Genomic DNA, 49,885 nt, shown 5'->3' with positions numbered 1-49,885 from the left:
CCTTCGCCCGCAGCACCTCCCCCAACTCCTCCGCACCCACCTCACCCAACGGGGTCATCTGCGCCACCCCCGCCGCGTGCACCACCGCCCGCACCCGATCACCACACCCCGCCAGACCGTCCAGCAACCCGGCCACCGCCGCCCGGTCGGCCACGTCACACCCCACCACCGACACCCGCGCGCCCAGCCCTCGCAGTTCCTCCACCACACCGGCGACCCCCGGCGCACCGTCGCCCCGCCGGGACACCAGCACCACGTGCTCCGCACCGGCACCGACCGCCCACCGCGCCACCCGCAGCCCCAGCGCACCGGTGCCACCCGTCACCAGGACCGTCCCCGACAACCGCACCCCAGCACCGGCACCGGCACCGGCACGCGCCAGCCGCCGCACGAACACGCCCGACGGCCGCACCGCCACCTGGTCCTCACCGCCACCCGCCAACACCCCACACAGCCGGTCCCACACCCGTCCGTCCGCCGCACCCGGCACGTCCACCAGGCCACCCCAACGGCCCGGCTCCTCCAACGCCACCACCCGACCCAGGCCCCAGATGGCACTGGCCGTGGCGTCGAGGGCCGTCGCGTCGGAGCCGTCCACCGAGACCGCACCGCTGGTCAGCCACCACAGGCGACCGTCGACACCGGCATCGGTCAGCGCCTGGGCCACGGTCAGCGCCTCGGCCACCCCGGCACCGGCGAGGGACATCACGCAGAGCAGACCGGTGACGGGGTCGCCGGGCCGCACCGCGCCGGCGAGCTGCCGCGCGATCCCGTCCCGGTCCACACCGTCGATCACCACGGGTACGACCCGGGCGCCCCGGGCCACCAGCGCGGCGACGGCCGGGTGGTCCTCCTGGCCGGGCCGCATCGGCACCAGCCACGTGCCCGTGAGGGTGGTTCGATCGTCGACCGCGTGCGACCGCCACACGACGTGGTATCGCCACGAGTCGACCGTCGACCGGCGCTTCGCGTCCCGACGCCACCGGGCGAGCTTCGGCAGCACCGCGCCGAACGGCTCGTCCGCGCCCGCGCCCAGCTCGTCGCCGAGCAGAGCCGGGTCGCCCGATTCCACCGCCGCCCAGAACCGCCCGTCGAGAGCGTCGTCGCGGGTGGCGAGGTCGGTCGACGCCGACGGCTCGGCCCAGTACCAGGCGCGGTCGAAGGCGTAGCTGGGCAGGTCGACGGCCCTCGGCCGGGCCCCCGCCTGTGCGAGGTACGCGGCCCAGTCCACCGAAACCCCGGCCACGTACAACTGCCCCACCGCCGCCAACAGCGACTCCACCTCAGAACGGTCCCGACGCAACGCCGCCACCCGACGCACCCCGTCACCCCCGGCGACATCGGCCACCATCGCCGTCAACACCGCGTCCGGCCCCACCTCCAAGAACGTGTCCACCCCCGCGTCACGCAGTGCGGTGACCCCGTCGGCGAACCGCACCGGCTGCCGCACATGACGCACCCAGTACGCCGGATCAACCAACTCCAACGGATCCGCCACCACACCGGTCACGTTCGACACCACCGGCACAGCCGGAGCCCGCCACGACAACCCCGCCACCACGGAGCCGAACTCGTCGAGCATCGGCTCCATCAACGGACTGTGGAACCCATGACTCACCGCCAACCGACGGGTACGCACGCCCCGCTCCCGCCAGACCCGCTCCACCTCGTCCAACGCCCCGACCGCGCCCGACACGACGACGGCCGTGGGCCCGTTGACAGCGGCGATCCCCACCCGGTCGGCCAACCCCTCCAGGGCAGCCAACACCTCAGCCTCGGACGCGGCCACCGCCAGCATCCCCCCGCCGGCCGGCAGGGCCTGCATCAACCGACCCCGCGCCGCCACGAGAACGCACGCATCCTCCAGCGACAACATCCCCGCCGCGTACGCCGCCGTCACCTCACCGACCGAATGACCCGCGAAGAAGTCGACCCGCACCCCCCACGACCGCAACAACTCCCACAACGCCACCTCGACGGCGAACAACCCCGCCTGCGCGAACACCGTCCGGTCCAACACACCCGCCTCGGCGGAAGCCTCGAAAACCACCTCCCGCAACGGCGGGAACCCACCGTCGAACTCGCCGTCGATCAGCCCACACACCCGGTCGAAGGACACCGCGAACACCGGGAACCGGTCGTACAACTCCCGACCCATCCCCACCCGCTGCGCACCCTGACCCGTGAACAACACAGCCCGACGACCCGACGACACCACACCCGACGACACCACACCCGACACCGCATCCCCGGCCGCCACCGCGTCGAGGGCCGCCCCCAGCTCGTCCACGCCGGATCCCCACACCACCGCGCGGTGCTCCAACGCGGCCCGCGACGACACCAACGACCACGCCACATCCACCGCCGCCAGGTCGGACCGGTCCCGCGCGAAGGACGCCAACCGCGCCGCCTGACCCAGCAGGGCCCGCCCGGAGCGACCCGACACCACCCACGGCACCGGCACACCGACAACGGCCTCCAGCCCCGGGACAGACTCCGCCCCTGGGATGGACCCCGCCCCTGAATCAGGCTCCACCCCGAACTCCGGCTGTTCCAGGATCACGTGCGCGTTCGTCCCCGAGATGCCGAACGACGACACCCCCGCCCGACGCGGCCGGCCCACCTCGGGCCACCCCCGCGACTCGGTCGCCAGCTCGACGGTCCCCGCCGACCAGTCGATGTGCGAGGACGGCTCGTCCACGTGCAACGACGCCGGCACCACCCCGTACCGCATCGCCAAGACCATCTTGATGATCCCGGCGACGCCCGCCGCCGCCTGCGTATGACCGATGTTCGACTTCACCGACCCCAACAACAACGGCACATCCCGACCCTGCCCGTACGTCGCCAGCAACGCCTGCGCCTCGATCGGATCACCCAACGTCGTGCCCGTACCGTGCGCCTCCACCACGTCCACATCCACCGGCGACAACCCCGCACTGGCAAGGGCCTGCCGGATCACCCGCTGCTGCGACGGACCATTCGGCGCCGTCAACCCGTTCGACGCACCATCCTGATTCACCGCCGAACCCCGCACCACCGCCAGAACCCGACGACCCTCCCGCCGCGCATCCGACAACCGCTGCACGACGAGGACGCCGACGCCCTCGCCCCACGCGGTGCCGTCGGCGGCCTCGGCGAACGCCTTGCACCGCCCGTCGGCCGCCAGCCCGCCCTGCCGGGAGAACTCGATGAACGCGCCCGGGGTGGCCATGACGGTCACGCCCCCGGCCAGGGCCAGGTCACACTCGCCGGACCGCAGCGCCTGGGCCGCCAGATGCAGCGCGACCAGCGACGACGAACACGCCGTGTCCACCGTCACCGCCGGCCCCTCGAACCCGAACGAGTACGACACCCGACCCGACAGCACGCTGGCGGAGGCACCCGTGGCCCCGTACCCGGTCAGCGCCTCACCGGCCTGGCGCACCACGGTCCCGTAGTCCTGGCCGTTGGTGCCGGCGAACACCCCGACCCGGGCCCCGCGCAGGGCCAGCGGGTCGATCCGGGCGTCCTCGAACGCCTCCCACGACGTCTCCAGCAGCAGCCGCTGCTGCGGGTCCATGGCGAGGGCCTCGCGCGGCGAGATGCCGAAGAACTCCGCGTCGAACGCGCCCGCCTCGTGCAGGAACGCCCCCCGGCTGACGTACGACGACTCGGCGGAGTCACGCAGGGACGCCAGGTCCCAGTGCCGGTTGGTCGGGAACTGCGACATCGCGTCGACGCCGCCGACCAGCAGGTTCCACAGCTCGGCCGGGGACCCGGCGCCGGCCGGGAAGCGACAGCCCATGCCGACGATGACGATCGGGTCGTCGGCGACGACCGGGCCGCCGACCACGGTCGGTGCGGGCAGGGCCCGCCCGCCGAGCAGTTCGGCGTGGATGTGACCGGCGAGGGCGGTGGGGTTCGGGTAGTCGAACGCGAGGGTGCTGGACAGCGTGAGGCCGGTGGCCGCGTCCAGCCGGTTGCGCAGTTCCACGGCGGCCAGGGAGGTGAAGCCGAGGTCCTGGAACGCCCGGTCGGGTGCCACCCGGTCCAGGGAGTCGTGGCCGAGCACGGCGGCGACCTCGCCGCGTACCAGGTCACCCAGTGCGTGCGCCTGCTCCGCGCCGGACATCGCCGCGAGCCGGGCGAGCAGCGCGGACGTCGGCGCCGGGTCGGCGGCGGCGAGCGCGGCCGGCGCGGCCCCCGCCACCAGGTCCCGGGTGAGCGGGTCGGGGCGGGTGCCGGCAGCGGCCACCCGGGCCCAGTCGATGTCGGCCACCACGAGGTACGTCTCGTCACGCCCGAGCGCCGCGGGCAGGGCCTCGACGGCGGTCCGGGGTGCCATGGCCCCGAATCCGTCCCGGGCCAGGCGCTGTTCGAACTCACCGGCGCTCACCCCGCCGTCGGCCCAGAGGCCCCAGGCGAGCGAGGTCGCCGGGAGTCCCTCGGCGCGGCGCCGCTGGGCCAGCGCGTCGAGGAAGGCGTTGCCCGGCGCGTAGGTGGCCTGGCCGGCGCCGCCCATGATGCCGGCGAGGGAGGAGAAGAGCACGAAGGCCGACAGGTCCGTGCCCCGGGTCAGCTCGTCGAGGTTGGTGGCGGCGGTCACCTTGGCCCGGAGCGCGGCGGCCATCTGGTCGACGGTCACCGCGTCGATCACGTTGTCGTCGAGCGCGGCGGCGGTGTGTACGACGGCGGTCAGGGGAAGGCCGTCGGGGACCGACCGCAGCAGGTCGGCGAGGGCGGCGCGGTCGGCCACGTCGCAGGACGCCACGGTGACCCGGCTGCCGAGCGCGGTCAGCTCGTCGACGAGCGTCCCGACGCCCGACGCCTGCGGGCCCCGGCGGCTGACGAGCAGGAGGTGTTCGGCGCCGGCGGCGGCCAGTGCGCGGGCGACATGTCCGCCGAGGGCACCGGTGCCTCCGGTGATCAGCACGGTGCCGCGCGGCGTCCACGGGTCGCGGGGGCCGCCGTCGCCGTAGGTGGCCCGGACGAGCCGGCGGGCGTGGCAGCCGGCGGCGCGCAGGGCGACCTGGTCCTCCGCGCCGGGGCCGGCGAGCAGCGTACGAAGGGTCCGGACGGCACCCCGGTCGGGGCGTTCGGGCAGGTCCACCAGTCCGCCCCAGCGGTGCGGGTGCTCGGCGCGCAGCACGCCGCCGAAGCCCCACGTCATCGCCTGGGCGGGGTCGACGTGCCGGTCGCGGGAGCCGACGGAGACCGCGCCCCGGGTGGCGATCCAGAGCCGGGCGGCTACCCCGGCGTCGCCGAGGGCCTGGGCGAGCACGACCGTGCCGGCGAGGCCGGCGGGCACGGTCCCGGTCTCCCCGTACGGCCGGTCGTCGAGCGCGAGGAGGGACAGGACGGCGGTGCCGGCGCGGTCCCGGTCCGGCAGGGCGTCGGTCAGGTCCTGGGCGAGGCGCTTGCGGTCGCAGCCGGCCTCGACCTGAACGGTGCGGGTCCGGGCGGGGTCGAGCGCGGCCACCCAGTCGCCCACGGACGGGTCGGCGTCGGCGGGTACGACCAGCAGGAAGTCCGTGGCCTCGGGCCGGGTGGGGTCGTCCACGACCGGCTGCCAGGCCACCCGGTACCGCCAGGAGTCGAGGGTCGCCTCGGTCTCCCGGCGCCGCCGCCAGGTGGACAGCGCCGGGAGCACCTCGGCGAGCGGGGTGTCCGCGTCGACGGCCAGGCTCTCGGCGAGGGCCGCCACGTCCTCCGCCTCGATGGCGCGCCAGAAGGCGTCGTCCTCGGCGGTACGCCGGGTGCCGGCGGGGCGGTGGGATCGGGTGGCTGCGTTGAGCCAGTAACGCTGGTGGTCGAAGGCGTAGCTGGGCAGGTCCACGGCCTTCGGCCGGGCCCCCGCCTGTGCGAGGTACGCGGCCCAGTCCACCGACACCCCGGCCACGTACAACTGCCCCACCGCCGCCAACAGCGACTCCACCTCAGAACGGTCCCGACGCAACGCCGCCACCCGACGCACCCCGTCACCGGCGGCGACATCGGCCACCATCGCCGTCAACACCGCGTCCGGCCCCACCTCCAAGAACGTGTCCACCCCCGCGTCACGCAGTGCGGTGACCCCGTCGGCGAACCGCACCGGCTGCCGCACATGACGCACCCAGTACGCCGGATCAACCAACTCCAACGGGTCCGCCACCACACCGGTCACGTTCGACACCACCGGCACAGCCGGAGCCCGCCACGACAACCCCGCCACCACGGAGCCGAACTCGTCGAGCATCGGCTCCATCAACGGGCTGTGGAACCCATGACTCACCGCCAACCGACGGGTACGCACGCCCCGCTCCCGCCAGACCCGCTCCACCTCGTCCAGCGCCCCGACCGCGCCCGACACGACGACGGCCGTGGGCCCGTTGACAGCGGCGATCCCCACCCGGTCGGCCAACCCCTCCAGGGCAGCCAACACCTCAGCCTCGGACGCGGCCACCGCCAACATCCCACCGCCGGCCGGCAGGGCCTGCATCAACCGACCCCGCGCCGCCACGAGAACGCACGCATCCTCCAGCGACAACATCCCCGCCGCGTACGCCGCCGTCACCTCACCGACCGAGTGACCCGCGAAGAAGTCGACCCGCACCCCCCACGACCGCAGCAGGTCCCACAACGCCACCTCGACGGCGAACAACCCCGCCTGCGCGAACACCGTCCGGTCCAACACACCCGCCTCGGCGGAAGCCTCGAAAACCACCTCCCGCAACGGCGGGAACCCACCGTCGAACTCAGCATCGATCAGCCCACACACCCGGTCGAAGGACACCGCGAACACCGGAAACCGGTCGTACAACTCCCGACCCATCCCCACCCGCTGCGCACCCTGACCGGTGAACAGCACCGCCCGACGACCCGACGACACCACACCCGACGCCGCAGCACCACCAGCCGCCACCGCGTCCAGGCCCGCCACCAGCTCGTCCACGCCCGAGCCCCACACCACAGCACGGTGCTCCAACGCCGCCCGCGAGGACACCGACGACCACGCCACGTCGGCCACCGCCAGGTCGGACCGGCCGCGCGCGAACGACGCCAACCGCGCCGCCTGACCCAGCAGGGCCCGCCCGGAGCGACCCGACACCACCCACGGCACCGGCACACCGACAGGCGCGTCCCCGGCGGTCGCGGGGGCAGGGTCGTCGTCGCCCTGCTCCAGGACGACGTGCGCGTTGGTGCCGGAGATGCCGAACGACGACACCGCCGCCCGACGCGGCCGGCCCACCTCCGGCCACCCCCGCGGTTCGGTCACCAGGGTGACCGCGCCCGACTCCCAGTCCACGTGCGACGACGGCTCGTCCACGTGCAGGGTCGCCGGCACCACACCCGCGCGCATGGCAAGGACCATCTTGATGATCCCGGCGACACCCGCCGCCGCCTGCGTATGACCGATGTTCGACTTCACCGACCCCAACAACAACGGCACATCCCGACCCTGCCCGTACGTCGCCAGCAACGCCTGCGCCTCGATCGGATCACCCAACGTCGTACCCGTACCGTGCGCCTCCACCACATCCACATCCACCGACGACAACCCCGCACCGGCAAGGGCCTGCCGGATCACCCGCTGCTGCGACGGACCATTCGGCGCCGTCAACCCGTTCGACGCACCATCCTGATTCACCGCCGAACCCCGCACCACCGCCAGAACCCGCCGACCCTCCCGCCGCGCATCCGACAACCGCTGCACCAGGATGACGCCGACGCCCTCGGACCAACCCGTCCCGTCGGCCGCCTCGGCGAACGACTTGCACCGCCCGTCGGGGGCCATGCCGCGCTGGCGGGAGAAGTCGACGAAGGTGTCGGGGGTGGCCATCACGGTCACGCCGCCGGCCAGGGCCAGGTCACACTCGCCGGACCGCAGCGCCTGCACCGCCAGGTGCAACGCGACCAGCGACGACGAACACGCCGTGTCCACCGTCACCGCCGGCCCCTCGAACCCGAACGAGTACGACACCCGACCCGACAGCACGCTGCTGGCCGTACCGACGCCGAGGTGGCCGTCGAGGGCCTCGGGGACGTCGACCAGGCTTGCGGCATGGTGGTGGTACATCATGCCGGCGAACACCCCGACCGGGCGACCGCGCAGGGCGAGCGGGTCGATCCGGGCGTCCTCGATCGCCTCCCAGGACGTCTCCAGCAGCAGCCGCTGCTGCGGGTCCATGGCGAGGGCCTCGTGCGGGGAGATCTTGAACAGGCCGGCGTCGAAGTCACCGGCGTCGACCAGGAAGCCGCCCTCCCGGGCGTAGCTGCTGCCGCGGCGGACGCCGGACGGGTCGTAGAGGTCGCCGATGTCCCAACCACGGTCGGTCGGGAAGTCGGTGATGCCGTCCCCGCCGGTGCTGAGGAGGTCCCACAGCTGTTCCGGTGAGCGCACGCCGCCGGGGAACCGGCAGCTCAGGCCGATGATGGCGATCGGGTCGTCGGGCGCGGCGGCGGCGCGGAGCGCCGGCAGCGGGTCGGCGCCGCCCCCGGTCTCGGCGTCCAGGTGGTCGGCGAGCCGGAGCGGGGTGGGGTGGTCGAACACGAGGGTCGCGGGGAGCCGCAGACCGGTCTCCGCGCCGAGCCGGTTGCGCAGCTCGACGGCGGTCAGCGAGTCGAATCCCAGTTCGGTGAACGGGCGTCCGGCCTCGACGGCGGCGGCGTCGGCGTACCCGAGGACCGCCGCGACCTGGTCCAGGACGAGCCGCAGCAGGGCGGCGGCGCGCTCGGCGCGGTCCAGCCCGGCCAGCCGCCCGGCCAGGGTGGCGGGCCCGGCGGAGCCGGACCGGGCGGCCCGCCGCCGGGGCGGGCGGACCAGGCCGCGGAGCACCACGGGCAGGGTGCCGGCCTCGGCCTGGGAGCGCAGCGCCGGGCCGTTCAACGCCACCGGGACCGCGACCGGCAGGCCGGTGCGCAGGGCGGCGTCGAAGAGGGCGAGGCCGTCGGCCGGGGCGATGGGGCGGGCGCCGGAGCGGGCGAGCCGGTCGGTCTCGACGCGGCCGAGGGCGGCGGTCATGCCGCCACCCGACTCGGCCCACGGCCCCCAGGCCAGGGAGAGTGCGGGCAGGCCGGCGGCCCGCCGGCGGTGGGCGAGGGCGTCGAGGAAGGCGTTGGCGGCGGCGTAGTTGGCCTGCCCGGGGCTGCCGGTCACCCCGGCGGCCGAGGAGTACGTGACGAACAGGGCGAGGTCGCGGCCGGCGGTCAACTCGTGCAGGTGCCGGACGGCGTCCACCTTCGGCCGCAGCACCTGCGCCAGGGTGTCGGGGGTGAGCGAGGTGAGGGTGCGGTCGGCCAGCACTCCGGCGGTGTGCACGACCCCGGTCAGCGGGTGGGCGGGGTCGATCCCGTCCAGGAGCGCGGCCAGGGCGGGGCGGTCGGCCGCGTCGCACGCCTCGACCCGGGCCGTCGCGCCCAGGTCAGCCAGGTCGGCGAGCAGGTCCGCGACGCCGTCGGCGTCGGCACCACGCCGGCCGGTGAGCAGCAGGTGCCGGGCACCGTACCGGGTGACCAGGTGGCGGGCGAGCAGCGCGCCCAGCGCGCCGGTGCCACCGGTGACGAGGACGGTGCCGGCCGGGTCGAGGGCCGGCGCGGGCGCCGCCGGTTCCGGGTCGGCGGCCACGAGGCGGGGCACCCGGACCTCCCCGGCACGCACCGCCGCCTGCGGCTCGTCGCCGGAGAGCAGGCCGGCGAGGGCGGACGCGGACCGCTCGTCGTCGTCGACGTCGACGAGCAGGAACCGGCCGGGGTGTTCGGCCTGCGCGGAGCGCACCAGGCCCCACACGGCGGCGGCGGCCGGGTCGGTGATGTCCCCGTCGTGGTCCACGGCGACGGCCCCGCTGGTCAGGACCACCAGCCGGGAGCCGTCGGTGTGCCGGTCCCCGGCCAGCCAGCCCTGGAGGACGGCGAGGGTGTCGGCGAGCAGTTCGTGCGTCCCGGCCGCGTCGGCGTCGGCGGGGCCGGTCACCGGGAGCAGGACGACGTCCGGCACCCCGGCGTCGAGGAGCGCGCCCAGGTCGGGGTGGCGGGTGGCGGCGGTGCCGGCCGGCAGCGGCGCGGGGCGGTCGCCGAGCACCGCCCAGGCGAGGCCGTCGGCGGTACCGCCGGTCTGCGGGTGCCGGGGCCAGTCGAGGCGGAACAGGGAGTTGCGCCACGGCGACCCGGCGGGGGTCAGGTCGCCGGCCGGCAGGGGCCGCAGGGCCAGCGAGCCGACCCGCGCGACGGGTGCGCCGGCGGCGTCCGCGACCAGCATGGTGACGGTGTCCGGGGCGGTCGGGGTGAGCCGGACCCGCAGGGTGTCCGCGCCGTGGGCGTACACCGTGACGTCGGACCAGGCGAACGGCAGCCGGGCCTCCCCGGCCTCGACGATTCCCAGCCCGACGGCCTGCACGGCGGCGTCGAGCAGGGCGGGGTGCAGGCCGTACGCGTCGGCCTCGCCGGCGGCCGGCTCGGGGAGCGCCACCTCGGCGTACACGTCGGCGCCGGCCTGCCAGGCGGCGCGCAGCCCCTGGAACGCCGGGCCGTAGGCGAAGCCGGCCTCGGCGGCCCGCACGGCCGGCTCGGCCACGTCCAGGGGTGTCGCGCCGGCCGGCGGCCAGTCGGCCGGTCCCTGGCCGGTCCGCGCGCCGTCGACCGGGGTGCGCAGTCCGTCGGCGGCCCCCGTGCCGTCGCCCGGGGCGAGCTGGCCGGTGGCGTGCCGGACCCACAGGTCGTCGGTGCCGGACCGGCGGCCGTGCACGGTGACCTGCCACGCGTCGCCGGAGTCGCCGGAGCGTTCGACGGCGACCTGCACGTCGACGCCGCCGGTGTCGGGGAGCGTGAGCGGGGCCTGGAGGGTCAGCTCGGTGAGCACGTCGGCGCCGACCTCAGCACCGGCGCGCAGCGCCAGCTCGACGAGGCCGGTGCCGGGGAACAGCACGGTGCCGCGCACCGCGTGCTCGGCCAGCCAGGGGTTCGTCTCGACGGACAGCCGGCCGGTGAGGGTGACCTCGTCGCCGTCGGCCGAGCGGAACACCGCGCCGAGCAGCGGGTGACCGGTGGGGGTCAGCCCGGCGGCGGTCACGTCGGCGGGCTGCGGCAGCGGCAGCAGCCAGTAGCGGTCGCGCTGGAACGCGTACGTGGGCAGGTCCACCGGCGCGGCCGGGCCGGTGAACAGGGCGGTCCACCGCACCGGCACGCCACGGGTCCACAGGGTCGCGGCGGCGGCGAGGGCGGTGGCGGCCTCGTCCTGGTCGGCGCGCAGCACCGGCGCGTACGCGGCCTGGTCGTCGCCGGTGATCTCCTGGGCCAGCGCGGACAGCACGCCGCCGGGACCGACCTCCACGAACGCGCCGACGCCGTGTTCGCGCAGGGTGGCCACGGCGGCGTCGAACCGGACGGTGTCGCGGACGTTGCGCAGCCAGTACGCCGGGGAGCAGATCTCCTCCGGGGTGAGCACCGTGCCGGTGACGGTGGAGACCACCGGTATCCGGGGCGCGGCGAAGGTGAGCTGCCCGAGCACGGCGGCGAACGCGTCGCGCATCGGGTCCATCCGGGCGGAGTGGAACGCGTGGCTGACCCGCAGCCGCCGGGTGGACCGGCCCAGGGCGGCGAAGTGCCCGGCGACGGCGAGCACCGCGTCCTCGGCACCGGAGACGACGACGGAGTCGGGGCCGTTCACGGCGGCCAGTTCCGCCCCGGTCACGTCGGGCGCGGCGGCCAGGTGGGCGCGCACCTCCGCCTCGCCGGCCCGTACGGACACCATGGCGCCGCCGGAGGGCAGCGCCTGCATGAGGGCGCCCCGGGCGGCGACCAGCCGGGCGGCGTCGGGCAGGGACAGCACGCCGGCCAGGTGCGCGGCGGTGACCTCGCCGACGGAGTGTCCGGTGAGGAAGTCCGGGACGACGCCCCAGGACTCGACGAGCCGGTAGGCGGCCACCTCGACGGCGAAGAGGGCCGCCTGCGCGTACCCGGTGCGGTCGAGCAGTTCGGCGGGGCCGTCGAGGACGGCGTCGAGGGGCCGGTCAAGGTGCCGGTCCAGTTCGGTGCGCGCGGCGTCGAAGGCGGCGGCGAAGGCGGGGAACTCGGCGTACAGCCGGCGGCCCATGCCGACGCGCTGGGCGCCCTGGCCGGTGCAGAGCACGGCGAGGCGGGTGGGGCTGGCGACGCCGCGCCGCACGGTGGCGGCGGGAACGGTGTCGGCCAGCGCGGTGAGCCCGGCGAGGAGGTCGTCCGAATCGGCGCCGAGCAGCACGGCCCGGTGTTCGAGGGCGGACCGGCCGGTGGCGAGGGCCCGGCCCAGCGTGGCCGGCGGGACGTCGGGGTGCTCGGCGAGCCAGGACCGCAGCCGCCGCGCCTGGGCGGTCAGCGCGGCGGCGCTGCGGGCGGACAGGACCCAGGGCAGCGGGTCGGGGCCGGTGACTGCTCCGGCCGGCGGCGGCACCTCGTCGCCGGCCGACGGCTCCGCCACGGGCGCGGCTGCTGGCTCCGCCACGGGAGCGGCCGAGGGCTCCGCCACGGGGGCGGCCTCGACGATGACGTGGGCGTTGGTGCCGCTCACCCCGAAGGAGGAGACGCCGGCCCGCGCCGGGCGGGCGGCGGTCGGCCAGGGTTGGGCCGCACGGAGCAGGCTGACCGCGCCGGCCGTCCAGTCGACGTGCGGGGACGGCTCGTCGAGGTGCAGGCTGCGGGGCAGGACGCCGTGCCGCATCGCCATGACCATCTTGATCACGCCGGCGACCCCGGCGGCGGCCTGGGTGTGCCCGAGGTTGGACTTGATCGAGCCGAGCCACAGGGGCCGGTCGGCGGGCCGCTCGCGGCCGTACGTGGCGATGACCGCCTGCGCCTCGATCGGGTCGCCGAGCCGGGTGCCGGTGCCGTGCGCCTCGACGGCGTCCACGTCGGCGGGGGTGAGCCGGGCGTTCGCGAGGGCCTGGCGGATCACCCGCTGCTGGGAGGGGCCGTGCGGGGCGGTGAGTCCGTTGCTGGCCCCGTCCTGGTTGACGGCGGTGCCGCGGACGACGGCGAGCACGGGGTGGCCGTTACGCCGGGCCTCGGAGAGCCGTTCGAGCAGGAGCAGGCCGGCGCCCTCGCTCCAGCCGGTGCCGTCTGCGGTGGCGGAGAAGGACTTGCACCGGCCGTCCGGGGACAGGCCCCGCTGCCGGCTGAAGCCGACGAACGTGTCCGGGCTGGACATCACGGTGACGCCGCCGGCCAGAGCGAGGGTGCACTCGCCGGAGCGCAGCGCCTGCGCGGCGAGGTGCAGGGCGACCAGGGAGGACGAGCAGGCGGTGTCGACGGTGACGGCCGGGCCCTCGAAGCCGAAGGTGTAGGCGATCCGGCCGGACACGACGCTGCCGTGGTTGCCGGTGCCGACGAACGCCTCGACCTCGTCGGGCACGCCGTTGAGGCGGGAGACGTAGTCGTGGTACATGACGCCGGTGAAGACGCCGGTCCGGCTGCCCTTCAGGGACTCGGCGGCGATGCCGGCCCGCTCGACGGCCTCCCAGGCGACCTCCAGCAGCAGCCGCTGCTGCGGATCCATCGCCAGGGCCTCGCGGGGCGAGATGCCGAAGAAGCCGGCGTCGAACTCGCCCGCGTCGAGCAGGAAACCACCCTCGCGGGTGTACGACTTGCCGTGTGCCTCCGGGTCGGGGTCGTAGAGGTTCTCCACGTCCCAGCCCCGGTCGGCGGGGAACGGCGTCACCGCGTCCCCGCCGGCCTCGACCAGCCGCCACAGCGCCTCGGGGCTGTGCACCCCGCCCGGGTAGCGACAGGCCATCCCCACGATCGCGATGGGCTCGTGGTTCTGCTCGTCGGCGGCCCTCAGGCGCTCGCTGGTCTCGTGCAGGTCAGCGGTGACGCGCTTGAGGTACTCGCGGAGCTTGGCTTCGTTCGCCATCGGTAGATCACCTGTCGCTAATGGGCAAGCGGCGGATTCGTGGTCAGGAGCGCCCGAACTTCTGGTCGATGAGGTCGAACAGTTCGTCGTCCGAGGCGTCGTCGATGGCCTGGGTGACGTCGCCGGGTCCACCGGTGGCGTCGCTCCAGCGGGTGGCCAGGGCCTTGAGCCGGTTCGCGACGGCGGTGCGGGTCTCCTCGTCGGCGGCGAGCCGTTCCAGGTCGTCGGGTCCGGTGGCGGCGAACGCGGCCTCCAGCCGGTCCAGTTCGGCCAGCAGCGTCGACGCCGGGCCGGACGGCGCGACGTCGGCGAGCAGGAAGTCCGCCAGGGCCGCCGGGGTGGGGCAGTCGAAGATCAGGCTGGCGGGCAGCCGGACGCCGGTGGCGGCGGTGAGCCGGTTGCGCAGCTCGACGGCGGTGAGCGAGTCGAAGCCGAGGCCGGTGAACGTCTGCCCGGACGGGATGACGGTCGACGACGGGTAGCCGAGCACCTCGATGACCTGCCCCTTGACCAGGTCCTCGACGAGCCGCCCGCGGTCGGCGTCGGGCGTGCCGGCGAGCCGCTCGGTGAAGGACGGCCCGGTGCCGCCGGAGCCGATCGCGCCGGCCGCCCGGCGGGGGGCGCGGACCAGCCCCCGCAGCGGCGCGGGCAGGTTGCCGGTGTCGGACTGGCGGCGCAGCGCGGCGACGTCGAGCAGCGCGGGCACCAGGTGGGGTCGGCCGCCGCGCAGGCCGGCGTCGAACAGGGCGAGCGCCTGGCCGGTGCCGAGGGGGTTGAGGCCGTTGCGGCTGAGCCGCTGTCGCTGGGCGGCGTCGAGGTTCCCGGTCATCCCGCTGGCCTCGGCCCACAGCCCCCAGGCCAGGGAGGTCGCGGCGAGACCTGCGGCCCGGCGGTGGTGGGCGAGGCCGTCGAGGAACGCGTTCGCGGCGGCGTAGTTGCCCTGCCCCGGGCCGCCGAGGGTGCCGGCGACCGAGGAGAACAGCACGAACAGCGGCAGGTCCAGGTGCCGGGTCAGCTCGTGCAGGTGCCAGGCGGCGTCGGCCTTCGCGGACAGCACGGTCGCCATCCGGTCGGCGGTCAGCGCGGACACCACCGCGTCGTCGAGCACCCCGGCGGCGTGCACCACGCCGGTGAGCGGGTGCTCGGCGGGCACGGCGGCGAGCAGCGCGGCGAGGGTGTCCCGGTCGGCCACGTCGCCGGCCACCAGCCGGGCCTGCGCGCCCATCCCGGCCAGGTCGGCGAGCAGCTCCGCCGCGCCGGGCGCGGCGGGGCCCCGCCGGCCGACCAGCAGCAGGTGGCGCGCCTTGTGGGTGGCGACGAGGTGGCGGGCCAGCAGGCCGCCCAGGGCACCGGTCGCGCCGGTGACCAGGACCGTCCCGTCGGGGTGGAGTTCGGCGCCCAGCGCCGGGTCGAGCTCGGCGGGCGCGAGCCGGGGCACCAGCACCCGGTCGCCCCGCGCGGCGAGCTGGGGTTCGCCGGTGGCCACGGCGCGGGCCAGCGCGTCGACCGGGAGGTCGACGTCGACGTCGACGAGGACGAAGCGGTCGGGGTGTTCGGCCTGCGCCGAGCGGAGCAGGCCCCACACCGCCGAGCCGGCGAGGTCGGTCACCCGGCCGGGTTCGCCGGCGGGGACGGCGCCGCGGGTCAGCACGACCAGCCGCCGGTCGGCGAGGCGGTCGTCGGCGAGCCAGCCCTGCACGGTGGCCAGCACGTCGGCCAGCAGGGCCCGGGTGGCGGCCGGTACCGGGGCGGGCGCGTCGTCCCGGTACGCGGGCAGCAGCACCAGGTCCGGGTCGAGCCGGCCGTCGGCCACCGCCGCGGCCAGTTCGCCGAGGCCGTACCGGGGCAGGCCGGCGGGGCCGGTCGCGCCGACGCCGAGCAACACCGCCCGGTGCGGCGCGGCGTCGGCCGGCGGGACGTCCCGCCAGGCGAGGTCGAACAGCGCGTCGGTGGTCGGGCCGGCGGCGCGGACCTGGTCGGCGGTGACCGGGCGGGACACCAGCGAGGCGATGCGGGCGACCCGGGCGCCGGACGGGTCGGTCAGGGTCAGGGTCACCCCGCCGCCGCTGCGGCGGGCGCGGACCCGCAGGGCCGTCGCGCCGACCGCCGAGAGGGTGACGCCGGTCCAGGCGAACGGCAGCCGGACCCCGGTCGCGTCGGGGTCGTCGTCGAGCAGGCCGACGACGTGCAGCGCGGCGTCCAGCAACGCCGGGTGTACGCCGAATCCGGTGACCTCCGTGCCGTCGGGCAGCGCCACCTCGGCGTACACCTCGTCGGCGGCGCGCCGGATCGACCGGAGGCCCCGGAACAGCGGGCCGTACTCGACGCCGAGCCGGGACAGCTCGGCGTACACGGAGTCGACGGGGACGCCGGTGGCGTCGGCCGGCGGCCAGGGCGACGGGTCGTCGGACCGGTCCGGCGGCGCGGGGACGACGAAGCCGGTGGCGTGCCGGGTCCACTGCGCGTCGGGGTCCTCGGCGGCCCGGGAGTGGACGGTGACCGGCCGGCGACCCTCGTCGTCGGCGGGGCCGAGGTGCACCTGCACGGCCCGGGCGCCCTGCTCGGGCAGGACCAGCGGCGCTTCCAGGGTCAGCTCGTCCAGCGCGTCGCAGCCGGCCCGGGTGCCGGCGTGCATCGTCAGCTCGACCAGGGCGGCGCCGGGGACCACCACGGAGTCCCAGACGACGTGTTCGGTGAGCCACGGGTGGGTCCGGACGGACAGTTCCGTGCCGAAGATCCGGGCGTCGTCGGCGGCCACCGTGACGGCGGCGCCGAGCAGCGGGTGGTCCACGGCGCGTACGCCGAGGCCGGGTGCCCCGACGTCGGCGGGGTCGGTGGTGTTGAGCCAGTACCGCTGGTGGTCGAAGGCGTACGTGGGCAGCTCGGTCCGCCGGGGGCGGGCCCCCGTCCCGGTCAGGTACGCGGCCCAGTCGACGGACGCGCCCGCGACGTGCAGGTCGGCCAGCGCGGCGAGCACCGTGTCGGCCTCGGATCGCCCGACCCGCATCGTGGGGACGAACCGGACGTCGTCCGCCGCCTCGACGCAGTCCCGCGCCATCGTGGTGAGCACGGAGTCGGGGCCGATCTCCAGGAACAGCGTGACGTCCTGTTCCCGCAGGCAGCGGACCGCGTCGGCGAACCGCACCGGTTGCCGGACGTGACGCACCCAGTAGCCGGGGTCGGCGATCTCCGCCGGATCCGCCACGGCGCCAGTCAGGTTCGACACGATCGGCACGGCCGGTGGCCGCCAGGTCAGCCCGGCCAGCACGGACGCGAACTCGTCGAGCATCGGCTCCATCAGCCGGGAGTGGAACGCGTGCGACACGGCGAGGGGCTTGCTGCGCCACTCCCGGTCCCGGCAGGCCGCGGCCACCGTCTCGATCTCGTCGAGCGCGCCGGACACCACCACCGCCGCCGGGCCGTTCACCGCCGCCACGTCGACGGCCGCGCCCAGCTCGTCGATCAGCCCGCGCACCCGCTCCTCGGGCGCGCCCACCGCGAGCATGCCTCCGCCGGCCGGCAACGCCTGCATCAGCCGGCCCCGCGCCGCCACCAGGACAACCGCGTCCTCCAGCGACAGCATCCCCGCCGCGTACGCCGCCGTCACCTCACCGACCGAGTGACCGGCGAGGAAGTCGACCCGCACCCCCCACGACCGCAGCAGGTCCCACGACGCCACCTCGACCGCGAACAGCCCCGCCTGCGCGAACACCGTCCGGTCGAGCGCGGCCGACGGCCCGCCGGACCACACCACGTCCCGCAACGAGCCGGGCAGCTCGGCGTCGATCAGCCCGCACACCCGGTCGAAGGACTCCGCGAACGCCGGGAACCGGTCGTACAGCTCCCGACCCATCCCGACCCGCTGCGAGCCCTGACCGGTGAACAACACCGCCCGTCGACCCGACGACACCACACCCGACGCCACCGCATTCCCGGCCGCCACCGCTTCCAGGCCCGCCACCAACTCGTCCACGCCGGAGCCCCACACCACCGCGCGGTGCTCCAACGCCGCCCGCGACGACACCAACGACCACGCCACGTCCACCGCCGCCAGATCGGACCGGCCCCGCGCGAACGACGCCAGCCGCGCCGCCTGACCCACCAACGCACGCTCGGAGCGACCCGACACCACCCACGGCACCGGCAGCCCGGGAACCGCCCGCGCCTGCGGGACCGGCTCCTCCACGGGCTCGGGCTCGTCCTCGGGCTGTTCCAGGATCACGTGGGCATTCGTCCCCGAGATGCCGAACGACGAGACCCCCGCCCGGCGCGGCCGGTCCACCCCCGGCCACGGCCTCGCCCGCGTCGCCAGCTCCACCGCGCCCGACGACCAGTCCACGTGCGACGACGGCTCGTCCACGTGCAGGGTCGCCGGCACCACCCCGTGCCGCATGGCCATGACCATCTTGATGATGCCCGCGACGCCCGCCGCCGCCTGGGTGTGACCGATGTTCGACTTCACCGACCCCAACAACAGCGGCTCGTCCCGACCCTGCCCGTAGGTGGCCAGCAACGCCTGCGCCTCGATCGGGTCACCCAACGTGGTGCCCGTACCGTGCGCCTCCACCACGTCCACGTCCCCCGGCGACAGCCCTGCGCTGTCGAGGGCCTGCCGGATCACCCGCTGCTGCGACGGACCATTCGGCGCGGTGAGACCGTTCGACGCACCGTCCTGATTCACCGCCGTGCCCCGCACCACCGCCAGAACCCGCCGACCCTCCCGCCGCGCATCCGACAACCGCTGCACGAGCAGCACGCCGACGCCCTCGGCTAGCGCCGTGCCGTCGGCGGCCTCGGCGAAGGCCCGGCACCGGGCCACCGGGGAAAGGTTGCCCTGCCGGGAGAAGTCGACGAACACCGCCGGGGTCGGCATGACCGTCACGCCGCCGGCGAGCGCCAGGTCGCACTCCCCGGAACGCAGCGCCCGCACCGCGAGGTGCAGCGCGACGAGGGAGGACGAGCAGGCGGTGTCGAGCGTCACCGCCGGCCCTTCGAAGCCGAACGTGTACGCCACCCGGCCGGAGGCGATGCTGCCCACGTTTCCGAGGCCGAGGTAGTCCACCACTCCGGCGGGCGGCGCGTCGGGCGGCTGGGCGTACCCGCTGTGGGTCATGCCGGCGAAGACGCCGACCCGGCCGCCCTTGAGGCTGGTGGGGTCGATGCCCGCCGACTCGACGGCCTCCCAGGACGTCTCCAGCAGCAGGCGCTGCTGCGGATCCATCGCGAGGGCCTCGCGGGGTGACACCCCGAACAGCCGGGCGTCGAACTCGGCGGCGTCGGGGAGGAAGCCTCCCTCGCGGACGGAGGAGGTGCCCTGCCGGGAGCGCTCGGGGTCGTACAGCGTCCCGAGGTCCCAGCCCCGGTCGGCCGGGAACGAGGTGATCGCGTCGCCGCCCGCGGCGACGAGGTCCCAGAGCTGTTCGGCCGAGCGGACCCCGCCGGGAAACCGGCACCCGATGCCGACGATGGCGATCGGCTGCTGCGCCTCGGCCTCGACATCGCGTAGGCGTTGCCGGGTTCGCCGCAGATCGGCGGTGACTCTCTTCAGGTACTCCCGGAGCTTGTCTTCGGTGTCCATCAACCCAGCCCATCGCGATGCACGGCGGAGCCTCGACGTAGGCGACGGTACGAATGCGCAGTCGTTCTCAGGCGACACCTGTATCTGTCGTTCGGCTCGCTCGGCCGAGAGCCACGAGGATCCCCATCTGCGGGGAGAAGTTATTGGGTGCGCGTAAGGTGGGACAACCCCTAACCGTGCGTAGCGGCAGCTAGGGGTGTCCGGCCCCGGTCCGTCGCATTAGCGTCGCCTCGACCGGGTCCGCGCCGATCCCGTCAGCGATTTCACCGCCGGAAGGACCGCAGAGGATGACCTCGCCAGAAACCGACAACGGCCTGTGGGTGCGACGCTTCCACCCGGCGCCGAGCGGCACCAGGCGGCTGGTGTGCCTGCCCCACGCCGGCGGCTCGGCCAGTTTCTACTTCCCCGTGTCCCGCAGCCTCTCCCCCAGCCTGGAGGTGCTGGCGATCCAGTATCCGGGGCGGCAGGACCGGCGGCAGGAGAAGTGCATCGACGACATCCACGAGCTGGCCCGGGAGGTTCACTCCGTGCTGCGGCCGTGGCTCGACGAGCCGGTGGCCATCTTCGGGCACAGCATGGGTGCGAGCGTCGGCTTCGAGCTGGCCCGGCTGATCGAGCAGGACGGCGGGTCGGCCGCCCACCTGTTCGCCTCCGGCCGCCGCGCGCCGTCCTGCCCCCGGGACGAGACGGTGCACCTGCTCGGCGACGAGGGCCTGCTGGCGGACGTGCGCAAGCTGAGCGGCACCAACGCCGCCATCCTCGGCGACCAGGAGCTGCTGCGCGCCGCGCTGCCGGCCATCCGCAGCGACTACCGGGCCGCCGAGACGTACGCCTACCGGCCAGGGCCGCCGCTGAGCTGCCCGATCACCGCCTTCACCGGCGACAACGACCCGAAGACCACGGTCGACGAGGCCCGCGCCTGGTCGACCCACACCACCGGCCAGTTCGACCTGAAGGTCTACCCCGGCGGCCACTTCTTCCTGGCCGACCAGCAGGCCGCGGTGCTGCGGGCCATCTCGACGGCCCTGGCGGCCACTCCGGCCCACTGACCGAAGCCTCGGTGTCCGTGGATGGCCCCCGGCCAGCACACGACGTTCGGTCCAGCTGGCTACTGAGCTGCTCGACGGCGGGTACTTGCTGCGCCGCGAGCTGCCCAAGGCCGAACAGCTGAAGCGCTTCGGCCGGCTGCTCCTGGTGCAGGCTGACCCGCCCGAGGCGATACAGCGTGTTGACCAGCAGCGGCAGCGAGTCAGTCCGCCGGGCCAGGACGAGGCTCTGGGTGAGGTGCCGGCGCGCCATGTCGTGATCGTCGAGATCGTGCGCCACCCAGCCGACGAGGTCGGGTAGCTCGGCGAGAGCGCGGGTCGCGGCAGATCCGGACGGCTCAGCCTGTGGCTGCCATCGCGGCCTGTAGGTGCTTTCGGGCTTCTTCGTCGAATGCGACGAGTCGTACCCGTTGAACGTTCGTCGGTGCGGACCTGATCGTCGCTACGGCGATCCGGGCGGCCTGGTCGGGAGGGAACCCGTACACGCCGGTCGCGATCGCGGGGAAGGCCACGATCCGGGCGTCGAGTTCATCGGCGATCTGCAGGCTCCTGCGGTAGCAGGAGGCCAGAACCTCGGCTTCACCGTGGCCGCCGCCTTCCCAGACCGGCCCGACGGTGTGGATGACGTGCCGCACCGGTGGGTCGAGGTCGAACGCCGGGGTCGCCATCGCGTCACCCGGATCGCAAGGGCCGACCGCACCCCCAGCCTGGGCCAGACGAGGTCCGGCAGCGCGGTGGACCGCGCCGTCGACACCACCGCCGCCCAGAAGGGACTCATTCGCGGCGGTGACGATGACGTCGACGTTCTCCCGCGTGATGTCACCCATGACCACCTCGATCACTGCCACAGCGGAATCCTGACACATCAGACGAAGGCATGTCGGCCCACCGTCTGCAACCGGCCAGGCAACCCCGTCCGACCTGATCAACGAATGCCAACGCCCAATCGGCGGCAGATCCGGATCTTCGCGCTCGGTTGCCGCGGCCGGGCCATCCTGTTGGCCGCCGGGCCGGACCCCTGATGCTGTCTGGATGCTCGCCAGATCGTCACGCCGGTTCGACGGGCAGCCAGAGTTCACAGGTCGCGGTGCTGAAGTCGTTCGTAGGCTCAAGCACCGCGACGATTTCCGGACCTGGCCGCAAACGCCACGGGTTGGACGGGAACCACGCGGCTGCGGCCGTGGCCCAGGCCTTCTGCAGGGTCTGCGGATGCGGCCCCGTGGTCCGGATGACCACCCATCTGCCGGCCGGAACTTCGATGATGTCGAGGCCGCCGGGGACCGGCGTACCCGGGGACACGGCGACCCCGTGAAGGTAGGTCAGCTCGCTGCCCTCGGCGTAGTCGGGGTCAAGGTCGTCGCTGACCGCGAGCAGGCCGCTCGGCTCAGTGTTGCCGAGAGCCTTCAAGCGCAGGTGCTCCTCCCTCGGCAGTGCGGTGACGTGCCGCTGGATGTGCGGGTTGATGCCTTGACGGACCAGCCGAACGCGGGCCGCGTGCCCCACGAGCCGGAACTCGGGATGGTCGACGATGCGGGTGTCCACGTGTTCGCTCCCTTCGACGGTCAGACGAAGTGCCGAGATCGTCAAGCCTCCGTCCGACGTCAACCTTGGTCGCAGCGCACCGGGGGCACCCGACAGAAGCGGCGTGGAAAATGTCGGGTGATCGAGACCGGTGCCGCCGCACGATGGGGGCATGGATGACACGACCTTGGTATCCCGCTTTCTTCGCGACGGCTTCGTAAAGCTGGAGGGCACCGTCGCGCCGCGCGTGGCAGCGGACTGCGCGGGGCTGCTGTGGCGGGAGACGGGCTGCGACCCGGACGATCCAGCGACGTGGACGCAGCCCGTGCACTGGGTGCCCGGCATGGCGCAGGGGCCGTTCGCCGCCGCTCCCAACTCCCCGTTCCTCCATCACGCGTACGACCTGCTCGTCGGCGCGGGACGCTGGGAGCCGCGCTACTCGCTGGGCACGTTCCCGCTGCGCTTCCCGCACGAAGAGGAGCCGGACGACGCGGGCTGGCACATCGAGGGCAGCTATCTGCCGGAGGGCGAGAGCTGGTACTTCACCAATGTGCGCTCCCGGGGCCGGGCACTGCTGATGCTGTTCCTGTTCAGTGACGTCGGTGAGAAGGACGCCCCGACCCGGATCCGGGTCGGCTCACACCTCGACGTGCCGAAGGTGCTGGAGAAGTACGGGGAGGACGGAGCGAGCGGACTGGCCCTTGCGCCCGACCTGGTGGCGGCGTCCGAGCACCGGCCGATCGCCCTCGCCACCGGATCTCCGGGCGACGTCTTCCTGTGCCATCCATTCCTGGTACACGCGGCGCAACCGCACCACGGAGCGCGGCCTCGCTTCATGGCCCAACCGCCGCTGATGCCAGCCGCACCGTACGAACTGGAGCGGGCCGACGGCGCGTACTCGCCCGTGGAGATCGCTATCCGTCGAGGTCTCGGACAGGACGCCCTCGGTCCGGACGGGGACGGCGCCGACCGCCGCGCCGGGGCGACTTGCTCCGTCCGTTCCTGAGCGCCTGGCCGAAGGTCTTGTCGGGAACCTCGGGGAGCCAGGGTGAGGTCCAAGGCGCGGCGCCGGTGAGGTTGCCGTCGTCAGTGCGGTGCCGGAAGAAGGCGTACGTGGCGGATCCCGGCCGGCATCCAGCACAGCGCCCCGAGACCGGTGAAGTGTGGCAGGCAGGGCAGGGCAGGCAGGGCAGGGGCGGGCTACGTGCGACGGAGGCGGGGTTGGTAGTGGTTCTGCGAGTGAGTGGCCGCAATGCGCGGTTCCAGCAATGGAAAGCTCTCCTCGGCAATCGGACCAAGCGGCAGCGACGCGGCGAGTTCCTCGTGCAGGGCGTGCGTCCGATCACCATGGCCGTCGAACACGGCTGGCAGATCCGGGAGCTGCTCTACGACACCAGCGCTCAGCTGTCCGGCTGGGCATGCGAGGCCCTGGACACAGTCCGGGCCGAGAAGTTCGCCGTCTCGCGTGAACTGATGCACGAACTGGGAGGTAAGGCAGACACGGTTCCAGAGCTGCTGGCCGTGGTCGCGCTGCCGGAGGACAACCTGCGCCGTATCCCGGTCGGTCCGACCATGCTCACCGTCGTGTTCGATCGGCCCACCAGCCCCGGTAATATCGGGACCCTCGTTCGGTCGGCGGACGCCTTCGGCGCCGGCGGCGTCATCGTCACCGGCCACGCCGCCGACGTGTACGACCCGAAGGCGGTCCGGGCGAGCACCGGCTCGCTGTTCGCCTTGCCCGTGGTCCGGGTGCCCTCCCACCAGGCCGTTCTATCCTGGGTCGCTGACGTCCGCGCCAACGGTATCGGCATGAGCATCATGGGAACCGATGAGCGCGGCATCCTGGACGCCGCCGAGTACGACTTCACCCAACCCACCCTGACGTTGATCGGCAACGAGACCACCGGCCTCAGCTCCGGCTGGCGCGAGGCATGCGACCAGCTCGTCCGGATCCCCATGTTCGGGTCCGCCAGCTCCCTGAACGCGGCGACCGCCGCGACTGTCGTGCTGTACGAATCGGCACGCCAGCGGGCCGCCGCCGCCCGGCGGTAGCGCCCCGATCGCAGGCGGCCGCCCGGCGGCTGTCCGCCACCATCGCGCTACCTGACCCGCGGCGCCCGCCTGCGGACAGGCGCCGCAGCCGGACACCACACGGGCGCGGGCGGACGTCGTCCTCGCCGTGATCGTGCCCGGCGGATCCGGCGACCGCCCGAATGCCGGTCTTGGCGCCGGGCGCGTAGATCGCCGATAGCAGCCGCTCAGCCAGGACCTCCGGGCACAGCAACTGATCCGGCGGCGACGGGGGTTGTAGGAAAACCCTTGCGGCGCGGAGTCGGGCGGTGAGGCGCGGGTCGCCCGTCAGGAAGCCGGATGCTGGACAGGTCCAGGTCAGCCACGAGCCGGCCGGTGGGAGTTAGCCAGCCGGCCGCCCGGGTCAGGACGGCGAGCTTGTCGCCGAGATAGTGCAGTCCGTGCACAGGCGATCATGTCGAACGTCCGCGTTGGCGCCCAGTTGGCGACGGAGGCGCAGATCAGCTCCAGGTTCAGGGGCGGTGCCGGTACGGGATCGAAGGCGTCGACCAGGTCGACCCCGACGAGGACTGTCCGCTCGGTCAGCCCTGCCAGGCGGCCTGGATCAGCGCCCGACCGGTGCCGCAGCACAGATCCAACCAGCCGGCGGCTGCCGAAGGTTCGGCCCGGCCGGCACCGACAAGGCCGGCGGCGGCGAGAACGTCGAGAGGGTTGAACCCCAGCTCCCGGGTGTAGCTGTTGACCCCGGACATCTGCCGCTCGCGGTTCATGGTGCAGTTGGCCGCCACCGCCGACTGCTCCAAGGCGTCGTTGCCCAGCAGTTCGACACTTGCTCGCTGGTCAGCCACGGCAACGTCATTCCAGCGACAGCTCCTCAGACTGAACCCCCGACCAGCGGCATGAGCGGACGTCCGCGCACTACTCGTTGATGAGTTGCTCTCGAAGGATGTCTGCGTGCCCACAGTGCTGGGCTAGCTCGCGCAGCACGTGGAGATACACCCACCGCAGCGGAAGCGGGCCCCGCCGGTGCCCCTGAAGGATGTCGTCCAGACCCAGGGATGACGTCGCACGGCGTGATGCTTCGCAGGCTTCGCGGTGTGCGTGCTGGACGGTGGCAATTGTGTCGTCGTCATCGAGGATGAACGACTCGTCCGACGTCGCAGGGATGCCGATCTCAGCACGCGACCGGCACGTGACGGCTTCGTTGAACCAGACCTTCTCGACGAAAGTCGCGTGCTTAACAAGACCCAGCAGCGTGGTGCGGGAGGCCACCAACGGTCGGCGCACCTGTTGCTCTGTCAGCCCGTCCAAGCAGCCATTGAGCGCGCCACGGTGCTCGTCGAGGAACGCCTCGAACTGGACACGGGCTGGCTGTGCGACGACCTGGTCGGCGAAGGTAGGCGGGTAGGAAGGCATGGGCGAAGCATTCCAGACCGTCGCCCAGGAGCGACTAGCGGACATCGACACGAGCGGTCGGCTGACTTGTCGGTCTCGCAGGTGCGGCCCCTGACGCCCGCTCGGCGGCAGATCAGTATGTCGGCCGCCGTTCGGCACGGCACAATGTCGGCTTACGAGGGGTGGCAGAATGCGCCCGTGTCGCTCTCCGCGGAAGACTCTCCCAAGGCTCGCATCGTCACGGCGTTGCTGCGGGACGGCAACCGGGTACTGCTCTGTCACCGATCTCCCCAGCGCCGTTGGTATCCCGACGTCTGGGACCTGCCCGGTGGGCACGTGGAGCCCGGGGAATTGCCCGGCGCGGCACTTGCTCGAGAGCTTCGAGAGGAGCTGGGCATTGACATTTCGGCACCGTCGGGTCCGCCCGTGCAAGAAGTTCGTGCCGACACGTTCGACATGCAGATCTGGCTGATCGAAGCGTGGACGGGGTCTCCGGTCAACGTCGCGCCGGACGAACACGATGCCATCGCGTGGTTCACCGCAGATGCGCTTGGAGAACTGTCCCTGGCTCATGACAGCTACCTTGCGATGTTCAGCAAGGTTCTTGGCGAGCGTCGAGCCTGACCACAACTGGACACGAGCTTCTCGGCGTGACCGCGCAATCAGCGGCAGGTGAGTGCGCTGAGGCAACCCGCGCTGTCCGACATCAGGCGTCAGCCCCCATGCTGCCCAGTTGGGCGAGGGCCCGTCGACCGTCGACCGGTCGGCGGGCCCTCGGCCCGGTGCGGAGTCAGCGCTTGTGGGCGACCGCGATCACGTAGTCGAGGTTGGCCAGCTCGCGCTTCATCAGGTCCTGGTTCTTCCAGTGCGAGGCCATGCTCTTGCGCACGGCCGGCTTGACGGCGGCGCGGAAGTCCGGGTCGTTGGTCCGGTCGGCCATGTAGCGCCGCCAGCCCTCCCAGGTGTGGTCCTTGATGGACTGCACCTCGGGCCGGTCGAAGCCGGCGTCGGCGAGCTGCTGGGCGTACGTCTCGCGGTCGTGCCAGTTCTCCTTGGGGATGCTGAACTTGACGAAGCTCAGCGGGCCCGACTGGATGGCGGCCCGGACCACGTTCTCGCTGACCGGGATGATGTCGGCGGTGGCGAGGACGCCGCCCGGCTTGAGCACCCGCAGCGCCTCGGCGAAGAACGCGCTGCGCGGGTAGAAGTGGAACGCCGATTCCAGGGCGACGACCCGGTCGAAGGTGGCGTCGGGGAACGGCAGCTCGGTGGCGCTGCCCAGCCGGAAGTCGGTCCGGTCGGCGAGCCCTTCCTCCTGCGCCCGCCGCTGGGCCGCCTCGATGTGGTGCGGGGTGATGTTGAGCCCGACCACCTTGCCGACGCGGCCCGAGCGCAGCCAGCTGAAGTCCTGGTCGGCGTAGCCGAACCCGACGTCGAGGATGGTGTCGTCCGGCTTCAGGCCGGCGGCGTCGGCGAGCTTGCCGGCCAGCGCCTCGGCGGCGTCGTCGATGTCTGTGACACCGTCCTCCCAGTAGCCGACGTTCATGTAGTGGGTGCGGCGGGCCGCGAACTCCACGTCGGGGGCCTGGATCTCGTAGAAGCGCCGGACCCGGGTGACGGGGTCGGCGGTGAAGACGGTTCGGATGGCCCTCGCCGCGATCTTCAGGTTGTCGAGCATGGTGCTCCTTCCGGAATGGGTCGGCTGTCGATCAGCCGCGTCGGACCTGCTGACGCAGGTCGTCGACGAGAGCGGGCACGGCGGCCGGGTCGGCCGCCGTGCCGAAGACGTAGAAGTCGGGCCGGACGAGCACCGCTGCCGCGTCGTGCCGCTTCAGGTGGGACAGGTAGACGTCGTCGAGGTCCTCGACCGTCGTCCCGGCGCCGGCTGCGGGGGCGGGGGCGCCGGCGGGGACGACCCGCACCAGTCGGGCGCCGAGGGAGTCCAGGAACGCCCGGGCGTCCGCGTCGAGCAGTTCCGCGGGATCCTCGGCGCAGATCAGGGCGAAACCGGTGCCGACGACGTCGTCGAAGAGCCCGGCGCGGCCGTCGACCTCGACGTGTCCCTGCGGCATCGGCTCGCCGGCGCCGGGGCCGGGGCCGACGGAACCGTCCGGCCGGTGCAGCACGCCGCTCACCAGGGCCTCCAGCAGGGACCGGGTCCGGGCGCGGGTGGTACGGCGGCGCAGCTCGGCCAGCATGATCGAGTCCCGGCCGGCCGCGGCGGTGCGGTCCGTCTCGCAGATCACCGTTCCGGAGTCCATCGACATCTTGATGGCGTGCTGCACGTGCGCGCAGCGTTCCTGCTGGTACGTGTCGAGCAGCGCCTCGTCGGACAGCCCCCGGTGCACCAGGTCCAGCTTCCAGGCGAGGTTGAGCGCGTCGCGGAACCCGGAACTCATCCCCTGCCCCATGAACGGGGGCATCACGTGCGCCGCGTCGCCGGCGAGGAGGATCCGGCCGGAGCGCCACCGGTCGGCGGAGCACGCCTGGGTGGTGTAGACGCCGTACCGCTCCAGTGTGGCGTTGTCCGGGGTGATGTCGAAGAGCCCGAGCAGCCGCCAGACGCTGTCGACGCTCTCGAACTCCTCCCGGCTCTCGCCGGACACCCGCATGAACTCCCACCGCCGGTGCCCGGGGCCGGCGGACACGGCGGTGCGGGGCCGGGCCGGGTCGCAGACCTGGAGGTTGTTGGGCTTGAACTCGCGGGCCTCGTTCGGCACCACGTCGCAGACCAGCCAGTCGTGGGTGAAGCCGAGGTCGGTCACGGTGCTGCCGAGGTGTTCCCGGACGAAGCTGTTGGCGCCGTCGCAGCCCACCACCCAGCGGGCCGCCCGGACCTGCGGACCCTCCGGCCCGTCGATGGTGACCTCGACCCGGTCGTCGTGCTCGGTCAGCGTCGTCACCACGTACGGGCGCAGCACGGTGACCCCGGGCAGCTCCGTGCCCCGCTCGGCGAGCACCGCCTCCAGGCCGGGCTGGTAGAAGGAGACCGAGTCGGGCCAGCCCATCGGCCCGTCGCCGGCGACCTTGACGTGCAGCAGGGTCCGGCCGAAGCCGTTCTTGAAGGTGTACTCCCCCGACGACTCGACGACCGGTCCCAGGCGGTCGGCGACCCCGGCGGCGGCCAGGATCCGGCTCGCCTCGCCGTCGTAGGAGACGGCGCGCGGGAAGTTGTACGGGGTCTCCCACCGTTCGACCGCCGTGACGGTGAGACCTCGCTGCGCCAGCAGGATCGTGAGCATCTCACCCACCGGGCCGTAGCCCACGATCAGGACGTCGGTCATCAGCATCGGTATCGGTTCCTCGCGTGGGGGTCGGGTGTCGGGGCGGGGGCTCCGGCCGGTCGGCGGAACGGGCGGGGCCGCCGGCCGGTCGTCAGAGTCCGAGTTCGGAGTCGATGAGGTCGAAGATCTCGTCGTCGCTGGCGCCGTCGATGTCCAGGTCGGGGCCGAGGTCTCCCCCCGGGCCGGTGCGCATGGTCCGCCACTTGGCCATCAGCACCTCCAGCCGGGAGCCGATCTGGGCGTGCAGCTCAGCCTCCAGGGTCGCCTCGGCCAGTGACCGTTCCAGGTTCTCCAGGTCGGTGAGGACCGGCGGCAGCGCCGGGCCGCTGTCCGGGACGAGCTGGGCGAGGAGGTAGCCGGCCAGAGCGGTCGGGTCGGGATAGTCGAAGATCAGCGTGGCGGGCAGCCGCAGGCCGGTCGCCTCGCCGAGCCGGTTGCGCAGCTCGACGGCGGTCAGCGAGTCGAAGCCGATCTGGCTGAACGCCCGGTCGGGGGCGACCGCCGCCCGGCTGCCGTGCCCCAGCACGCTCGCCGCCTGCTCGCGCACCAGGTCGACGAGCAGGCCGGGGCGATCGTCGGCGGGCAGCGCCGTCAGCTCGTCGGCGAGGGTCCGGCCGCCGGCCGCCGGGGTGGCCGACCGGGCGCTGCGCCGCTCCCGCCGTACCAGCCCGCGCAGCAGGGCCGGGGGGCGGGCGACCCGCTCGGTGAGGGCGGCGACGTCGATGCGGGTCGGCACCAGCACCGGCTCGGCCGTCCGCAGCGCCGCGTCGAACAGGGCCATCCCCAGGTCCGAGGGGATGGCGAGCTGCCCGTCGCGGGCGGTGATCCGGGGGTCGGCGCGGTCCAGCTTCGCGGTCATCTCGCTGGCCTCTTCCCACAGTCCCCAGGCCAGCGACCGGCCGGGCAGTCCGGCGGCGCGCCGGGCCTGCGCGAGGGCGTCGAGGAACGCGTTGGCGGCGGCGTAGTTGCCCTGGCCGGGCACGCCGAACACCCCGGCCCCGGAGGAGAACAGCACGAACCCGGCCAGGTCGAGGTGGCGGGTGAGTTCGTGCAGGTGCCAGGCGGCGTCGAGCTTGGGCGCGAAGACGGTGTCGACGCGTTGCGGGGTGAGGGCGGTGACCACCCCGTCGTCGAGCACCCCGGCGAGGTGCACGACGGCGGTCAGCGGGTGCCGGGGCGGCACCGCGTCCAGCACCCGGGCCAGGCTGTCCCGGTCGGCCACGTCGGCGGCGGCGAGGGTGACGTCGGCGCCCAGCGCGCGCAGCTCGTCGGCCGCCTCGGCCGCACCCGGCGCGTCTGCGCCGCGCCGGCTGACCAGCAGCAGCCGCCGCGCGCCGTGGGTCTCGACGAGCCGGCGGGCGACGAGCCGGCCCAGGGTGCCGGTGCCGCCGGTGAGCAGCACGGTGCCGTCGGGGTCCCACGGGCGGGGCGTGGTGAGCACCACCTTGCCGACGTGCCGCGCCTGGCTGACGTACCGGAACGCCTCCGGCGCCTGGCGCACGTCCCAGACCTGGGTGGGCAGCGGGGTGAGCGCGCCCTGTTCGAAGAGCCCGAGCAGGTCGACGAGCATCCGCTGGAGTTCGTCGGGGTCGGACAGGGTCAGGTCGAACGCCGTGTAGTCGACGCCCGGGTGGTCGGCCGCGACCGTCTGCGGGTCGCGGATGTCGGTCTTGCCCATCTCGACGAACCGGCCGCCGCGCGGCAGCAGCCGCAGCGACGCGTCGACGAACTCGCGGGCCAGCGAGTCCAGCACCACGTCGACGCCCCGGCCGTCGGTGGCGGCGCGGAACCGGGCCTCGAAGTCGAGGGTGCGCGACGACGCCAGGTGGTCGTCGTCGAGGCCGAGCGCGCGCAGCGCGTCCCACTTGGCGGGGCTGGCGGTGGCGTACACCTCGGCGCCGAGGTGGCGGGCGAGCTGCACGGCGGCCATGCCGACCCCACCGGCGGCGGCGTGCACCAGCACGGACTCGCCGCGACGGAGCCCGGCCAGGTTCACCAGCCCGTGGTACGCGGTCAGGAACACCACCGGCACGGAGGCGCCCTGCACGTACGACCAGCCGGCCGGCATCGGGGCGAGCAGCCGGCGGTCGGTGACGGCGAGCGGCCCGAAGCAGCCGACGAACACCCCGAACACGGCGTCGCCGGGGAACAGGTCGGTGACCTCGGCGCCCACCTCGACCACCTCGCCCGCGCCCTCGCCGCCGAGCGGCCCGGCGTCACCCGGGTAGAGCCCGAGCGCGTTGAGCACGTCGCGGAAGTTCAGGCCGGCGGCGCGGACGCGGACCCGCACGTCGAGAGGGCCGAGGACGGCGTCGGCGGCGTCCGTCGGGACCAGGGTGAGGTTCTCCAGGCTGCCGCGCACCGGCGCGTCCAGCCGCCAGGCGGGCGCGGCGGGCGGGGTGAGTTCGCCCGTCGAGCCGGCGCGGGCCAGCCGGGGGACGTATCCGACGCCGCCGCGCAGCGCCGCCTGCGGCTCGCCGGCCGCGAGCACGGCGGCGAGCTGATCGGCCCCGAGCCCGTCCCGGTCGACGTCGACGATCACCAGCCGGTCGGGGTGCTCCGACTGGGCCGAGCGGACCAGGCCCCACGCCGCGGCGGCGGCCGGATCGACCAGTTCGGCGGTGCTGTGCACGGCGACCGCTCCGTTGGTGACCAGCACCAGCCGGGCCGCCGCCCAGCGCGGCTCGGTGAGCCAGCGCCGGACCAGATCGAGGGCCCGGACGGTGGCGTGTCGGGCCGCCTCGGGCGCGGGCACGGCGGGTGCCGTGCACAGCGACGCGAGGACCGCCGAGGGCAGGTCGAGGCCCGCGTCGACGGCGGCGGCGAGGGCGTCCAGCCCGGGATACCCGGCGAAGCCCTCAAGGCCGGCCCGCCCGGCGAAGCCCTCAAGGCCGGCATGACCGGCGAAGCCCCCGGTGCCGGGGGTGCCGGCGGTGAGCGCCACGGCGGTGACCGGCGGGGCGTCGTCGGCGGGCGGCAGGGGGGTCCAGTCGAGGCGGAACAGGGCGTCCCGGGTGGCCCGGTCGTCGGTGCGGGTCAGCTCGCCGGCGGCGATCGGCCGCATCGTCAGGGCGTCCACGTCGGCGACCGGAGCGCCCGTCGGGTCGGCGACGGTCAGCGCGATGGCGTACGGGGCGACCTGGGTCAGGCGGACCCGCAGCGCGGTGGCGCCGGAGGCGTGCAGGGTGACGCCGTTCCAGGCGAACGGCAGCAGCAGCTGTCCCGCACCGGCCTCGGCGAGCCCGCCGAAGTGCGCGGCGTGCAGGGCGGCGTCGAACAGGGCCGGGTGCAGGCCGTACCGGTCGGCGTCGGCGCGCTGCGCGGCGGGCAACTCCACGTCGGCGTACACCTCGTCACCGCTGGTCCACACGGCGCGCAGACCCTGGAACGCCGGCCCGTACGCGTACCCGTCGGCGGCCAGCCCGGCGTAGAAGCCGGACAGGTCGACGGGGCGGGCGTGCGGCGGCGGCCACTCGGCCAGCTCCCCCGCCGCGTCCGAACCGGCGGTCCGGTCGGCGGACAGGGTGGCGCTGGCGTGCCGGGTCCACGGCGCGTCGGCCGGCCCGCCGGCGGGCCGGGAGTGCAGGGTGGCCGGGCGGCGGCCGTCGTCGTCGGCCGGGCCGAGGGCCACCTGGACCTGGGTGGCACCGTCGGCCGGCAGGGCCAGCGGGGCCTCGATGACCAGCTCGTCGAGGACGGGACAGCCGACCTCGTCGCCGGCCCGCAGGCAGAGTTCCACCAGGCCGGTGCCGGGCACCAGCACCGCGTCCAGCACCCGGTGGTCGGCCAGCCAGGGCTGGGCGGCGGCCGAGAGCCGGCCGGTGAACAGGTACCCCTTCGCCTCGGCCAGCGCCACGGACGCGCCGAGCAGCGGGTGCCCGGCGGCGTCCAGGCCGGCCGCGCCGACATCGCCGGGGCCGGCGCTCGGCCGGGGCCAGTAGCGGCGGTGGGCGAACGCGTACGTGGGCAGGTCGACGTGCCGGCCGCCGGCCAGGGCGGGCTGCCAGTCCACGCCGACGCCGCGCACGTGGAGCTGGGCCACCGAGAGCAGGAACCTGCCCCGGTCGCCCTGGTCGCGCTGCACCGAGCCGACCACCACGGCGGTGCCGTCGCCGTCGGCGAGGGTCTCGGAGATGCCCACGGTGAGCACCGGGTGGGGGCTGCACTCGACGTACGTGTCGTGGCCCTGGGCGGCCAACTCCAGCACCGCCCGGTGCAGCTCGACCGGCTGGCGCAGGTTGCGGTACCAGTAGTCGGGGCCCATCTCCTCGCCGTCGAGCCAGCGCAGGTCGGTGGTGGAGAACAGCGGCACGGCGGCCGGGCCGGGGGCGATGCCGGCCAGCAGCTCGGCCAGCTCGTCGCGGATCCGCTCCACCTGGGCGGAGTGGGAGGCGTAGTCCACGGCGATCCGGCGGACCCGGGCCTGCTCGGCGGCCAGTTCGGCGAGGAGCCCCTCCACGGCGGCCTCCTCGCCGGAGACCACCACGGCGGCCGGGCCGTTGACGGCGGCCACCGCCACCCGGTCGCCGTACCGGGCGGCCCGCTCGCGGACCACGTCGGCGGGCAGCGCCACGGAGGCCATCGCCCCGTGCCCGGCCAGGGCCCGGATCGCGCGGCTGCGCAGCGCCACCACCCGGGCGGCGTCGGGCAGCGAGAGCACCCCGGCGACGCAGGCGGCGGCGATCTCGCCCTGCGAGTGGCCGACCACGGCGTCGGGTCGCACGCCGTACGAGCGCCACAGCTCGGCCAGCGACACCATCATCGCGAACAGGGCGGGCTGCACCACGTCGACCTGGTCGAGGCTCGGCGCGCCGGGGGCCTGGCGCAGCACGTCCAGCAGCGACCAGTTCAGGTACGGCCGCAGCGCGGCGTCGCAGGCGGCCATCCGCTCGGCGAACACGGGGGCCTGGTCGAGCAGCTCCAGCCCCATGCCGAGCCACTGGGAGCCCTGGCCGGGGAAGACGAACACGACCCTGCCGGTGGTCCCGGCCTCGCCCCGGACCAGTTCGGGGGCGGGCCGGCCGTCGGCGAGCGCGTCGAGGGCGGCGGCGATCCGGTCCGCGTCGCCGCCGACGAGCACCGCCCGGGAGTCGAACGCGGCCCGGGTGGTGGCCAGCGACCAGGCCACGTCGAGCGGGCGCTGGTCGGGCCGTCCGGCCAGGTGGTCCCGCAGCCGGCGGGCCTGCCCGGCCAGCGCCTCGGGGGTACGCGCGGACAGCAGCCACGGCAGCGCCCCGGTCGGGTCGGCGGTGGACTCCGACGCCCCGACCGGCTCCGGCGCGGGCACGGCCTCGACGACGACGTGGGCGTTGGTGCCGCTGATGCCGAACGAGGACACCCCGGCCCGGGCGGGCCGGTCGGCGCGGGGCCACGGGCGGGCCTCGGTGAGCAGCTCCACCGAGCCGGAGTCCCAGTCGACGCGGGAGGTGCGCCGCTCGGCGTGCAGGGTGCGGGGCAGCCGCCCGTGCCGCATGGCGAGGACCATCTTGAGCACCCCGGCGACGCCGGCCGCGGCCTGGGTGTGGCCGAGGTTGGACTTGACGGAGCCGAGCAGCAGCGGCGGGGCGTCGGCGGGACGCTGGCCGTACGTGGCGAGGATCGCCTCGGCCTCGATCGGGTCGCCGAGCGCGGTGCCGGTGCCGTGCGCCTCGACGGCGTCCACGTCGGCGGGGGTGAGCCCGGCGGCGCCCAGCGCGGCCCGGATCACCCGCTCCTGGGACGGCCCGTTCGGGGCGGTCAGCCCGTTGGACGCCCCGTCCTGGTTGACGGCGGTGCCGCGGACCAGCGCGAGGACGGGGTGGCCCCGGCGGCGGGCGTCGGACAGGCGCTCCACCACCAGCATCCCGACGCCCTCGGACATGCCGAACCCGTCGGCGTCCTCGGCGAACGGCTTGCACCGGCCGTCGGCGGCGAGGCCGCGCTGGCGGCTGAACCCGGTCAGCCCGGCAGGGCTGGACAGCACCGACACGCCACCGGCCAGGGCCAGGTCGCAGTCGCCCTGGCGCAGCGCCTGGGCGGCCAGGTGCAACGCCACCAGGGACGCCGAGCAGGCCGTGTCGACGGTGACCGCCGGTCCCTCCAGCCCGAGGGAGTACGCGACCCGGCCGGACAACACGCTGCCGGCGGTGCCGGTGAGCAGGTGGCCCTCGTCGGCGATGGTCTCCCCGTCGTCGGCGACGGCGCCCGGGGCGATCTGGTCGGCGTAGTCCTGGCCGTGGGTGCCGGCGAACACGCCGGTACGGCTGCCGCGCAGCGTCCCCGGGTCGATGCCGGCGCCCTCCAGCGCCTCCCAGGAGGTCTCCAGCAGCAGCCGGTGCTGCGGGTCCATGGCCAGGGCCTCGCGGGGGCTGATGCCGAAGAACGCGGCGTCGAAGTCGGCGATGCCGGTGAGGAATCCGCCGGAGCGCACGTACGTCCGCCCGGGGGTGCCGTGGACGGGGTCGTACAGGTCGGGCCAGCCCCGGTCGGTGGGCAGGTCGCCGATGACGTCGCCGCCGCCGTCGAGCAGCCGCCACAGCTCGTCGGGCGAGCCGATGCCGCCGGGGAACCGGCAGGCCATGGCGACGATCGCGACGGGTTCGTCGAGGGCGACGGTGCTCGCGTCGGCGACCTCGGTGGCGGCGGTGCCGAGCAGCCGGGCGTGCAGGTGCGCGGCGAGCAGCTCCGGGGTGGGGTGGTTGAACACGGCGTGCGGGGCGAGCCGGACGCCGGTGACGGCGGAGAGCCGGTTGCTCAGCTCCACGGCCATCAGCGAGTCGAAGCCGAGTTCCTTGAACGGGCGGCGCGGCTCGACCTGCTCCGGGCCGGCGTGCCCGACGACGGTGGCGCTGCGGGCGCGGACCAGAGCCAGCAGCAGCGCGGCCCGCTCCGGCTCGCCGAGCCCGGCCAGCCGGTCGGCGAACCCGGCGGCGGACGCGGGGGCGGGGTCGGCGTTGACGGCCCGGCGGCGGAGCGGCGGGGGCAGCAGCGCCCGCAGCAGGGCGGGCGCCTCCCCGGAGGCCCGGACGGCGGCCAGGTCCAGCCCGATCGGCACCAGCGCGGGCCGGTCGGAGTGCAGGGCGGCGTCGAACAGGGCCAGTCCGGCGGCGGTGTCCAGGGGGCGGGTGCCGCCCCGGGCGAGGCGGGCCAGGTCGGCGGGGGTGAGCCGGCCGGCCATCCCGGCCTCCTCGGCCCACAGGCCCCAGGCCAGGGCGGTGGCGGGCAGGCCGTGGGCGCGGCGGTGCCCGGCGAGCGCGTCGAGGAACGCGTTGCCGGCGGCGTAGTTGCCCTGGCCGGGGCTGCCGAAGGTGGCCGACGCCGAGGAGAACAGCACGAACGCGGCCAGGTCGAGGCCGGCGGTCAGCTCGTGCAGGTGCCACGCGCCGTGCACCTTGGACCGCAGAACCCGCTCCCAGCGTGCCGCGTCGAGGCCGGTGAGCAGGGCGTCGTCGGTGACCCCGGCGGCGTGCACGACCGCCACGAGGCGGTCGGCGAGCGGGGCGACCACCTCGGCGAGCGCGGCCCGGTCGGCGACGTCGGCGGCGACCACCCGGACGGTCACCCCGGCGTCGGTGAGCGCGGCCATCCAGTCGGCGTACCGGCCGGCGCGGCTGAGCAGCACCAGCTCGGTGACGCCGTGCGCGGTGGCGAGGTGGGTGGCGACGTGCCGGCCGACGCCGCCGGTGCCGCCGGTGACGAGCACGGTGCCGCCGGCCAGCGCCGGCAGGGGCCCGGCGGCGGGGTGCTCGACGGGGCGGAGCCGGGGCAGCAGGGCCCGGCCGTCGCGGACGGCCACCTCGGGCTCGTCGGGGCCGGCGGACAGGGCCACCCGGACGGCCGCGTCGTCGCCCGCGTCGAGGCTGAGCAGCAGGAACCGGTCGGGATGCTCGGCCTGGGCGACCCGGACCAGCCCGGCGACCGGGGCGTGCACCGGGTCGCCGTCGCGCACGGCGAGGGCGAGCCGGGTGGTCTCGGCGCGCGGGTCGTCCAGCCAGCGCCGCAGCACGGCGAGGGTGTCGAGGCCGACGGCGTGCGCCCGGTCGGGCACCGGCCGTTCCGGGTCGCCGTCGCCGACCCGCAGCACCAGCACCGGCGGCAGCGGCCCGTCCGGGGGGCTGCCGTCGGCGAGGGTCCAGGCGGGAACCGGCGTGGCCGGGGCGGCGGCGGGCAACCGGTCGACGGCGTACAGGCCGGCGGGGGCGGCCGACGGGGGCGGGCCGTCGGCGGGCGGCGGCGTCACGACGCGCAGCACCACCCGCTCGACGTCGAGCACCGACGCCCCGGAGTCGTCGACGGCGCTGAGGCTGACCGCGTCCGCCCCGGCGGGGGCGAGGCAGACCCGCAGCGCGTGGGCTCCGGTGGCGCGCAGGCGCACCCCGGTCCAGTCGACGGCCATCGGCCGCGCGGCGGGACCGGCGGCCCCCGCGCCCGCGTCGACTCCGACGTCCGCTCCGGCGGTGGCGAAGTCGGCGAGCGGGAGCAGCCGCAGGGCCGCGTCCAGCACCAGCGGGTGCACGCCGTACCGGTCGGCGTCGGAGTCCCGGGCGTCCTCGGGCAGGCGTACGTCGACGAAGAGCCGGTCGGCGGCGACCCACGCGCCCCGGGCCAGCTCGCCGGCGAGCGCCCGGTGCTCCGGGGCGTCCAGGTCCACGGGGCGGGCACCGGTTGGCGGCCACACCGGTACGGCGGTGACCGGGCCGGCGGCGGGGTCTGCCGGGGCGAGCACCGCCTCGGCGACCTCCCGCCACGGCTGGCCGTCGGCGGCCCGTACGTGGCAGCGCGCCACCCGACGCAGGTGCTCGTCCGGCCCGGCGACGATGACCTGCACGTCGACGGTCAGCTCGGCGGGCAGCGGCACCGGCTCGGGGACCCGCAGCCGCGCCACGGTGGGCAGGTCGAGGAGTTCGCCGAGGTGGGTGAGCAGGTCCAGCAGGGCGGTGGCGGGCAGCAGCGGTACGCCGTCGGCGGGCGCGGCCAGCCACGGGTGGGTGGCCGCGGCGATCCGGCCGGTGCAGACGACCTGCCCGGTGCCGGCGACCGGCAGCACCGTGCCGAGCAGCGGGTGACCTGCATCGGTCAGCCCGACGTCGGCCGGGCCGCCGGCCACCGCCGAGTAGGGCAGCCAGTAGTGCCGGCGCTGGAAGGCGTACGTGGGCAGCTCGACCCGGCGGTGCGGGCCGGGGCCGGTGAGGGCGGCCGGGTCCACGGCGGCGCCGCGCACGTGCAACCGCGCCACGGCGGCCAGCAGCGCGTCCGGCTCGTCGTCGACGGTCCGCACGGCGGGGACGAAGGCCAGCTCGTCGGCGTCGGTGGCGAGGCAGTCCTGGGCCATGGCGGTGAGCACGCCGCCGGGCCCGACCTCCAGGAACGTGCTGGTCCCCTGCCGGTGCAGGGCGCGCATCCCGTCGAGGAAGCGGACGGTGCCGCGCACGTGCGCCACCCAGTAGTCGGGCGAGCAGAGCCGGGCCGGGTCGACCGGCCCGCCGGTCAGGTTGGACACCACCGGCAGGTGCGGGGTGCGGTAGGTGAGGCCGGCGGCCACCGCGCGGAACGCGTCGAGCATCGGCTCCATGCGCGGCGAGTGGAACGCGTGCGACACCCGGAGCCGGCTGGTCCGCCGGCCGGCGGCGCGCAGGGTGGCCGCGACGGCCAGCACGGCGTCGGCGTCACCGGAGAGGACCACGCTGGTCGGCCCGTTGACGGCGGCCAGCCCGACCCGGTCGGTGAGGTGGGGGGCCACCTCGGCCTCCCCGGCCTCGACGGCGACCATCGCGCCCCCGTCGGGGAGCTGCTGCATCAGCCGGGCCCGGGCGGCGACCAGCGCCGCCGCGTCGGCGAGGGAGAACACCCCGGCCACGTGCGCGGCGGTCAGCTCGCCGACGGAGTGGCCGAGCACCGCGTCGGGGCGCACGCCCCAGGACTCCAGCAGCCGGTACAGCGCCACCTCGAACGCGAACAGGGCCGGCTGGGTGTACAGGGTCTGGTCGAGCAGGCCGGCCAGTTCCCCGCCGGTCTCGGCGAGGGTGACGTCCGCGACGGGGTGCGGGGCGTGGCCGGCGAGGGCGCGGTCGAGTTCGGCGCAGGCCGCGTCGAACGCGTCGGCGAAGACCGGGTACGCCGCGCGCAGTCCCCGGCCCATGCCGGGGCGCTGGCCGCCCTGCCCGCCGAAGAGCAGGCCGAGCTGGCCGTCGACGACCCGGCCGGTCAGCACGCCGGCGGTGTCGGGGTCCGCGTCGCCCCGGGTCAGCGCGGTCAGCCCGGACCGGGTGGCGGCCGGGTCGCCGGCCAGCACCACGGCCCGGTGCTCCAGGGCGGCACGGGTGGTGGCCAGGGCGTGCCCGACGTCGGCCGGGTCGGCGTCCGCGCCGGGGCCGTCGAGCCAGCCCAGCAGCCGGGCCGCCTGGTCGCGCAGGGCCTCGCCGGTGGCGCCGGAGAGCAGCCACGGCACCGGGCCGCAACGGTTTCCGGCGGCGTTCGGCGCGGGCTCCCCGGTCCGGTGCGCGACGGACGCGGGCTCCCCGGTCGAGCGGCCGGCGGGCGCGGGCTCCGGGTCGGCGGGGGGCGCCTCGACGATGACGTGGGCGTTGGTGCCGCTGATGCCGAACGAGGAGATGCCGGCCCGCCGGGGCCGGTCCACCGCCGGCCAGGGGCGGGCCTCGGTGAGCAGCTCGACCGCGCCGGCGGACCAGTCCACCTCGGACGTCGGGGCGTCCACGTGCAGGGTGGCCGGCAGCGTCCCGTGTCGCATGGCCAGCACCATCTTGATCACCCCGGCTGCGCCGGCGGCGGCCTGGGTGTGGCCGAGGTTGGACTTCAGCGAGCCCAGCCGCAGCGGACCGGCGTCGCCCCGGCCCGCACCGTACGTGGCGAGCAGCGCCTGCGCCTCGATCGGGTCGCCGAGCCGGGTGCCGGTGCCGTGCGCCTCGACGGCGTCCACGTCGGCGGCGGTGAGCCCGGCGGCGGCCAGCGCCCGGCGGATCACCCGCTCCTGGGCGGGCCCGTTGGGGGCGGTGAGCCCGTTGGACGCGCCGTCGGAGTTGATCGCGCTACCGCGCAGCACGGCGAGGACGGGGTGCCCGTTGCGGCGGGCGTCGGAGAGGCGTTCCAGCAGCAGCACGGCGACGCCCTCGGACCAGCCGGTGCCGTCGGCGCCCTCGGCGAACGCCTTGCACCGGCCGTCGGGGGCGAGCCCGCGCTGCCGGCTGAACTCGACGAACGCCTGCGGGGTGCCCATCACCGCCACGCCGCCGGCCACCGCGAGGGTGCAGTCCCCGGCGCGCAGGGCCTGAGCGGCCAGGTGCAGCGACACCAGCGACGACGAGCAGGCCGTGTCGACGGTGACGGCGGGGCCCTCCAGCCCGAGCGCGTACGCGACCCGGCCGGTGACCACGCTGCCGGCGGTGCCGACGCCGAGGTACCCCTCGGTGCCGGGTGGGGCCTGCCGCAGGTTGGCGGCGTAGTCGTGGTGCATGACGCCGGCGAACACGCCGGTGGCGCTGCCGCGCAGCGAGGTGGGGTCGATGCCGGCCCGCTCGAACAGCTCCCAGGAGGTCTCCAGCAGCAGCCGCTGCTGAGGGTCCATCGCCAGCGCCTCGCGGGGGCTGATCGCGAACAGGGCGGCGTCGAAGTCCGCCGCGTCGGGCAGGAACCCGCCGACCCGCACGTACGAGGTGCCGGGCTGGTCGGGGTCGTCGGAGAACAGGTGGGCGAGGTCCCAGCCCCGCTCGGCGGGGAACCCGGTGAGCCCCTCCCGGCCCTGGTCGACGAGGTCCCACAGCTCCTCGGGGGAGGCGACCCCGCCGGGCAGCCGGCAGGCCATGGCTACGACGACCACCGGGTCGTCCGACGGGGCCCCGCCGGCCGGTCCGCCCGGGGCGACGGCTGCCGGGGCGGCGCCGCGCAGCCGGGCGGCGAGGTGCCGGGCGAGGGCGTCCGGGCTCGGATGGTCGAAGGCGGCGGTGGCGGAGAGCCGTACCCCGGTGGCGCGGGCCAGCCGGTCGCGCAGCGCGACCGCGCCGACGGAGGTGAAGCCGAGTTCCTTGAAGGCCCGACCCGGGCGGACCGCGCCCGGACCGGGCAGGCCGGCGACCTCGGCGGTGGCGGCGCGGACCAGGTCGAGCAGGAGCCGGTCGCCCTCCACGGTGGTCAGCGCGGCTACCCGGCGGCGCAGCTCGGCGGCGTCCCGTTCGTCGGCCGGGTCGGTCCCGGCGGGGCCCCGCCAGGCGGGGTGCGCGGCGGCAGCCGGGTGGGCGAGCAGGACGAGGTCGTCGCCGTCGTGCGCGACGTCGAACGCGGCGAGGTCGATCCGGGCGGTGGCGCTCGCCGCGCGGTCCGGGTCGGCCGCCGTGCCGACCATCCGGGCGGGCAGGCCGGCCGCGCGGCGGCGGGCGACCAGGGTGTGCAGGGCGCCGACGGCAGCCGCCGCCCGCTCCCGGTCGGCTCCGCCGAGCAGCGGGGCCGCCGGGACGAGAACGGTGAACGCGGTGACGGCGGCGTGCCGGGCGTGGGCGTCCAGCGCCTCGGCGAGGGCGACCACCCGCGCGGCCCCGGCGGGGTCCGCGAGGTCGGCCTCGGACGGGCAGAGGAAGACCGCGCCGACCGGCTCGTCGCCGGCGGGGGCGGCGGCGTCGGCCCGGTGCCGGCCGGCGCCGGAGCGGCGCCGCATGGTGACCGCCGCGCCGGCCGCGGTCAGCTCCGCGACCAGCTCGACCAGGGCGGCGTCGTCCGGGGAGCCGGCGGGCAGCAGCACCAGCCGGCCGGCGCCGTACGCGCCGACCAGGTGCCGGGCCAGCGCCACGCCGGTCGGGGTGTCGGCCCCGGCGACCAGGGCCGGGGCTGCCGGGTCGACGACCCGCGCCGGCCGCGCGGGGGTCCGCGCGGGGGCCGGCCCGAGGACCGGGTGCCGGGCCGCGCCGGCGCGGAGGGCCACCTGCGCGGCGCCGGCGTCCACGGCGGCGGGCAGCAGGGCCAGCGAGTGGGCGTCGGCGTCGACCAGCACGACCCGGCCCGGGTACGCGGCCTGGAGGCAGCGGCCCACCGCCCAGGCGACGGCGGCGGCCGGGACGAGGTCCGGGTCGTCGGCCAGCTCCGGGGTGGACGCGTCCACTGCTCCGGTGGTCAGCAGCACCAGCCGGGCGGCGGCGGACCGGTCGTCGTCGAGCCGGTCGCGCAGCCGGTCGGCGAGGCCCACCACGGCACCGGGGTCGGCGAGGTCCACCGGGACGGCGTCGGCGAGCAGCAGCGTCACGTCCGGCACGTCCGGGTCCCGGCGCAGGGCGGCGAGGTCGGGGTACGCGTCGAACCGGTCCCCCGCCGACGCCGCGCGCAGCGGCTCGACCAGCGCCTCGCCGCCCGTGCCGACGACCGCCCAGCGGCGTGCCGGCGCGGGGCCGGCCGGGTCCACCGTCGCGGCGGGAGCGGCCGGCGGCACGGCGGTCAGGTCCAGCGGTCGCCAGGTCACGGTGCTCAGCGGGTCGTGGTGGCTGCCGTTGACGGCGCGCAGCCGGGCCGGCCGGTCCAGCAGCAGCCGCCGGGTGACCTTCCCGGAGGCGGTGCGCGGCACCTGGCCGATCTCGTACAGCTCGTCGGGCACCTTGTAGTAGGAGAGCCGCTCCCGGCAGGCCGCGTACCCGGCGGCGGGGTCGAAGCCCTCCGGCCCGGGGACGACGAACGCCACCGGCACCTCGCCGAGCACCTCGTGCGGCCGGCCGGTGACGGCCACGTCGGCGACGCCGGGCACCGAGCGCAGCGCCTCCTCCACCTCCGACGGGTGGATCTTCTCCCCGCCCCGGATGATCAGCTCCTGGTGCCGGCCGGTGACGAACAGGTTGCCGTCGACGTCCCGGCGAGCCAGGTCACCGGTGCGGTACCAGCCGTCGCGCAGCGCGTTGGCGGTCACGTCGGGCAGGCCGTGGTACCCGAGCATCACGCTCGGCCCGCGTACCCACACCTCGCCCTCGGCGTCGACCGGGACGTCCACTCCGGTCTGCGGGCTGACCAGGCGCACCTCGACGCCGGGCACGGGCTGTCCGCAGGAGCCCTCCACCCGGGGCGAGTCCGGCCGGGTGATGGCGATCGAACCGCAGGTCTCGGTGCTGCCGTACGCGTCGAGCAGCGGCGCGTCGAACACCTCGTCGAACGCCCGACGCAGCGCGCCCGTGGTGATCGCCCCGCCCACCAGGCACATCCGCAGGGCCGGGGCCCGGAAACCGGTGTCCCTGGCGGCGGCGACCAGGTGGTGGTACATGGCCGGCACCCCGGCCAGCACGGTCGCCGCGTCGGAGTCGACGGCGCGCAGCACGTCGTCGGCGGAGAAACCGTCGATGAGCCGGGCGGTGGCGCCCACGGCGGTCACGCTCAGCACGCAGCCGATGTGGGAGAGGCTGTGGAACAGCGGCAGCGGCCACACCACCCGGTCGTCGGGGGTCAGGCCGGGGATCGGCACGTAGCAGGAGGCGACCGACCACAGGCAGGTGCGCTGGGTGGACAGCACGCCCTTGGGCCGGCCGGAGGTGCCGGAGGTGTAGAGCATCCAGGCGACCTCGTCGAGGCCCAGGTCGTCCCGGGCGTCGACGGCGGGCTCGGCGTCGACCAGGTCCCGCCAGGCGGCGACGCCGTCGGGCGCCGGGGCGTCCCCGATGACCCAGACCCGCAGGTCGGGGCGGTCCGCGCGCAGCCGTACGAGCTGGTCGAGGTGCTCCGGGCCGACGACCACCAGCACCGCGCCGGAGTCGTCGAGCAGGTGGGCCAGCTCCGCGTCGGTGCTGCGCGGATTCAGCGGTACACCCACCGCGGCGGCCCGGGTGACGGCGAGCCAGGTCTCCACCGTCTCCACCCGGTTGCCGAGGCAGAAGGCCACCCGATCGCCGCGCCCGACCCCGGCCGCCGCCAGGTGCCCGGCGAGCCGACGGGTCCGTGCCTCCAGGTCGGCGTACCCGACCGCGCGGCGGTCGTCGCGGAAGGCGACCTTGTCCCCGAACCTGTCGGCGTGGGCCCTCAGCAGATCGGGCAACGGCTGGACCAGGTCGCTCCGAAGCATGTCACCACATTCCGTCCGTCGGCGAGACTCCTCGTCCGCGGCGTAGACCTCGCTCGCCGTAACGGCCCAAGTCTTCCGAGCGCCCTGCCGACGACCTACCCCTGTCGCCCCCTAAGTCGTCCCCAGTTCCAGGGCCGATGCGCTGGCGGGACGTGCCGCGGGCCGATGATGGGGCGACCCCCGCAGACCGTCGTGCCCGTGCTCCGTCAGTCGAGGTGCCGTCGTTGGAACGCTCGTGGTTGTTCACCCACCTGGCCGTGCCGGCCGACGGGTGCCCGGACGCGCGGATGTCCGAGCTGCTCGGGACGGTGGTCGCCGAACTGGTTGCCGCCGCCCGGCGGGCCGACCCGCGAGCGGACTGGTTCTTCGACCGGGTCGGCGCTCCGGCCGGGCCGCGGCTGAGCCTCGGCTTCCACACGACCGGCGCCGGGCTCGACGAGGTACGGCGGCGGCTGCCGGCGGCGGCCGACCGGGACGCCTGCCGCGCGGACCCGTACGCGGTGCGCGACGCCGCCCGGGGCGGCCCGCTCGCGCACGCGGGCAGCGACCTGGCCCTGGCCCTGCTCGGCGGGGACGCACCCTGGCTGGCCGGGGTCGAGTTGCCGCTGGCCGTGGCGCACCTGCGGCACCTGACCGGGCTGGTGCCGGCGGCCGACCGGCTGACCTTCCTGTTCCTGCACTGGCAGGACCGTGGCCGGCTGCTCACCGGCGCGCAGCGGCGGGACCTGGCCGGGCAGGCGGACGCCGGGGCGGAGAAGATCGCGCTGACGGCCGGTGACCTGCCGCTGACCGGGGAGGTGGCCGCCGCCTGGCGGCAGTACCTGGACCGGGTGACGGCCGTGGTCGACCGGGACCATCCGGTGACGCCGCCCGGTTTCCTGCTGGCGCACCACGCCCAGCTGACCCACGAGCGGTGGGGCATCGGGCCGGACGTCGACGCGCTGGCCGCGCTGGCGCTGCGGCTGTCGATGGTCCGGGAACGCCCGTTGGCCGCCACGGTTGCCGCGACGCCGCCGACGCCCGCCCCCCGCCCGCGGGCCTCTAGAGGAGACAGCAGCCGCATGCGCCCGACCCACACCGGCCGTCCCGCTTCCGACGCCGCCGCGCCGACCCGGATCGACGTTCCGCTCGGCGAACGCGCGTACCCGGTGCTGATCGGCCCCGGGGTGCGCCACCGGCTGCCGGCGGAGGTGGCGCGGATCGGCGCGCGGCGGGTCGTGGTGGTCTCGGCCCGGCCTCCACAGTGGACGCCCGACCCGGGCGTGCCGCACCGCGTGGTGCCGGCCCGCGACGGCGAGCACGACAAGACCCTGGCCACGGTGGAGCAGCTCTGCCGCGCGTTCGCCGAGTTCGGGCTGACCCGCGCCGACGCGGTGGTCTCCTGCGGCGGCGGCACCACCACGGACGTGGTCGGGCTGGCCGCCGGCCTCTACCACCGGGGGATCGCGGTGATCCACCTGCCGACCTCACTGCTCGCCCAGGTGGACGCCAGCGTCGGCGGGAAGACGGCGGTGAACCTGCCGGAGGGCAAGAACCTGGTCGGGGTGTACTGGCAGCCGCGCGCCGTGCTCTGCGACACCGAGCACCTGACGACGCTGCCGGAACGGGAACTGCGCAACGGCTACGGTGAGATAGCCCGGGCCCACTTCATCGGCGCGGGCGAGCTGCGCGACCGGCCCGTGGCCGAGCAGATCGCCGCCTGCGTGGCGCTGAAGGCCCGGGTGGTGGCCGCCGACGAGCGCGACGCCGGGCTGCGGCACATCCTCAACTACGGCCACACCCTCGGGCACGCGCTGGAGCGGGCCACCGACTTCGCGCTGCGGCACGGCGAGGCGGTCGGCGTCGGCACGGTCTTCGCGGGCCGGCTGGCCGGCGTCCTCGGCCGGATCGGGGCCGACCGGGTGGCCGAGCACCACGACGTGGTGGCCGGCTACGGCCTCGACACCGCGCTGCCGGCCGGGGTCGACCACGACGAGCTGATCGCGCTGATGCGGCGGGACAAGAAGGCCACCGACGGCCTGTCCCTCGTCCTGGACGGCCCGGCCGGCCCCGACCTGGTCGCCGACGTCCCGGAACCGGCCGTCCGCGCCGCCCTCGCCGGGATGTAGCGCACCGGCACCCGTTCTGTCGCCGCCTGCGGGTGCGTTGTTGTCGCCCGGGCAGCAACAACCACACCCGCAGGCGCACACCCCGCCGTCGCGGGCCACCGGCGCGGCCCGGGGTGGGGGGCGGTCCGTCAGCTGTTCAGCGCTCGCTGGACCTGCGCGATCAGCACGCCGCAGGCGTACCGGTCCGAGGCGCCGACCATGCCGACGATGGTCGCCGGATGCGGGCCGTTGTCCGTCTCCGCCGGGTCGTAGTGCATGAACACGACGAGCTGCCCACGATCGATGAACGGGGCGAGGATCGGCTCGGCGTCGACACCGGGCGCGAGGGAGAAGAACGTCGTGATGGCACACGGGTGCTGGCGCAGCAACGAGCTGCGGTGCAGCAGCGACGAGGTGGCTCCGCTGACCCGAAAGTTCGGGTCGATGATCCGCAGTTCGTCGTTCCGGCCGATCCCTGCGTCGAACGAGCAGTACCCCCGGTACCCGAGAGCACTGGCCTTTCGGACCCCTGTGGTCAGCGCTTCGATCAGCTCCGTCGGCGGTTGGTCGTCGTCCATCACACAACCGACCCACGTCGAGGTGGGCTGCGGCAGGTGCACGGACGCACCGAAGTATTCCACCGATCCGCTCTCGGTCACGCCGAACTGGAGCCCCCAGACTGTCCGGAAGGGAACCTCCTCCTCGACGATCCACTGGTCGCTCACCTGCTCCAGTTGGTTGAACAGTGACCGGTTGAGCCGGTCGCGCAGCCGTCTGGTGAAGATCGCGATCCCGCTGTACACCTCGGCACCGGCCGGTTTGATGACCGCCGGCCGGCGGTCCTGCTGCACGATCCGTCGCACCTCCGCGGGGGTGGCGACCTGCCGGCGGGGCAGGTACTCCGGTGCGACCAGGCTCTCCAGGACGGTCTTGTTGTTGAGTCGGGCCAGCAGGTCCGGCGAGACCCGGGCCGACGCGGCCCGCAGCTGCGGGTCGTGCGGGGGGAACTGGAACTCCAACAGCTCGCCCCGCTCGGCGGCTTCCCGGGCGAGCTGTACCGCCTGCTCGCTGTTGCGGAATTCACGCAGGTCGCTCGGCGTCTTGAGACCGCTCCGGCTGAGCAGCCGGAGCGACTTGTCCGCGCAGGCGCCGGTGCTGGCGATGGCCGCCGCCTGGTGCGGAAGGGTGAGGTGAAGGCCAGTGATCATGTCCAGCCCGTTGTCCAAGCCGGCGCCCGCGCCGGCCAGATAACGGCTGCTGGCGGTCGTCACCGGACTTGGTGGCCGGGCCAGGACCACCCCGTCGTGGGCGAACACCTGCACCTGGATAGGCGTATACATCGAATCTCCTGACATGCCGGCCCACGGAGGGCCTCGGGGATGGCACGAAGCCTGGGAGCACCGCCGCCACGATCATGCGGAGAACGTGGGCGAACAGGTGGCGTCCCGGTTCTGATGAAGGCCGCTCGGCCGCGAGAGTCGGGCGTGCCGCGTGCACCGAAAACAGCGCGGTTCCAGGCTGGATCGACCAGGTCGCGGCCGGCTTTTGGCCAGCGCTGCGTTGGCGCGGTGCTCACCAGCAGCCGGTGTGTGATTGACCAGTCATCGACCGGGTGATCGTCGAACCATGATTTGGGGTGCGCAGTCAGCTTACTTTGCACAATTTTGAGCTGAAGGGTCGCCGGCCCGACGCAGACTCCCTAGGGGGTCGACGTGTGAATCTAGGGGTGTACACCGCTCCACCGGGCTTCGTAGGGTCGGGCCCCGTCGGGTCGTCGTTGCCCTCCACCGCAACGGAGTGGGACGCACGTGGGTGCGCGGCGCCCGGGTGGAACGGGAGGTGCCGCACCGCCGACACGGCGGGGCCCGCCGCGAAGAGGCCCCGATCGGCCACCCCGGCGGGTGGTGGCGGCGTTCCACGCCGCGCGGCATCCATCGCGCCACATTGTGCCGTCCGCCAAACGGAACATCGGCTGACCGGCCGCTCCGGCCACGCGCCTCCCCGGTCACCCCTTTCGATCGGAGGTTGATCATGTCTGTCGGGTCCGCTGGTGCTCAGTCCGTGGGCGCTGCGATTGACATCGGACCGGCCGGATCGGCCGAAGGCCTGGACCTGATGGGTGATCTGCGGCGGCCGTTGGTGTGGCCGGCTCGGGCGGGGTCGGTGGTGCGGGCGGTGGAGTTGTCCGGTGTGGTGGGTGCGGAGTTGCCTGGTCTGGTGGGTGCGGGGCGGGCTGGTGTGGTGGGTGTGGAATCGGCTGGTGTGGTGGTGTTGGCGGGCCTTGTCGGGGTGTTGGCCCGGTATACGGGTCAGGAGGAGGTGGCGCTGGGCCTGTCGGGTGGCGGGTTGGTGCGGGTGGGTGTGGCGGGTGATCCGGGGTTCGCCGAGTTGGTGTCCCGGGTGGGTGCGGCGTGGGCCGCGCCGGTGGCGGTTCCGGGTACGGGTGTGGTGGGTGCGGGCCTTGTGGGTCCGGTGGTGGTGGGTGTGGTGGACGGTCCGGTGGCCGAGGTCGGGCCGGCGGTGGTGGATGTTGATCTGGTGGTGAGTGTGGCTGCGGACGGGTCCGGGGTTCGGGTGGATTACGCGGCGGAAGGCTTCTCCGCGGAGTGGGTGCGGGGCCTGCTGGACCAGACCGTGACGTTGGCGTCAGCCGGTGTCCGGGAACCGGGGGTTCCGTTGTCTCGGTTGCCGTTGTTGGGTGAGGTGGAACGGGAGCGGCTGCTCGCGTGGGGTCGGGGTCCGGTGCGTCCGGTGTCGGGTGAGCCGATCCACGACCTGGTGTTGGCGTGGGCACGCCGCACGCCGGACGCCGTCGCGGGCGTCGCCGACGGCGAGGTGCTCACCTACGGGGAACTGGCCCGCCGATCGGAACTGCTGGCCCGCTACCTGCGGTCAGCCGGTGTCGGTGTCGGGGACGTGGTGTCCCTGGCGTTGGACCGCAGCCTGTGGACGTTGGTCGCCACCCTCGCCGTCCTACGGGCCGGCGCGGCATACACGCCGATGGACGTGTCATGGCCGGCCGAACGGATGCGGATGCTCCTGACCGACCACGGCGCCCAGATCGTGCTCACCATCGGTGAGGTCGCCCCCCGCATCCCCGCACCCGACGGCGTCCGAGTCGTCGCACTCGACAACGACTGGCCGACCGTGGAGGCCTGCGAACCGGTCGACCTCCCGGTGGTGGACGCTTCCGGACCGGCGTTCGTGATCTACACGTCAGGATCGACCGGCACCCCGAAAGGCGTCGTCCTGTCGCACGACAACCTGACGAACTTCCTCACCTGGATGGCCGACGAATGCGCGGTCGGCCCCGACAGCCGCATGCTGCACTGCTGCGCCCCCGTCTTCGACGTCGCACTCGGCGAGATCTACACCGCGTTGACCTCCGGCGCCCGCGTCGTCATCTGCTCCCGCGACGACCTCCTCGACCCCCGCCGACTCACCGATTTGATCGCCAAAGAACACACCACCCACGCGTTCTGCCCACCCACCAACCTCGCCGCCATCGACCCCACCGACTGCCCCAGCATGTCCTGCGTCACCCTCGCCGGAGAACCCATCCCACCCCGCATGGCCCAACGCTGGATGACCGCAGGCACACGCCTCATCAACGCCTACGGCCCCGCCGAAGCCTCCATCGCCTGCACCTGGTACGACACCAAAGCCGGCTGGAACAGCACATACGTCCCCATCGGCTGGCCCATGCCCAACCGACAAATCCGCGTCGTCGACCCCCACCTCAACCTCGCCCCCATGGGCGTCCCCGGCGAAATCCTCATCACCGGAAACGGCGTCGCCCACAACTACCTCAACCGCCCCGAACTCACCACACAACGCTTCATCACCGACCCCCACAGCGGCCAAACCGCCTACCGCACCGGCGACCTCGGCCGATGGAACACCACCGGCGCACTCGAAATCCTCGCCCGCATCGACCACCAAGTCAAAATCAACGGCATCCGCATCGAACTCGGCGAAATCGAAACCATCCTCGAACAACACCCCCACGTCGACACCGCCATAGTCACCCGCCACGAAGACCAAAACACCGCACGCCTCATCGCCTACATCACCAAACGCAACA

Annotated in this window: 16 protein-coding genes and 1 pseudogene; 7 read left to right on the top strand and 10 right to left on the bottom strand. The window is 74.8% G+C overall.

Features of this window, described 5'->3' with window-relative positions:
• Both ACFYZF_RS28915 and ACFYZF_RS28910 read right to left on the bottom strand, forming a co-directional pair.
• Positions 1 to 13,843, bottom strand: a pseudogene (locus ACFYZF_RS28915) (type I polyketide synthase); the annotation flags it as partial.
• Between the two features lie 43 nt (positions 13,844 to 13,886).
• Complete coding sequence (locus ACFYZF_RS28910; protein ID WP_387026066.1) at positions 13,887 to 19,424, bottom strand: type I polyketide synthase; 5,538 nt, start codon at positions 19,422 to 19,424, stop codon at positions 13,887 to 13,889.
• Positions 19,425 to 19,708: 284 nt separating this feature from the next.
• Here ACFYZF_RS28910 and ACFYZF_RS28905 point away from each other — a divergent pair, with 284 nt between their 5' ends.
• Together ACFYZF_RS28905 and ACFYZF_RS28900 are read left to right on the top strand one after the other, a co-directional pair.
• Positions 19,709 to 20,470: a thioesterase II family protein gene (locus tag ACFYZF_RS28905; protein WP_387026065.1), complete on the top strand. Its 762-nt coding sequence runs from the start codon at positions 19,709 to 19,711 to the stop codon at positions 20,468 to 20,470.
• Between the two features lie 85 nt (positions 20,471 to 20,555).
• Positions 20,556 to 20,768 (top strand): hypothetical protein, encoded by a 213-nt coding sequence (locus ACFYZF_RS28900; RefSeq protein ID WP_387026063.1) that lies wholly within the window; start codon positions 20,556 to 20,558, stop codon positions 20,766 to 20,768.
• 37 nt (positions 20,769 to 20,805) lie between these two features.
• Here the strand turns inward: ACFYZF_RS28900 and ACFYZF_RS28895 are convergent, their stop codons facing one another.
• Together ACFYZF_RS28895 and ACFYZF_RS28890 are read right to left on the bottom strand one after the other, a co-directional pair.
• A complete protein-coding gene (locus tag ACFYZF_RS28895; protein ID WP_387026061.1) occupies positions 20,806 to 21,315 on the bottom strand; it encodes an O-acetyl-ADP-ribose deacetylase in 510 nt (169 codons plus the stop codon).
• Between the two features lie 199 nt (positions 21,316 to 21,514).
• Entirely contained in the window at positions 21,515 to 22,009 is a 495-nt protein-coding gene (locus ACFYZF_RS28890) for a GyrI-like domain-containing protein (RefSeq protein WP_387026059.1), read from the bottom strand.
• Positions 22,010 to 22,160: 151 nt separating this feature from the next.
• Here ACFYZF_RS28890 and ACFYZF_RS28885 point away from each other — a divergent pair, with 151 nt between their 5' ends.
• Positions 22,161 to 22,994, top strand: a complete 834-nt coding sequence (locus ACFYZF_RS28885; RefSeq protein WP_387026057.1) for a phytanoyl-CoA dioxygenase family protein — start codon at positions 22,161 to 22,163, stop codon at positions 22,992 to 22,994.
• A gap of 215 nt (positions 22,995 to 23,209) precedes the next feature.
• Positions 23,210 to 24,040 carry a TrmH family RNA methyltransferase gene (locus ACFYZF_RS28880; RefSeq protein WP_387026055.1) on the top strand — a complete coding sequence of 277 codons (831 nt, stop codon included), beginning with the start codon at positions 23,210 to 23,212 and terminating at the stop codon, positions 24,038 to 24,040.
• A gap of 560 nt (positions 24,041 to 24,600) precedes the next feature.
• Here the strand turns inward: ACFYZF_RS28880 and ACFYZF_RS28875 are convergent.
• Complete coding sequence (locus ACFYZF_RS28875) at positions 24,601 to 24,867, bottom strand: hypothetical protein (RefSeq protein ID WP_387026053.1); 267 nt, start codon at positions 24,865 to 24,867, stop codon at positions 24,601 to 24,603.
• 70 nt (positions 24,868 to 24,937) lie between these two features.
• Positions 24,938 to 25,435 (bottom strand): DinB family protein, encoded by a 498-nt coding sequence (locus ACFYZF_RS28870; RefSeq protein ID WP_387026051.1) that lies wholly within the window; start codon positions 25,433 to 25,435, stop codon positions 24,938 to 24,940.
• Positions 25,436 to 25,612: 177 nt separating this feature from the next.
• Here ACFYZF_RS28870 and ACFYZF_RS28865 point away from each other — a divergent pair, with 177 nt between their 5' ends.
• Complete coding sequence (locus ACFYZF_RS28865; RefSeq protein ID WP_387026049.1) at positions 25,613 to 26,038, top strand: NUDIX domain-containing protein; 426 nt, start codon at positions 25,613 to 25,615, stop codon at positions 26,036 to 26,038.
• A 166-nt stretch (positions 26,039 to 26,204) separates the two neighbouring features.
• Here the strand turns inward: ACFYZF_RS28865 and ACFYZF_RS28860 are convergent, their stop codons facing one another.
• The 3 genes from ACFYZF_RS28860 to ACFYZF_RS28850 all read right to left on the bottom strand — a co-directional run bounded on the left by ACFYZF_RS28860 (position 26,205) and on the right by ACFYZF_RS28850 (position 43,714).
• A complete protein-coding gene (locus tag ACFYZF_RS28860) occupies positions 26,205 to 27,092 on the bottom strand; it encodes an SAM-dependent methyltransferase (RefSeq protein WP_387026047.1) in 888 nt (295 codons plus the stop codon).
• Between the two features lie 31 nt (positions 27,093 to 27,123).
• A complete protein-coding gene (locus ACFYZF_RS28855) occupies positions 27,124 to 28,704 on the bottom strand; it encodes a bifunctional 3-(3-hydroxy-phenyl)propionate/3-hydroxycinnamic acid hydroxylase (protein ID WP_387026045.1) in 1,581 nt (526 codons plus the stop codon).
• A gap of 85 nt (positions 28,705 to 28,789) precedes the next feature.
• On the bottom strand, positions 28,790 to 43,714 hold the full coding sequence (locus ACFYZF_RS28850; protein ID WP_387026043.1) for an SDR family NAD(P)-dependent oxidoreductase: 14,925 nt from the start codon (positions 43,712 to 43,714) through the stop codon (positions 28,790 to 28,792).
• A 1,061-nt stretch (positions 43,715 to 44,775) separates the two neighbouring features.
• Between ACFYZF_RS28850 and ACFYZF_RS28845 the strand changes: the two genes are divergently transcribed.
• A complete protein-coding gene (locus ACFYZF_RS28845) occupies positions 44,776 to 45,822 on the top strand; it encodes a 3-dehydroquinate synthase family protein (protein WP_387026068.1) in 1,047 nt (348 codons plus the stop codon).
• Positions 45,823 to 45,950: 128 nt separating this feature from the next.
• Here the strand turns inward: ACFYZF_RS28845 and ACFYZF_RS28840 are convergent, their stop codons facing one another.
• A complete protein-coding gene (locus ACFYZF_RS28840; protein ID WP_387026041.1) occupies positions 45,951 to 47,141 on the bottom strand; it encodes an ATP-grasp domain-containing protein in 1,191 nt (396 codons plus the stop codon).
• 487 nt (positions 47,142 to 47,628) lie between these two features.
• Between ACFYZF_RS28840 and ACFYZF_RS28835 the strand changes: the two genes are divergently transcribed.
• Positions 47,629 to 49,885: amino acid adenylation domain-containing protein (locus ACFYZF_RS28835; RefSeq protein WP_387026039.1), on the top strand; the 2,257-nt coding region annotated here is incomplete at its 3' end.

This window comes from Micromonospora sp. NPDC001898 (assembly GCF_042891255.1).
Lineage (GTDB): Bacteria > Actinomycetota > Actinomycetes > Mycobacteriales > Micromonosporaceae > Micromonospora.
This window is presented reverse-complemented; position numbering and strand designations above follow the sequence as displayed.

Coding starts and splice junctions, on each gene's coding strand:
- ACFYZF_RS28850 (WP_387026043.1), bottom strand. CDS start 43,714: ATGCTTCGGAGCGACCTGGTCCAGCCGTTGCCCGATCTGCTGAGGGCC.
- ACFYZF_RS28860 (WP_387026047.1), bottom strand. CDS start 27,092: ATGCTCGACAACCTGAAGATCGCGGCGAGGGCCATCCGAACCGTCTTC.
- ACFYZF_RS28870 (WP_387026051.1), bottom strand. CDS start 25,435: ATGCCTTCCTACCCGCCTACCTTCGCCGACCAGGTCGTCGCACAGCCA.
- ACFYZF_RS28855 (WP_387026045.1), bottom strand. CDS start 28,704: ATGCTGATGACCGACGTCCTGATCGTGGGCTACGGCCCGGTGGGTGAG.
- ACFYZF_RS28845 (WP_387026068.1), top strand. CDS start 44,776: ATGCGCCCGACCCACACCGGCCGTCCCGCTTCCGACGCCGCCGCGCCG.
- ACFYZF_RS28840 (WP_387026041.1), bottom strand. CDS start 47,141: ATGTATACGCCTATCCAGGTGCAGGTGTTCGCCCACGACGGGGTGGTC.
- ACFYZF_RS28905 (WP_387026065.1), top strand. CDS start 19,709: ATGACCTCGCCAGAAACCGACAACGGCCTGTGGGTGCGACGCTTCCAC.
- ACFYZF_RS28885 (WP_387026057.1), top strand. CDS start 22,161: ATGGATGACACGACCTTGGTATCCCGCTTTCTTCGCGACGGCTTCGTA.